This window comes from Nocardia sp. NPDC058519 (assembly GCF_042719755.1).
GTDB lineage: Bacteria > Actinomycetota > Actinomycetes > Mycobacteriales > Mycobacteriaceae > Nocardia.
Window position 1 is genome coordinate 1 of record NZ_JBHXNK010000006.1, and the last position, 56,791, is coordinate 56,791.

Here is a 56,791-nt window from a genome sequence, read left to right on the forward strand (position 1 = left end):
CCGATCACCGACAGTCGCCGCCACGGCGAACATGATGCCCCACCCGAGGACCTATCGGACGAGAACCGGAAACTCGATTGGGAGACATGACCTAGCGCGTGCGGGTCTCGGAAGCCTATCTGAGGCAAGTGATCGGACCTGTCAGATCGCCCGGTTCTGCCCCCGTGACCTCAGTTCTGGCGGATCAGGCGAACATGAAGAAGTTCGATGACGCCAAGGCCCGACGAGCGCGAATTGGACAAGCTGGCGCAGGGCGAGAAGGCACTCACGATCTCTGTCCACGCCTCGATCGCTACAGGTGCCCGGGGTCACTTGGCTGAAGTTTCACATCAAGATCAAGGACGTCGGCGGCGGAATCATCTACAAGTTCGTCGAGAGGTGAAGGTGGCGGAAACGGCCGTTCGGGGTCTGCTCGGCGGTACGCGTTCGGTGGTTCAGCGAACGATCGGACCGTCGAGGAATTCGAGTAGTCGACTACGCGCGTGATCATCGCCCCCGGTTACGACAATCAGGGTCTCGACCAGTGGCGAGCCCGTTGTACCGGTGAAGCGAGGAGGCTTCCATGACCACCAGGCCAGTGCACAGCACATTCCGCGTTTCGTCGGGCTTTCGCACGCCGCAGCGGCCGGATCATAACGGTATCGATATCGCCGCACCGGCCGGCACGCCGATCTTCGCACCGGTGGACGGTGTGGTCGTCGAGGGGGCGGAACGTCCGCCGGGGGCGGTGTCGGGGTTCGGGAACTGGGTGTGGCTGGACGCGCAGGACGGCCGCGGGGTGGATCTGATCTTCGGGCACATGCGTCACGCGAGCATCCTGGTGAAGGGGGGCGATCGGGTCCGGGAGGGCGAACAGATCGCGAGTGTGGGGTCGGAGGGCCAATCCACCGGTCCTCATTTGCATTTCGAGGTGTGGGGCCCGCCCGGGCGCATCGGCGGTGACCCGAGGAATCCGCAGGATTTCCTGCAGGGTGCGGTCGACCCCGGCACGCAACCCGACACCGGTACGAACGGGTCCGACCCGGAGGCCTTCCCGCTGCCGCGCGGGTTCTTCTACGGACCGCTGGAGGGCCCCGCTTCGTCGATCTCCGGGCGTCACGGCAGCGAACGGCCCGAGTGGATCGCGGGCTTGAAGCGCTGGCAGCAGGCCCGTGGCCTGCCACAGACCGGTGTTTACGACCAGGCAACCGCCGACGCGGCACGTACGGTTCAGTTCGCGAACGGTTTCACCCCCGATGGGCTGATCGGCCCGGCGACATGGCGCGCGGGATTCACCAGCGCCCCGACCGGGGAGCTGCCATCGAGGATGCAGCTGGTCGATCACGCCGCGGCGCGCCCCGGCGCGCAGGCAGTGAAGGCCGACGGATACCACGGGGCTGTTCGCTACCTGGTGGACTCCCCCGAACGCGGCCTGATCAACAAGAAACTGACTCCTGAGGAAGCTGCGGGGTATCTCGACCTGAAGATGCCCCTTGTCAGCAATTGGCAGAAGGGAAAGAACGCCACCGCCGATTGGCGCCGCGGGTTCGACGGCGGTGTCGCCGACGCCAACGCCGCCGATGCGTGGCACCGGCACTGCGGCGGCCCGGCCGGGGCGCCGATCTTCTTCTCCATCGACGACGATCTGTCGCTGTCTGAGTGGAACACCATGGCCACCCACTATCTGCGCGGCGCCGCGTCGGTGCTGGGCAAGGAGCGCGTCGGCGCGTATTGCAAGTATCTGGCATGTGATTGGGCAGTCCAGGACGACGTCGTCGGCACGTGCCGCGACGGCAGCGGAAAGCGGTTCCTGTGGCAACCCAACACCTGGCTGGGTGGTAGGCCGCTCGGCACGATCTCCGAGCACGCCTGCCTGTTCCAGCGGCTCATTCACCCGCGCGACAACGTCAAGGTCGCTGGGATCAACGTCGACGTCAACGACACCCTCACCGACGACTTCGGGCAATGGCAGTACGCCGCCCAGCCGGTTATCCCGGAACCGATCGTGGTTCCCGACCCGATTTCGGTGCGCGAGCCCGAGGGCTACGACATCGCCTGGCACGCCGGGCCGGGGTCCCGCTCTGGGCATGGCGCGTACAAGCGGATCTACCTGCACACCACGGAGAATCAGGACTGGATCAGCCGCGCCGAAAACGTCGCCGACGGTCAAGCGGCCAGACGGGACGGGTCCTATCACTACATAGTCGACGACAACCGCATCATCCAGACAGTCTCCACGAAGAACGCCTCCTGGAGCGTTCCGGTACGCGGCGTCAACGACGAGAACCAGGTTTCGGTGCATATCGCCCTCGTCGGGACTTCCGGCGCGATTCCACGGTGGACGACCAGTCCGAATCCCAATAGCGAATCGAACCCGAAGAAGCGCTCCGGGTGGCTCGAGCACGACAAGATGCTCGACATGGTGGCCTTCACGATCGCCAAAATTTCCAAGGAACACCACATTCCGATCGAGCGGGTCGACATCGCCGGTGTCGGAAACGACAGGCACGGCGTCTCCAGCCACAACAACTACACCTACGGTTCGGTGAAACTGCGGGGCTTCAAGGACGGCACTCACTGGGACGTCCCCGACACCTTTCCCTACGATGTCGTCCTCGCCGCGGCGAAGCAGTACGCGGCCATCCCCGAGGACCCCGATCGTTTCCCACTTCCGAACGGGCACTACTGGGGTCCTTTGTCGGGGCCGCAGGAGTCGTGGTCGAACAGGTTCGGCAACGAGCCGCAAGCGTCGAAGGACGGTTTGCGACGCTGGCAGGCTGCCCTCGGAGTCGCACAGACCAGTGTGTACGACGACGCCACCCGCGACGCTGCCACCGCCATGCAGAAGGCCAAGGGCTGGCCGGTCACCGGCCATGTCTACGCCGGCGAGTGGTATGGCGTCATCAAGGACGGCTGGCGGTTGCCCGCCCCCGCTGCCGTCCCCACCGGCGCACGCAAGATCACCAATGCGACCGGGCCGGGCCACACCGACCAGTTCGGTATGGCCGCAACCGATCTCGGGGTGATGACCCGTACGCCCTCGGGCCGGATCCTCGCCGTCTTCGGCGACACCTTCCGCAACCCGATGGTCGGCGGCGACGACTGGCGTTCTCCGGTCGCGTTGTACTCGGACACAACGAATTTGGACAGCGGGATCGTGTGGCACGAAGCCGCGGGATCGGATCCGAACTATGCCCGGCAACTGTGGCCCTACGACCATGTGGGAGGGACGACGGCGCTGCCCTCCGATGTCATCACCATCGGCCAGGACATCTACCTGCACGTGATGATCAACGAGGGCCTCGGCAACGTGGTGCGCACCGAGATCTGGACGTCGAGCGACAACGGAAAGTCCTGGCGGCCCACCGGTGCCCAGTTCGACGCGGGCCTGCACAACGGGTTCGCGCAACTGTGGACCTGGGAACGCGACGACGACGGGTGGGTGTATGTCTTCTCCACCGGATTCCAGCGCGACAAGGGGATCATCCTGCGCCGCGTCCGCGAGGACCGGATCACCGACCCTGGGGCCTACATCGGCTGGGGTTGGCGCGACGGCAGCTGGAACTGGGGAAACCCACCGACACCGGTACTCGAAACCCAGCCCTCCGCGGAGAAGTTCGGCGAGATGTGCCTGCGCAAGATCCAGAACAAATGGGTTCTGGTCAACTTCGACGCCTCCACCACCGGTGGCTACGACATCGACCTGCGCCTGCTCGACACTCCCACCGACAACCTCTACCTGGTGCCGAAGACGACACCCATTCGCGGGTCGGCATGGGGAGACGAGGGCAATGACCGGGTCGCGCAACTCTACGGCCCGTGCATCATCCCGGGATCCACGCTCGACGCCGGACTACATCTGCTGGTGTCGCAATGGAAGACCACCGACGGATGGCCTTACCGCGCAATGCATTTCAAGGTTCCCGTCCGATAGCTAGCGGGGTCGGCAGGTCCGGCCCCGGCTAATCGGGCGATGTGATGTCGCGAAGGACTTGCTTGGCGCGCTCGACTCCGGTGTGGCCGTCGAAGTCCGGCCAATCGTGATAGTGGACATGCGGATTGCGGATCAGGAACTCGGAGACGACCTGCATGGTTCGGACGGCCTTGACGAAGTCGACGCCACCGAGTCCCGTCAGCGCTGTCGGCACGGTCATTCGGCCGACATTGCCGAGCGGGCCACCGAGACCGCCACCGAGGATGTTCGATTGCAGGAACTGCAACACCGCAACCGCGAACGGCACCGACAGCTCCGCGTGGACGAGCAGGTCGTAGAACTGCTCCAGCAGTGTGTCGTCGGTCGTCGTCGAGTACATGTCACCGTCGAGCACGAAATCGAAGGTGCGGTCGCGGAATTCCTGGGGCGTGTAGTCGCCCGAGATTCCGGCACCCGGTGGGTTGTTGCCCAGCAGAGTGCGTCCCGGCGGACGGCACGGCGACCCGAAGGTGATCACGCACCGCAGATCGTCCGCGCGGTGCGCGAGCGGCCCGCCGTCGGTCATGAGCATCATCAGCCGCACAACGACTTCCGCACCCTGGCTGTATCCCGCGAGGATGAATGGGCCGGGATTGAGCAGGATCAGCCTGATCCCCTCCCCGACGCCGAGCGCCACCGACTCCCGGTAACTGGTGTGTGGGTCAGGGTTGAGAAATCCGCTGGCGGGGTAGGCGACCGGTTGATTGCGGACCCGACGCTCACCTTCGAGCGCCGAGCCGACGTCGAACGGTGGTCCCTGACTCCAGTGGCCCCAAGTGCCTGCGAAGCTGTAGTACAACGGCCGGGTCCCGGCTGGTGGAATCGGGTCGAAGTTCAGTCCGAGCCTGCGCAACGTCGCTGTGTCGGCCGTGCCGGGTTCGGCGACATCGAGCCCGGCACGGCGCTGAAACTCCGCGACGACCGCGGTCGTGGCTGGGCCGTACTCCCCGTCCACGACCAATCTGGAGTAGAGCGGGTAGTCACGGTTCAGCGTCGCCTGGAGTACCCCGACAAGGTCTCCACGATCTCCGGGCCTGAGGATCACAGTCATCGGAATCCCCAGACCCTCGGAGGCAACGCCCCTTCGTCGTCGGCTTTCGGATACTTCTCGAGGAATGCCACGATCCTGTCCCCCAGTGGTCCAGTCACGAAATTTTGCCATCGCTCGATCGCCCGTGAGCTGGGCGGAGATCGCGAGCCGGCCTCTTGGCCATCATCCACCCAGGCTCGACCGAAAGATAGAGGTCGAGACCGATTTTTGATCGTTCCTGCGGTGGCCCAGCCGCACCGGCGTTGGTCGGTCAGGGTGCAGGGAGGTCCTTGTAGGTCTCGAGGATGCTCCGGATCGAGGGAGTGACGAACAGTTCCCGGTCCAACGATGCCCACAGGTACCCGGCGTGGGCAGAAAGGCGGATGGGGCCGGTGGCTTTCACGTCGACGGCAAAATGTAGACGCCGCACCGGCTTTCCCGCCGGGGACAGGTAGTCGAAGTCACCGACATGGTGCCGGATCCCGGTGACGGTCAGGCCGGTTTCCTCGCGGACTCCCCGCGTCAGTGCCGCGGCAACGGACTCGCCGGGTCCCACGGTGGCGCCGGGAAGTTTGTGGGTAGGCCGGACGGGGCCGGTGCTGTTCGCTTCCAGGAGCAACACTTCTCCGCCACGATCGACGATCGCACCGACGCGCAACCCGAATCCGTCGCGTTCGCCGCGCGGTAGGACCTCGTCGTACAACGGCATCGACATCGGTGCATTCACCAACCTTCGGTAGGGCAGAGTAGCCGCGTGTTGTCGTAGTCACTCCGTGGTGACTTCCCTGTCAATTGTGCCTGGCGCCAGGCACATCCGGCGATATTCGCTGTCAAAATTCTTCGCGCGAATACGCTGTTTCAGTCGAGGGTGCAACCGGAGATCGGCTTGTCGGCGAGGCGGTCGAGCAGGTAGGTGATCGCGTTGTCCGGACCGAATCCGTCGATCAGTTCGGGTCCGAAGTGGTTGGGGATCGTCGCGCCGGAGAGGATCGGCGGCAGGTTGTTGGTGCGGAAGGTGACGGTGGCACCTCTGGCGCACCAGTCTTCGGCAAGTTGGCGGGCCTGGTTGTAGGGAACGGTGTCATCGTTGAGGCCACTGGTGATCAGCACCGGCGTCGGCGGAGCGATGCTGCCTGCGCGAAGTTCGGCGAGGACGGGCGCCGCTTCTGGCATGTCGCGCAGATGTTCGAGCAGTGGACGGCCGTCGATGGTGAGCGAACTGGTCTCGAGGAAAGGCTGTTTGGTGATGATGTCGCCCACGCACTCACCGCTGAGGGTTTCGAGCATGGCTCGTCCGGCGGGGCTGGTCACCCGGTCGACAGCCGCGTGCAACTCCGGGTAGCGGGCGAGCAGTCCGTTGATGGCGAATCCGATGGCGCCGCCGATGAGGGCGCCGTCAATGCGGGCGAGGATCTTGGCCAGATCGGCGGTGGGCCCGCCTGCCCAGGTGCCTTTGAGGTTGAGTTCGGGCGCGTAGCTGTGGTGCAGCTCCGCGGCACCCGCGGTGGCACCGCCGCCCTGCGAGTAGCCCCAGAAGACGACGGGGGTTTCCGGTCCGACTCCGCCGAGATTGTTGGCGGCGCGGGCGCCGTCGAGGATCGCGTGCCCGCCTTCGATGCGATTGGCGAAGGTATGGACACCAGGAGTGCCGAGACCGATGTAATCGGTGACCAGGACGCGAGCTCCCAGCGCACTCCAGACAGCCGAGGACGGCAGTTCCTGGTTGGCCGACAACGACAGTGAGGGGTCGGCGGTCAGGGTGAGGCCGGTGGAGAAGGCGACCGACATGGCGCACTGGTCGCCTTGGCCCGCGGTCCCGGGCCCGATGACCACGGTGGGGCGCTCCCCCGCGCCCTGCCATGGCCCCTGGGGCTCGATATAGGTGCCGGTGACCGCGGCGGGCGAGCCGTCTTGGTACTGCGTGGTGTACATGACACGCGTGGCATTCACGGGCCAGCCCGCAGCGGTCGGCAGCGTCGCGAGAATGCGCATCGGCTCGGTCTTGACGATCACGCCGGGCACGCTCGAAATCTGAGCGGGCGGGGTATAGAACCCGCTCACCGGAGCGGCAGTCGCCTCCGGAGTGCCGACACCCGCCACCACGCCGACGACGCATACCGCAGCCACCGCCGCGGCCAGCACGCCGATCGAACCGGGCAGCGCGTTCCCCTTCGAGCGCAACCCAAGCTTGCTATGCATTCAGATACTCCCCGTGAATTGATACGGCGCCGCCGCCGCAGTGAGCCGAGTCGCACTCGATGGCGTTGATGATGCCCATCACAGCAGCGCAACTCCCGAACAGTAACACGGTTACTGATCGGTACGAAACTGCCCGGTAGCGTGCGCGTTCACTCGCCGATCTCGCCACCTAGCCATTCCAGGCTGAGTTAGGTTAGGTTTACCTCCATGGTGGAATATGCCGTGGAGGCCGAGGGTCTCGTCAAACGGTTCGGCGGGGTGACCGCGCTGGATGGGCTCGGTTTCGCAGTGGAACGGGGCACGATCGCGGGGGTGCTCGGACCGAACGGGGCGGGAAAGACGACAACGATCGATGTACTGACCACATTGCTGGTTCCCGACGCGGGTCACGCGCGAGTCGCCGGTCACGATGTGGTGGCCGACGCGGGAGCGGTCCGGTCGGTGATCGGACTGACCGGGCAATTCGTCGCCCTGGACGAGAACCTGACCGCGCGCGAGAACCTGGCCCTGTTCGGGCGGCTGCTGAAGCTGGGACGTCGGCGGGCGGCGGAGCGCGCCGAGGAACTCCTGAGCCGCTTCGATCTCACCGATGCCGCCGATCGGCGCAGCGGCACCTTCTCCGGCGGCATGCGGCGACGGCTCGACCTCGCGGCATCCTTGATCGGGCAACCGGAAGTGCTCTTCCTCGACGAACCGACCACCGGTCTCGACCCGCGCAGCCGCGCCGTGCTGTGGGACGTGGTCCGGGACCTGCGCGACGACGGCATGACCATCCTGCTCACCACCCAATACCTGGACGAGGCAGACGAACTGGCCGACCGGATCGTGGTGGTCGACCACGGCCGTGTCATCGCCGACGGCACCGCCGACGAGCTCAAGGATCAGGCCGGGGGTTCGGTCTGCCACATCACCGCGGCCGAAGGCGACCGCCCCCGGATCGCCGCCGCGCTGGCGGATATGACCGGGCTCGCCGAGCTGACCGACGGCGTCGCCGTCGCCGCGTCGGGTGCCGCGACGCTGGTCGATGTCGTGCGCAAGCTCGATGCCGCCGAGATCGCCGTCGACGACATCGCCCTGCGCCGCCCGACCCTCGACGACGTGTTCTTCCGCCTCACCGGGCACCCGAGCGTCCCCGGCGAGACAGAGGACACCCCATGACGACGACCATCTCCGCATCGGAAGCCGTTGCCGCGGCGCCCCGCCCACATCCGTCGATCTGGGCCGACACCGCGATCCTGGCCGGTCGCCACCTGCGGTTGATGAGCAGACGCCCCGCCTCCATCATCGGCGCCGTCGTGCTGCCGCTGATCTTCGCGACGATGTTCTACGTCGTGTTCGGCACCGTGGTCGAGCGCCGGATCGGCAGCGGCTACGGGCAGTACCTGCTGCCCGCGGTGATTCTGCAGGCGATGCTGTTCACGGCCATGTCGGCGGCCATCCTGTCGGTCGAGGACGTGACCGGTGGCATGATCCGCAGGCTCCGCTCCATGGCGGTCTCGCCGGTCGCCCCGGTGCTGGGACTGGTCGGTGCGGAGCTGACCCGTGCGCTGCTGACGATCGCGGTCCTGCTGCCCGCCGGCGCCGTCATGGGCTTCCGCCTCGGTGGCGGTGTGCTCGCATCGATCGGATTCGGACTCATCGCACTGTTTTTCGCCGCGATGGTGTGCACCGGGTTCATCGCGATCGGTTTCGCGGTGGGCAAGGTGGACTCGGTGCAGGTGATCACCAATGTCATCTTCTTCCCGTTCCTGCTCGTGTCGAACGCCTTCACACCGACCGAGGCGTTCCCGGACTGGTTGCAGCCGTTCGTCGCCAACCAGCCGCTCAGCCGCACCACCGACGCGCTGCGTGCGCTGGCCGACGCCGAGGCGGCTCTGGCCAGGCCGGTCACGATCGCCCTGCTGTGGTTGAGCGGCGGGTTCGTCGTGTGTGTCGCGGTCGCGGCCCGTGCCTACCGGAGGTCACTGTGAACGAAACCCGCACCGCGACGGGACCCCGCCCGCACCTGCTCATCGACGGATGGGCACTCACGATCCGCGCCATCCGGGTGACGCTGCGCAATCCCGTCCTGCTGATGATGGCGACGTTCTTCCCCCTCATCCTGCTGGTGCTGATGACGGTGTCGTTCGGCTCGCTGGTCGCCCCCGGCGGCAGCCGGGCCGACTACGTGAACTTCAGCCTGCCGCTGTTCGCCGTGATGGGCATCGCGTTCGCCGGGCTCGGCACTGCCATGACGACCTTCGACGATCTGCAATCGGGATTCGACCGTCGGCTACGGGCGATGCCGATCGCGCGAGCGGCCCCGCTGATCGGGCGCATCGCCGGGGATACGGTGCGCAACCTGATCACCCTGCTGGCGGTGATCGGGGTCGGCTATCTGCTCGGATTCCGCTTCACGGGCGGCGTGCTCGGCGTCATCGGCTTCGTCGTGTTGCCGCTGATCTTCGGCACCGGGGTCGCCTGGATGATGGTGGCGATCGCGGTCTACGCCAAGTCCGGGGAGGCGGTGGGTTCGGCTCTCAACGCGATCCTGCTGGTGGCCTCGTTCCTGTCGACCGGATTCGTGCCACGCCAGGATCTCCCCGCGTGGATCCAGCCCGTCGCCGCCGCCAACCCGGTGTCGTCGGTGGTGGAGGCGATGCGCGGGCTGGCGTCGTCCGGACCGATCGCATCGCCCACCTGGCGCGCGCTGGCGTGGACGGTGGCGCTGACGGCGGTTTTCGCGACGCTCGCCGTTCGCGGATACCGCAGGCGTTGAAGCCCGCACCGCCTTTTGTGGCTCCTAGGCCGCGTGCGTCAGTCGCGCGGCGGCAGCGCCCACGGTCGGTCCGGCGCTGACCAGCACGCGCATGAACCGATCCTGTTCCCGCGCACCACGAGTCGCCGCCCGGTCGAGCCCGCCGGGAAGCAGGCGGGTGGCCGAGCGCACGAGATTGGTCGGGATGCGCAGGGCCGGGTACCACGGCACGATCACCGTCGGCAGCCCGAGCGCGCGCATCGCGCGGCGGCCGAGGAACGTCCCCGTCACCGACAGGTGCTGGGCGTAGGCGAGCCTGCGGCGGACCGCGGGCAGCCGGTCGTAGTTCCACGACAGCGGGTCTCGTGACATCGGCACCGCGAGTAGACGAGTCGACTCGTCGGGGTCGGCCAGCGCGGACAGCGTGTGCACGAGCACGCGCACACCGTCACGGAAGGAATGCGGCAGCCACTGCTCCTCGACCCCGAGCAGCCAGCCGACGTAGCGGACCAGGTGCGCGACAGCGTCGGTTTCGGCGGGGGTGAGCAGCAGACCCATCCCCATACTCCCGATCGAGGGCGCGATGAAGGCGCCGACCAGCGTGGCCGCCATGTCGGTCTGGTTGATGGGCAGGCCCCAGTCATCGGCCTGCCAGTCCGGCAGCGCGGCCACGTGACGGCGGACGAACGCGTGGATGAGCCGCACCCGGATCGTGGACTGGTATCCCAGACCCTGCGGGGACAATCCGTCCTCGGACAGGACATCCATCGCCCACTGCATCGTCTCGGCCCACCGCTGGTTGGAGCCCTTTTCCAGTGCTCCCGTGCGCAGCAAGGTCTTGTTGAAGCCGGAGAACTGGTAGCCGCCGAGCATGGCGACGTCGCGGGCGATGTACATGCCGTCGGATCCGCCGGTGAGCATGACCTTGGCCCCGCGCACGAGCTGTTCGTGGTCGACCCAGACCGGAACGGTCTCCACCGCGGCGAAGAACTCGCGCAGCGGTTCGGGCGCCTCCGGGACCGAGGAGATGCCGTGGGTGACCGCTCGATCGAACAGCGGACGAATCTGCTTCGCGCCCGTGGTGACCATCCAGTCGACCAGCCGATCCATCGCCTCGTCGCCGACGAGCAGACCCTCGCCGAGTTGCTGCCATTGAACCGGGTCGGGGCTGGTGACCCCGAGCATCGCCGCGAAGCCGCCGACGATCGCCGGGGGGCGGTGTGGACGGTCGGGATGACGGGTGGGAACGGTGGCCATCGGCACTCCTCGTTGAGCGACGCAAAATGGATAACGACTGATATCCAAATTAGGTCGGCTGCTACAGTGCTGTCAATGGCGCGTGCAGAGGTGGTCCGGTCGTACCGGGGAATCAGCGCGGCGAATCGACGCGACGAACGCCGCGACAAGCTCCTCGCCGCGAGTCGGCAGATCTGGGGCGAAGCCGGACTGACCGAAGTCACCGTGCGCCGCGTGTGCGCCGCGTCGGGGTTGACGCCGCGCTACTTCTACGAGCACTTCGCCACCAGGGACGCCCTGATCCTCGCGGTCGCCGAGCAGGTGCGCGAGGAGCTGTTCACCATCATGGTCGAGGTGAGCCAGGCCGAGCCGGGTGGGCTCAACCGCAAGCTGCTGCAGGCATTGACGACCTACCTCGACACGATCGCAGCCGACCCGAGCATTCACCGCATCCTCACCAGCGATGCACACAGCGTCGCCGGACTCGAAGAACTACGCACCCGCGCCGTCGGCATCGTCACCGATCTCGTGGTGCAGTACAGCGCGGAATTCCTCGACGCCCCCGCGAACCCGGAGATCCGGCGTCAGGAAGCGCTCTTCGTCGTCGGCGGGGTCAATCAGCTCGTCGAAGCCTGGCTGCGCGACCCCCGCCAATCGACCACCGAAGTGGCCGCGCTCTGCACCGCACTCGCGCTCGCCGTGGTGAACAGATCCGACTGACGCCACTCGCCTCAGGGGACGAGCTTGCCGAGGATGTCCCGCAGTAAGGCGCGCTCGTGGTCGGCGAGTCGTCCGAAGAAGTCGTCGGCGTCCTTCGTCCGAGCCGCGGTCAGGGCGGCCAGCGTCCGTTTGCCCTGCGCGGTCACCGCCACGAGGATCGCGCGGCGGTCTGTCGGGTCCGGCTCCCGCGTGACCAGGTCGGCCTCCTCGAGTGCGTCCACCACTTCGGTGGCCGACCGGGGGCTGATCCGCAACGCGTCGGCGATGGCCGACAGCCGGAGACCGTCGTGCTCGCCGGTCACGCGCAGCGCGCGGGCCTGGTGCGGGGTCAGCCCTATCGGCGCGTACGCCGCCGCCCAGCGCCGACGCAGCGTCCTGGCCACCTGCATCAGCAGGTCGCTCTCGTTGTCGGGCATAAACCCGCCTCTCGCTGTGTTTCCCTTACCAGATAGTGAGGTAACCTCAGCATAATCACAACCCAAGGGGGTTGCATATGGAAGTGAAAGTCTCCGCCGGCGGCGGCCGCACCCGCCGACCCGACCCGGCCGACCGCGCGCAACTGCGCGAGTCCCCTGTGTCCCTGCGCCGGATCGCCGCGCTCTTCGCGCCGTACCGGCTTCAGCTCACCCTGCTGACCGCCCTGATCGTGGCGGGTTCGACGATCAGCCTCGCCTCGCCGTTCCTGCTGCGACTGGTGATCGATGACGCGCTGCCGCACCAGAACGTCTCGCTTCTGCTCTGGGCCGTAGGCGGCATGCTCGCCGTCACCGTGCTCACCGCGGTGCTCGGCGTCGGCCAGACGCTCATCTCCACCACCGTCGGGCAGCAGGTCATGCACGTCCTGCGTGCCGACGTGTTCCGCCATCTGCAACGGCAGTCGCTGGCGTTCTTCACCCGCACCCGCGGCGGTGAGGTCCAGTCCCGCCTGATCAACGATGTCGGCGGCATGCAGTCCGTGGTCACCAGCACCGCGACGTCCATCGCGAGCAACGTCACCACCGTGGTCGGCACGGCCGTCGCGATGGCTGTGCTGTCGTCGCGGTTGTCGCTGTTGTCGCTGGTGCTGCTGCCGCCGGCGATCTGGCTGACCCGGCGCGTAGCTCTGCTGCGCCGCGACATCACCGCCCAGCGCCAACGTCACCTCGCCGACCTGCACGGCCAGGTCGAGGAGGGACTTTCGGTGAGCGGGGTGCAGCTGGGCAAGACCCTCGGCACCGGCCCTCTCGCGTCCGCCCACTTCGAGAAGACCTCGCACGACCTGGTCGGCCTCGAAGTGCGCTCACAGCTCGCGGGCCGCTGGCGGATGGCCACCATGAGCATCCTGTTCGCGGCCATCCCCGCCCTGCTCTACCTCGCCGCCGGTCTTCCGGCGACCAGCAGCGGCATGACGATCGGCACGCTGGTCGCCTTCACCACGCTGCAGGCCGGGCTGTTCAGGCCGCTGATGGCCCTGCTCAACGTGGGTGTCGAAGTGACCAGCTCGATGGCGTTGTTCAGCCGGATCTTCGGCTATCTCGACCTTCCGGTCGAGATCGATGAGCCCATTCAGCCGGTCGACCTCGACCCGCGCGATGTCGTGGGCGAAGTCCGGTTCGAGGATGTCGGCTTCCGCTACGACGCGGCGGGCCCCGACGTGCTCGATGGCGTCTCGCTCGTCGTGCCGCCCGGGTCGACGCTCGCCCTGGTCGGCGAGACCGGTTCCGGCAAGACCACTCTCGCCTCGCTCGTCGCGCGACTGCACGACGCGACCGCCGGGCGGGTGAGCATCGACGGCGTCGACGTCCGAGACCTGGAGCTCGGCACCCTCGCTCGCATCGTCGGTGTGGTGTCACAAGAGTCGTACCTGCTACACACGACCATTCGCGAGAACCTGCGCTACGCCAAGCCCGACGCCACCGACGCGGAGATCGAGCGCGCGGCCCGCGCCGCCCAGATCCACGAGCTGATCGCCTCGCTGCCCCAGGGCTACGACACCGTGGTGGGGTCGCGCGGTCACCGGTTCTCCGGCGGCGAGAAGCAGCGTATTGCCCTGGCCCGCACCCTGTTACGCGACCCGCGCGTGCTGGTGCTCGACGAGGCGACAAGTGCCCTCGACAACGAGACCGAGCGCGCGGTGCAGGCCGCCATCGACGTGGTGGCACAGGGCCGCACGGTCATCACGATCGCGCACCGGCTCAGCACCATCCGCGAAGCCGACCAGATCGCCGTACTCCATCATGGCCGGGTCGTCGAACTCGGCGACCACACAGAGCTGATCGACGACGGCGGACGCTACGCCCGGCTCAACGGCGCCGCCGAGGTCGCGGCAGCCTGACTCGACCGGCCACGTGATCACGTCTCGGCCGGGCATACAGAACGTACCCACGACTATGTAAGGTAAGCCTACACATAGACGAAGGTAGGTAGATCCATGCGCATCGTGTCGTTCGGTTTCCAAACTTGGGGTCGCAAGACCCTGCAGGCTCTGATCGACTCGGAGCATGAGGTGGTCCTCTCGGTCACCCATCCGGCCGCGGAATCCTCCTACAAGGCGATCTGGAACGATTCGGTCGAGGAACTGGCCAGGGAGCACGGGATTCCGGTGCACCTCACCGAACGTGCCGACACCGAGACCATCGACCTCGTCAAGCGTGCCGAACCCGATGTGATCGTGGTCAACAGCTGGTACACCTGGATGCCCGCGGAGCTGTACGACATGCCGCCCCACGGCACCCTGAATCTGCACGATTCGCTGCTGCCGAAGTTCACCGGTTTCTCGCCGGTGCTGTGGGCGCTGATCAGCGGTGCCGAGGAATTCGGCCTCACGGTGCACCGCATGGACGAGCAGCTCGACACCGGCGACATCCTGGTCCAGCAGCGCCTGCCGATCCCGCCCGGCGCCACCGGCACCGAACTCGTCCTCGCCGGCATGGAGTTGATCCCCGGTGCGGTGCACGAGGCTCTCGCGGCCCTAGAGAACGGCACCGCGGTGTGGACGCCGCAGAACAAGGCCGAGCGCACCTACTTCCACAAGCGGTCCGATCGCGACAGCCGGGTCGACTGGTCCCTGGACGCGGCCGATTCGGAGCGGTTCGTGCGGGCACTGTCGGCGCCGTATCCGCGCGCCTACTCCTACTACCGCGGTGAGCGCATCGAGATTCTCGACGCGGTGATCTCGGAGGCGCGCTACGGCGGCACCGCCGGCCGGGTCATCGTTCAGGAAGGTGGCGGCGCGGTCGTGTGTGGCTCCCAGCCGCACCGGGGTGGCAACCACGCGTTGGTGATCACCCGTGTCCGTAGCGCGGCGGGCACCGAACACGACGGTGCCGAGTTCTTCGCTCGCGGTGGATATCTCACCGACGATCCCGCCTGAGTTCCCGGTTCCGCAGCGCCCAGCCGACGGCACGGGCGCTGTTTTCCATCTCTTCTCTCCCAGCTTCTGAGGCACCATGATTTCCCACGGTTCGATCCCTGCTGTCCGCCCGCTCACCGCGGCACAACGCGAGGTGTGGTTCGCTCAGCAATTGCTCGGACCGGTGCCGCTCACCATCGCCCAGTACGTCGACCTGCGCGGACCGCTCGACCTCGCGGCGTATCGCCGCGCGGCTCACCTGGCCGCGCGTGATCTGGGTGCCTACGTGCGCTTCGCCATCGTCGACGGGCAGCCGGGACAGGTGCACGACGACGGCATCGACGACCACATCGCCGTCGTCGACTACAGCGGGGAATCAGACCCGGAAGCCGCCGCCCGAGCCTGGATGCAGGCCGATCAGTGCGCACCGTTCGACCTGGTCACCGATCCACCCATCGTGACCACGGTCGTGCGGCTGAGCGCGGACCATCACCTGCTCTACACCCGTGCCCATCACCTGGCGCTCGACGGCCTCGGTGGCGTCCGCATGCAGCACCTGCTGAGCGACCACTACACGGCTCTGCTGACAGGGGGCGAAACACCTTCGGCCGCAGTCGATTCGACGGCTGTGCTCACCGCCGCGGAGGAGAGCTACCTGGGCTCGCGGCGGTATGGAACCGACCGCGAGTACTGGCGCGAGCAGCTTGCCGTGCTGCCTGCCCCGGCGACCCTCGCGACGCGGCCCGGTGCTCCCGATCCGCTCCCGATCCACGCCCGCGCCGAGCTGCCGGAATCGCTGGTCGAGCGCCTGCGCACGCGTGCCGATTTCCCCGGCAACGCGCCCGTGCTGATCGCGGCGTTCGCCGCGTACCTCAGCAGGCTGACCGACACCGACGCGGTCAGCCTGAGTCTGCCGGTCACCGCGCGCACCGTCGCCGCGCTGCGCGAATGCGGCGGCATGACATCGAATATCGTGCCGCTGCACTGCTCGGGCGCCACCGTCGGCGCCGCCATCGCCCGCGCGCGTGCCGAGCTGAGCGGGGCACTGCGCCACCAGCGCTATCGCGGTGCCGAGATGGTCCGCGACAGTGGGCGCCGAGCCGAGTCGCTGGGATTCGGGCCCGCAGTCAACATCATGAACTTTCACACCGAACTGATACTCGGCCCGGCACGCGGCACCATCGAACTGCTGTCCACCGGGCCGGTCGAGGATCTTGCGCTCAACGTGTATCCGGTGACCGATTCCGGGTTGCGGGTCGAGTTCGAGGCCAACCGCCATCGCTACTCCGAGGCCGAGGTCACCGCGCATCTGGATCGGTTCGTCGGCTTCCTGACGGCGCTCGCCGACGCTGACGACGATGTGCCGATCGACCGGTTGCCGATCCTCACCGCCGCCGAGGCGAACCTGCTCGTCCCCTGGCGCGGACCGACGGCGGGGACACCGGCCACGCTGAGTGAGCTGATCGCCGCTGCCGTCGCGGCCGACCCGGACGGCATCGCCGTCGTTTACGGCGAGAAGCGCTGGACCTACCGCGAATTCGATGCGTGGACCGACCGCCTCGCCGGTGCGCTGCAGGCTGCGGGCGCCGGCCCCGAGACCTTGGTCGCGATGGTCATGGAACGTTCCGCCGCCTCGGTCGGGGCGATCTGGGCGATCACCAAGACCGGGGCGGGTTTCGTGCCGATCGACGTGGGCTACCCGGCCGAGCGCATCGCGCACATCCTCGGCGACTGCGGTGCCACCCTCGGCGTCACCGGCGTCGAGCACCCGGCGGATCTGCCCGGCTCGGTCCACTGGACGATCGTCGACCCCGATGCGACACCGGAGGCCGAGCCGCGACAGCCCGTCCCCGCCCGGCCCGAGCACCCGGCCTATCTCATCTACACCTCCGGTTCCACCGGCGTCCCCAAGGGCGTGCTGGTGACCCACGGTGGACTCGCGAACCTGGCGGCCGAGCGCCGCGACCGGTACGCGTTGCGCCCCGGCGCCCGCACCCTGCACCACGCCTCCCCCGGTTTCGACATGGCGGTCGGCGAGATCCTGTGCGGACTGGCCGGAGCGGCGACGCTGGTGGTGGCCCCGCGCTATGTGATGGCCGGGCCCGATCTGGCCGAGCTCATGCGGCGCGAGCGGGTGACCAACGCCATCATCACCCCGGCGGTGCTGGCCACCCTCGACCCCGAGACACTCCCCGAACTACGAGTGCTCGGCGTCGGCGGGGAGGCGATCCGCCCCGATCTGGTATCGGCCTGGTCGCGAACCCGGTTGATGCGCAACGGATACGGCCCCACCGAAGCCACCGATATCGCGACCATCGCGGAGCTGACCCCGGACCGGTCGGTGACGATCGGCGCGCCCCTGCGTGGATTCCACGCACTGGTACTGGACGCCCGATTACGCCCGGTCCCGCCCGGCGTCATCGGCGAGCTCTACCTCGGCGGCCCGGCCCTGGCCCGCGGCTACCACGGACGACACGCGTTGACCGCGGAAAGATTCGTCGCCGACCCGTTCGGCCCGCCCGGCGGGCGGGTGTACCGCACCGGTGACCTGGTGACCCTCACCGCCGACGCCGAGCCCGAACTGATCTACCACGGCCGCAGCGACTTCCAGATCAAGGTGCGCGGTCACCGCATCGAGCCGGGCGAGATCGAGACCACGCTCACCGGCCTCCCCGGCGTCGTCCGGGCCGCCGTCACCGCCCATCAGGACGCCAGGGGCACCCATCTGGTGGCCTACCTGGTCCCGGACGGTCCACTCGATGTGGAGCTGGTGCGACTCCAGGTCGCCGAACAGCTGCCCCCGTATCTGCGGCCCAGCGCCTACCTCGTACTCGACACCTTGCCGCTGACCCCCAACGGCAAGCTCGACACCCGTCGCCTGCCCGCGCCGGTGTTCGGTCACCACGGTTCCCGGCCCGTCTCCACGGACTCGGAGCGAAAGGTGGCGGCGGCCTTCACCGAGGTTCTGGCGATCGAGGTGCCCGGTGCCGAGAGCGACTTCTTCGAACTCGGCGGGACCTCACTCACCGCGACCGCGCTCGCGGCGCGCCTCGGTATCGGTGTCCGCACCGTCTTCGACGCACCGACCGTCGCGGCACTGGCACTGCGACTCGATGATCCCGAGAACCCGGCCGCGGACGCACCGGTGCCGGAAGCCCGGCCCGAACACCTGGCGCCTGCCCCGGCACAGCTGCGGATGTGGCTGCTCAATCAGCTGTACCGGGATTCGTCGGCATACCACCTGCCGATCGCGTTGCGCCTGACCGGATCTCTCGATGTGGCGGCACTCGATGCCGCGGTGCGCGACGTGGTGGAACGGCACGAGGTGCTGCGCACGGTGTATCCCGCCAGCAGCACCGGGCCACAGGTCCGCATCCTGACCGTCGACGCGGCCCTTGGCGGTGCACCGCTAACCGCGCGCGCACTCGACCGGGCCGAGCTGGACGCCGAACTCGCGGTGGCAGTCGCTGCACCTTTCGACGTCACCACCGACGCGCCGATCCGGCTGGCGCTGTGGAATCTCGGTCCCGACGACCATGTGCTCGCGCTGGTCGCCCATCACATCGCCGCCGACGGCTGGTCGCACGGTCCGCTCGTGGCCGACCTGTCCGCGGCGTACACCGCGCGGGCGGACCGTCGGCAACCGACGTGGGAGCCGCTGCCGCTGCAGTATGCCGATTACACGCTGTGGCAGCACCGACGGCTCGGTGATCGCCACGATCCGAGCTCCCGCGCCGCTCATCAGCTCGCCCACTGGGTGCATGCGCTGAACGGCGCGCCCGACCAGCTGCCGCTACCGACCGATCGAGTCCGCACTCCTGGCTCCGGCAGGCCGGGCGGCACCGGCGCGGTGGTCGAGTTCGAGATCGGCGCCGACGTCGGGGCGGCGCTGGCCGAGCTGGCCCGCCGACACAACGCGACTCCCTTCATGGCCGGTTACGCGGCGTTCACCGTGCTGCTCGGCGACCTGGCCGGGATCGCGGACGTGACGGTCGGGACCCCCGTCGCGGGCCGCGGACACCCCGCCCTCGACCGCTTGGTCGGCATGTTCGTGAACACCCTGCCCCTGCGCCTGACCCTCGATCCGCAGGAACACTTCACCACCCTGCTGACGCGCGCCAGGGAGGTGTCGCTCGCCGCGCTCGACAACGCCGACGTCCCCTTCGATCACATCGTCGAAGCGGTGAATCCGCCCCGCGACACCACCAGGCACCCGCTGTTCGAGGCCGTGTTCTCCTACGAGAACCTGCCCGCGTCACCCTCGCTCGACCTCGGCGGCCTGACTGCTACCCCTGTCGATATCCCCTGGGAAACAACGCATTTCGACCTCGCCCTGACGCTGCGCGAGCAGTCGGGCACCGGTGGATCGACAGGCAGCCTGCGCTACGCCACCGACCTCTACGACGCGGCAACGGTGGCCGGGTTCGCGGCGCGGTTCCTCGACATCCTGACGACGATCGCCGCGCATCCCGAGGCGACTGTCGCACAGCTGTCCGACACGGCCGGACCCGGTCTGCCCGAGCGTCCGGCGCGGGAAAGCGCCACCGGCGCGCCTGCCTGTGACGGCGAGCCGGCGACTGTGCGCGAGCTCGCGGTGGCCCAGGTGTTCGCCGATGTGCTGGAACGGGATTCGGTCGCGGTCGACGAGAGTTTCTTCGATCTCGGCGGCACCTCGCTGCTGGTCTTCACACTCCGGTCGGAGCTGCGGACCCGGCTCGGTATCGATGCCGACCCACGCATGCTGTTCGAAGCGCCGACGCCGCGCGCGGTGACCGCGGCGGTGACGGCCGAGGCGGGCGCGGCGGCGGCCGGCCACTGGACCGACATGCTGATCGCCGACGCGAGCCTGGATCCCACGATCACCGTGCCGCAGGCGTTCCCGGCACCCCCGACCTCGGCGGACGAGGTACTCCTCACCGGCGCCACCGGATTCGTCGGCATCCACTTGCTGCGCGAGCTGCTCGACCGCACCGCATCGCGCGTCTGGTGCCTGGTCCGCGCCGAGGACGCCGACGATGTGCGCCGCCGCCTCGAAACGACGCTCCAGCGATACGGACTCGGCACCGAGGGGCTCGCCGAACGGGTCGTGCCGGTACCGGGAGACCTCGCCGCGCCGCGCTTCGGGCTCTCCCCCGATACCTGGGCCGAACTGGCCACGCGGATCGAGGTGATCTACCACAACGGCGCCCGCGTGAATCATCTGGAATCCTATGCCTCCCTGCGTCCGGCCAATATCGCCGGAACCGTCGAGATCCTGCGGCTGGCGGTCGACACCAAGGTGAAGGCGCTGCATTTCGTGTCCACTGTGTCGGCGGCGGTCGGTGTCGGGCACACCGGAATCGTCACCGAGCGCACGGCGATCACCGCCGATCAGGTGCCGCGCAACGGGTATCTGGCCACCAAATGGGTGGCCGAGCAGCTGGTTCTCGCGGCAGCCGAACGCGGGTTGCCGGTCGCCGTGCACCGTCCCGGCCTGGTCGCCGGATCGATCAGCAGCGGCGCGAACAGCGCCGACGACGCGTTCTGGACGCTCATCCGTTCGGCCGCCCATCTCGGAGTCGCGCCCGACATCGAATCCGCCGACGTCACCTTGGCCCCGGTGGACTACGTGGCCCGCGCACTGGTCGAACTCGCCACCGGGCGGCAACCGAACACCGAGATCTACCATCTGGTCAACAGCGCGCCCACCAATGTCGGCGACATCCTGAACACCCTGCGCCGCAGCGGTTTTCCCGTCGAAACGGTATCGGTGGCCGACGCCGCCGAGCGACTCGCCGGGCAGATCGCCCAGCACGCCGACCTCATGCGCGCAGCACTCGTCGCCGACAATTACCTCAACGGCGGCGGCGACGCCCTGATCGTCGACGACACCGGCACCCGAGCGGTACTGGATCAATCCGGTGTGCGTTGTCCGGCGATCGATGCCGCTGTCCTACAACGCTATATCGACGGTTTCATCACCGCGGGTCTGCTACCGACACCGGTAGCCGACCGGTCCGAGGTCCGCTAGTTGAGGCGGCCCTTTCGCTCGCGCCCGCGGTGCGCCCTCAGCCCCGGCTCCACTTGCGTCGCCGTAGGCATCCCGAGGGCACTGGTTCCAGATCACCTGATAGCGCGGCCGCGATCGGGTCGAGTGCGGTCTCGCTCGAGTCCTGTGCCTCCCTGGTCCGGCGGCCTTTGGGTCGATCGCCGGGGTCAGTAGCCGGAACCCAGCTTCAGCCGAACCGCTTCGACTGCCCCCGACCCAGTTCGATCCGTGCGATGACATCCCATACATACGAGTTGTCCCGGAGTTCGAGCGAAACCAGCGAAGCCTCGCTGGTACCGACGTCGAAGCCGTGGACAGCACTGCCAGCCGTCGCTGCAGTCGCGGCAGCCATCTCTTCCAGACCTTCGAAGACCGGATACGCGATCGTCACATGGGGATCCGACGTAGATTCCTTCAGCGACGCCTGCGGCAAAACGGAGATCGTTGCCGCACGCAGCGTGTCACGAAGTTCCATCACCGGCGCCGCGGGTGAGATCACAAAGCCGATCGCGCCACGAATGTTGGTCAGCCGATCAACGGACAAGCTGAACGGCCGCAGGTCTCGGCAGGCAGGCTGCGCAGCTTCCGCAATAGAAGCACGTTGTTCGAACGTGCACGTGTACGGGCGTGAAATTCGATCCAGCGTCAGGTGTAGGCCGTCAGTAGGCGTGGTATCGAAGTACGCCGGATCGATAGCCTGCTGGCATTCTTTGGTCCGCGAATGAAGTTCCGAGGCGTGATCGAAGGTCAAGAACCAGTAGTAGCCGAGCGGGCCGTTTTCGATCGGACGGGGACGCAAGCCGTCCCGGTTTCCAGTCACTTCTCGCCATCCTTACTGGCCAGCGCATCCCGTACGCCTTTCAACTGCGAGGTATCCCCCCACCTTTCGGCCACGTCACGGAGAAACTCCGAAGCCCGGCGCTGAACCTGGGCCATAGGCTTGCCTCGCGAAGTGTCGAGGGCATCATGCATTATCGCTACTGCAGCATCCAGGTCGGCATCTTCGGCCAAGACATGCGAGCGGGCCACATCGATCATCACCAGCGACCTACCCCATGGCGAGTTCGTGTTGTTCATATCCGCCAACGCGAGCTCCGCATACTGTTCGACCTTGTCCGGCATCGCCAACGACAGATACGACGTCGCAGCATTTCCTGCCACCTGTGCCGCACTATAGCTTCCCAGCGAGATGCTGGATGGCACTCCATCCGGGGCGTTATCACACGTGACCAGCTCGTATGCCCGGTCCACCGTGCGCCGCACACCGTCAGCATCGCCGAGCTTTCCCATTGCTCGCGCGACTCCATTGATCGCTAGCCTTACGCTTTGCGGCCCATCCTCTGCTCGAGCGAGGCCGTCTCGAGCATAGTCCAACGCTCGCTCATACCTCTCTGCGTAATACTCACAGAAGCTTTGCAGCCCACGCGCCCATGCTGTGAGGTTAGCGTTCTGTGCATTGTCCCCAAGATGGAAAGACTCCAGGCAGTAGGCCCGCGCCATCGAGTAATGACCAGTCCCGACGGCGATATAGCCGAGCAGTCCCGAAGTTTCGCTGGCTATGTCGAACAGTTCGCTCCGTTGTTTCGGGTGGCTACATTCATCGATGAGCTCATCGAGCCATGCCCGCTGCTGCTTCAACGCAGGAACGAGTCCGGCGGGATCAACCGTTTCATAGTTCGCGATTGCGTGGTGCGTACTGATTCGCAGCTGGTCAATGACCTCGGGATTGACAGATCGGCTCAGCTTGTGGACGCGGCCCAAGACCGCGAGTAGATCCGTAGTGATCCGCTGGTCACCACTCTCCGCCGAACCGCCACCATCAACGCGGTCGGTGTGTGCAACCGCGGTCTGGGTGTGACGCAGCAAGGTTGAATGCCGGTCCCGCCAAACGGCCTCCCCGTCCGCCACAATCTGCCCGAACCGCTCTCTCTCCGCTGGAGATGCGCGCTGCAAGTAGGCCGTATCCAGGATCGCTTGCGCCGTGGATCTGGGTTTCACGGCGCTCAGGCCCGAGCGCCAGTTGTTGACCGTGGTCGTCTCGACACCGAGAAGAGCGGCGAACTCTCGAATCGACTTTCGCATCGCCTCTTGAAGCGCAGCCGCCTCAAAGCCCGTCCAAGCCCGCCCTCGCATCATCGCCGCTTCCTACTTTTCAGCACGTGATCTCGGAAGTGCACACGATACGCCTACGGTCCGCGATCGCTACGCGGTTACTTCCGATACCGCTGGTGGGCGACCCTTTTCATCAGTACCTGTTCCCGGGAATCCATGGCGAGGCCGCCAGATCGATACCCTTCGCTGCCGGATGCGTCGCCAGGAGGCCGCACATGTCGAGCCACTCGCTCACCGATTATCCCACCGCGCACGAACTGCCAACCGGCTACCAGCTGATCTCCGCCTTCCGTGGCGCATTTGGACACCTTCCTGGTGACCACCTGATCGCACGCTGGGCTCGAGCCTTCGCCCACCTGCACCGCTGCCGCCACATCAACCCCACAAACACCGCCCGAATCGACACGCGCAGAAATGAACTCGCCGAACTGGTCGATGCCTGGTTGGCGAACCACTCCCGGCTGCCCGACCGGGACTACGGCGCCGCGCTAGATGAACTCGCCGCCGCGTACATCGGATTCGAAGCGAAGTTCCACGCGAAAGCGCCCGTCGACTTCGATGCGCTGCACCAAGCGTGGACCACCGTCGCCGACCACGTCATCGACTGGGGCGACCTCTGTACCGGCCAGGCAGCCGTGCCGTGGCCACTGCAGCACTCCTGCCCCATATCCACCGATTGAAAGGTCCACCATGCTCGATCTCGACTACTCGACTGATCCACAGTTCATCGAAACCTGCGCACGCGAAGGAATCGAAGTCACCGAAGCCGCGAACGCCATCACGGGAGGCACCCTGGTGTTCTTGCGCTCCAACGATTCTCGCCATCACAAGGACTTCGTCCCGATCCTCGTCGGCGCGGGGACTCGGCGAAAAGTCACGGCGCTGATCGGGTTGGGCCCCAAGGACACCAACCGCGATGCGATCGTCGACAGCATGTCGGTGATCCTGGCCGCCGAACCCGACGCGGTGATCGACCTGACCACCAACCCCGAGGGCATCGCGCTGCGCCGGGAGCTGAAGGAAGTGGTGGGGATTCCGTTGGGCTGCTGCCTCACCTACGACCTGTTCGCCCAACCTCGCAAAAAGCTCGGTCGGGCCGAGTTCTTGGAACGTTTCGAACTCGGCCTGAACTCCGGCGTCGACTTCGCACTGATCCACGCCGGGATCAACCCGGAACTGGCGCGAATCAGCGAGCAATCGACACGGATCATGCCCACCACCTCCCGCGGTGGCGGACTGATCGCCCGCTACATGCGCATGCACAACACCGAATCGCCGCTGCACGAACACTTCGACGGCATCCTCGACATCTGCCGACGCCGCGGCGTGGTACTCGACCTCGGAGATATCTTTCGCCCCGGCGCGACAGCCGACGCCGGCGACGACCTGAAATGGCGCGAGATCGAGTTGCTGGCAACGCTGCGACGCCGAGCCCTCGATGCCGGCGTTCAAGTCCTGTGTGAAACCGGCGGCCACATCCCGCTGCACCGTATCCACGAGATAATCCCCGCCTACAAGAAAGCCCTCGGTGGCGCGCCATTGTGGCTGGCAGGACCGATGGTCATCGACAACGCTGTCACCCTCGACTCGATCGTCAACACCATCGGCGTGGCTACCGCCGGCCAGCACGGCGGGGACATGTTCGCCTCCATCACCCAGGTCGAGCACTACCTGATGCCCACCGGTCCCGATACCGCCGAAGCCGTCCGCAATGTCAAAGTCGCCATCACCGCGCTCGAACTGGGCCGCGGCAACACCGACGAAGCAGCCCGCCAGCGTGCCATCTCCGTCGCTCGGCGCGCGAACAACTGGGACGTACAAGCCACGCACGCGCTCTACCCACGGCTGGCAGGCAACGCCTTCATCAACGCCGGCTTGAAAACCGGTGCACCTTGCACGATTTGCGGATCGCTGTGTCCACACCTGACCGCCAAGAAGGACAACGAGGAAACCCCTGTCCCCACCAGTACGGCTCCGTTGTCGATCACTCCCGTGGAGAGCTGACCAATGACCACGACCGCTCCTCAGCCCACCGGCACCACTGCATCCCTGGCCGCCACGATCACCCGGCGTCTCCCCGACACAGCAGAGCTGACGACGGTCGCAGCCCACCTGGCCGACGACCTGCTCGCCCTCGGCGATCAGGTGCCCGACACCGACTGGCTCATCCTGGGTGGATCTATGGCGCGCGGCGAACCGAGCTGGATTCGCTATCACCGCGACCAGCGCCAGCTCATCAGCGATCTCGACTTGCTCTATGTCTCCTCTGGTGAGACACCGACAACGCTCATATCCCAAATGCGTACCGTCGCTGAAAAGCGCTTTCCCAGCGTGGATTTGATGACGCTGCCGCTGCGCGACTACCGCACCATCACAACGTCACTGGGTTACGACTTCAAGAACCTCGGCGTCCCACTGACTCCGCACGGCTTGCCAGAGCACAACTCCGTGCGACTCGACGACCGCGACGCCTACGAGATCCTGCTGTACTACATCCAGGCTTACTACTGGCATCGACTCAACTACAGGTGGCAGAGCGGCCTGGACTCCGCCCAGTTCCACCTGCAGGTGAACCGACTGTGCATGAAAGTGCTTCGCGCGACGGCGATGCTGGAACGCGGCGCCTACGCCCACCACGACTTCGCCCGTATGGCCCCGCACCTCGCCGAACAGATGCGCACCGAGCTGGCTTGGCGCACCGATCCGCGGCAGCCTCCGTTGGACCCGTCCCGATTCTGGGTCTATGTGCACGACGCTTTCCGACGCTTCGACTTCGCCTTCGGTGGCCCACGTCCGGATGCCGTGCGACTGAGCAAATTCGCCACGACCAGCAGCGGGCAGATCATGGCCAGCCATCAGAAGCGAGCCAGCGAGCTGGCCCGTGAGGTCGCCGCCACGTGGGTCTCGAACCCGCGCCTGGACAGGATCGGTACCGTGGAGCGCGCAACGTGGTCACGAGTCACCGGCTGGGCGGGTACACAGCAACAGCCCGGCCCCGCCTCCTACTTCGCCAAGTACCGACGCGAAATCCACGACCACCTCCTCGCAATGAAAGTGCAGGTCGCCGCATGAAGATCCTCGTCACCGGCGGCGCAGGCTACGTCGGCGCCACCGTGACCCGGCTCCTCCTCGACGCCGGGCATCAAGTCGACGTCGTCGACGACCTCTCCCGCAATGACAACCGCCAGATCCCCGCCGAGGCACGTTTCCACCAACTACGCGTCCACGACATCGCCACCGTCCTCACCCCCGACTCAGGGTTCGACGCGGTGCTGCACTTCGCCGGACTCATCGCCGCAGGCGAATCGATGAACCACCCAGAATGGCACTGGGACAACAACACCCGCGCCTCGCTCGCACTCCTCGACGCCATCCGCGACGCCGGGGTACCGCGCCTGGTGTTCTCCTCCACCGCAGCGGTCTACGGCGAACCAGACCAAGTCCCGATCATCGAGAACGCGCCGACGAACCCGGTGAACACCTACGGCGACACCAAACTCGCAGTCGACCGAGCGATAGCGTCGATCACCCGCGCGAGCGAACTCGGTGCCGTCAGCTTGCGCTACTTCAACGTCGCGGGCGCACACACCTGCGCTGACGGGTCGATGATCGGCGAACGCCACACCCCCGAAACGCATCTCATTCCCTTGGCGCTCGACGCCGCCGCTGGTCTCCGGGACAAGTTCAGCCTCTTCGGCGCCGACTACCCGACCCCCGACGGCACCTGCATCCGCGACTACATCCACGTCACCGACCTCGCACAGGCACATCTACTAGCGCTTGCCGACATCCGGCCAGGTGAGCACCGAATATATAACCTGGGCAACGGAATCGGCTTCTCCAACAAACAAGTCCTCGACGCCGTCCGACACGTCACAGCCACAGAATTCGATGTCGCGACAGCACCACGCCGACCCGGAGATCCTGCCGTTCTCTACGCCTCCTCCGAACTGGCACAGCACGAACTCGGATGGGCACCAACGAAACCCGACATCATCGACATCGTCCGGGACGCTTGGAAATTCCATCTGACCACCGCTCGATAACGGCGACATCCTCGCAGGTCCTATTCGATCTGCTGTCTTCATCTTCACGGCGAAGCGGTTGCCAGGCACAGGTAGATGAAGGGGGAACTGCCGGTGTTGGTGGACGTTTTGCGGACGCTTTCCCGTGGGATCACCGGCCGGGCGTGCGGCAGCTCCGCGAAGCTGTGGAAGTGTCCGGCTAGTTTGTCAGCCAGTCCGCGACGATCCGGATCACTTCAGCCTGGTACTCCTGACTTTTCGGGTTGAGGTATCGCGGATCGTCGTGGACGGCGAATCCATGTTGAGATCCGTCGATTTCGACCAGCTCAACGGGCGCGGTGAACTGGGCGACGGCGGCGCGGGACCCTTCGATCGGGACCAATGTGTCGGCATTGCCGTGCACGATGAGTGTGGCCGCTTTGATGTCACCGAGCACTTCGTTCGGCTTCAGCCAGAAGACTTCGTTGAGCAGTGGCCGACCGTGCTTCAGCGTTGGGGTGAACTGGATAGCTCCGGTCGCGTTGAGCTCCTCGGCCTTTTCGTCGTTGATGATGTCGTTGTCCCAATAGTCACGGGTGTCGATGGTGCGCTTCTTGTAGTCGAGCTGTGGATTCAGCAGCACCAGTCGACTGAGGTCCGCTGGACGTTTCGCGGCGTAGTACCCGCAGATGCCGCCGCCGAAGCTGGCACCGAGTAGTGCGAGGTCATCGGCACCGGCAGCGGCTTTGACGGCGGCAAGGCCGACGCGGATGTCATTGAGGATGGTGGACAGGGTCAGTTCTTCCTGTCGGCCTTCACTGTCGCCGTGACCGCGAAGATCGAACCGTAGCGAGGCTATGCCCGCGCTGGCGAGGCCCTCTGCAAGCCGGGTGAAGAACCCTCCTTCCTCGCGGGTGACGCCACCACCGTGCACCATCACGACCGCTTTTCCAGTCGGCCGGTCGGCAGTGACGAGTGTGGCGGCAAGGTGCAGTCCGTCGAAGGTACGAACGCGGGTAACGGTGCTCGTCGAAACCACGGCCCTACTCAACCAGACCGAGCGGATGGGGTGCTAGGTTCCGCCCCACAGCGTGCACAGCGAGTGGCGGATGTGCTGGTGGGCGGCCTCGCCGAGTCGGTGACCAGTCGATTCTGTGACCGGGTCGCGCTCGCGGTGGGTGTCGCGGCCGTACACGCCGGTTCTGTCATCAGTGACGTAATCGGGTGGCGCTAGCTGACAGGACCGCCTCCAACGCGCACAAAGAGTTATCGAAAGGATGGCTCCATGACATGACCAACGACCCGTCCTCGCGATGAGGGAACGGTCGACAGCATCAACGGCTACTGATCGAGCCCATGGCCGCGCGGATCGCCTGCAAGACCGGGTCCGGCTCCAGCCGGTCGACGATCGCATCGGGTGAATGCTCTGACAGCTCTTCGGACGTCAGTCTGTGCGCTACGGCGACAACACCGAATCCCGCGTGGCGAGCGGTCGCGATGTCGTTCGGTGCGTCGCCGATGATGACTGTTCGTGTCGGGTCGAGCGGGTACCCGAACCTTGCTCGGAATCGGTCGGCAACGAAGGCGGGCAAGTCGAACCTGTCGCGCGCATCCGAGCCGAAAGCGCCGATGTCCAGGTCGAGGTGTGAGTCAAGGCCCGCAACCGCAAGTTTGAATTCGGCTGAGACACGCAGGTTTCCGGTGAGCGCGGTCTGGATGTACCCGTGTTCCGCCAAGGCTGTGATGGTGCGAGCAGCACCGGAATACGCGGGCTGGTCGCGGGCAAGTTCGGCCTTACCGCGCGACATGACATCCATCAGGACGGCGGGGTAGCGGCTGAATCCTTCTTCTGCCGCCTCTTCCGTGACCCCGGAGGCGATCGCGGTGTCGACGACGATCGATTCATCGGTGTAGCCGTGCACGCGCGAAGCGGGGAAGACGACGTCGGACTCCTCGAGGTGGTATGTGCCGGCCACGGCCCGCCGGAGCCAGCGCAACTCCGCGGGGATCAGTGTTCCGTCGACATCCCAGACAACGAGTCCCGCCGGTGTCTCACCCATGCTCACGGATTCTTGCAGACCGTGTTATCTCCCGCAGTGCGCACTCAATCGCTGCGGGTGCTCGTCACTGTGCCCAGGCGGGTGCCGACGGGCAGACCGCCTAGGGCGGCGATGGCGATGTCCGTTCGGTCAACGCTGCCACAGAATTGACCAAACCTCGGCGGCTTCCGAGCCCACGCGGCCCCATCGGGGCCGATCGGCTCGGCGAGATCGTTCAGACGGTCACTACTCGAGCTCCGCGGCAAACGTGGCACGGTCCATTGGCCGCCCGCCCTCCACCACGTTGCCGTTGCGCACGCCCACGAACAGCACGGTGGGCCGGTTCGCGGTGGCGATGGCCTCGTGGGTGAGCCGGCGTTCGGAGGCCATCCGTCCTCTCCGCGATGAAATCCGCACGCGCACCGAAAAGCTCACCGCCGACCTGGTCCGGCGTACCACACGACATCGTGGTCCCGAGGCACCATTCCGTCGGCTCGGGGCCACGATGCCCGCCTGGTCCTCCCCGGGCGTGGGTCAGGCGATCTCGGTGAAAGTGACAGGGATGGCGGCCGGTCCGCGGAGGGTGATGTGGTCTCGGTAGACCGGCGGGTCGACGACGAGGCGTGGGTTGCGGACGCGGCGGGCGAATCGGGTGATGGCGACGGAGGTTTCCAGGCGGGCCAAGAGGGCGCCGAGGCAGAAGTGCTGGCCGAGGCCGAAGGCGAGGTGGCGATCGGCGCGGGCCGGGTCGAACCGGGTGGGGTCGGGGAAGACCGCGGGGTCGTGGTTGGCCGCGGCGATGAGCATGATCGCGAGATCTCCTGCTGCCAGCTCGATTCCGGGGAGTTCGATGGGTTCGCGGGCGATGCGCGGCACCAGCTGGACCGGCGGGTCGTAGCGCAGGCTCTCTTCGATCACCGCGGTGGCGAAGGGCGCGGCGACGCCGAGGATCGCGAGGTAGTGGCGATGGCGGAGCAGGGCCAGGATGGTGTTGGCGATCAGGTTGACTGTCGTTTCGTGCCCGGCGATGAGCAGCAGTACGCAGGTGGAGATGAGTTCGTCGCGGGTGAGCGCGTCACCGGAATCCTCCGCGGCGATCAGTGCGGACATCAGGTCCTCGCCTGACCGGCTTCGGCGGCGGATCAATTGTTCGAAGTAGTCGTGGAGTTCGTTGCTCGCGTCGACGAGTTGTGCCGGATCGGGGCGGCCCGCGGTGACAGTCGTCGAGATCGGGTCGAGGCTGCGCGACAACAGCATCGACCACTCCCGCAACCGGAGTTCGTCGTCGAGCGGAACGCCGAGCAGTTCGCAGATCACCGTGATCGGCAGTGGGTAGGCGAGGTCGGCCACGACATCGAGGCGTCCACGTTCGGCCGCGCGATCGAGGGCGGCATCAGCGATCTCGATGATGCGCGGCTCCAGGGTGCGCACCACGGCGGGGGTGAACGCCTTGGCGACCAGACGCCGCAGCCGGGTGTGATCGGGTGGGTCCCGGAACAACATCGAGGCTGTTCCGGAGACAGCGTCCGCGTGCTCACCGGCGAGATCGTGGACAGGCGTCGGCCCGAGCGGAATCGACGCGTGATGACGTTCCACGCTCGATGCCCGGTGCCGGAGCACGGTCGCGCAGTCGCGGTAGGACGACAGCACCACGACCGGTGTTTCGCCCAGCCGGGTCGGCCCGTGGGCACGCATGGCGGCGTAGAGCGGATAGGGGTCGTGGCGCTGCGCCGGGTCGAGGAGCCGGGCGAAGAAGCCGGGGTCTGCTGGGGTGGGCATGGGATCTACCGGTCAATCGTGTCGGATCGCGCGATGGCTGAACGTCGGTGCGGTGCCGGGGTTGAGCAGCGCACCGGTCAGTTCACTGGACGGGAAGAATTGCAGGAACCGTGAATCCTGCTGGGAGACATCCACGATGGTCTTCTCGACGACCATCGAGTTGTACTGCTCGTAGGTGGTCTCGTTCGCGTTGAGGACGACCTCGTGTCCGCATGACTTCGCCGTGCGCGCCAAACCGGGGATGCGGGAGTGCTCCGGGGTGAGACATTCGGTGGCGATGGCGTTTTCGCTGATCGCCCAGATCCCGGTGTCGATGCGGGTGAACGGCGCGGTGGTGGCCGGCCGTGGGATGGCGAGAGGCTCGGTGGCGAGCCGGTCGGCGATGCTCATGTGTGGCTCCTGGCGGGGACGGTCGGTGGCGTGGCGATCACAGGGTCCGGGGCCGCAGTCGGCTGGCGGCGAAGAGCGGGGTGAGTGGCCGGAGCGGGATCGGCGGCGCCCACACACCAAGCAGGTCGACCCGATGGAGCCTGGCTTCGAGCACGCGGCCGATGCCCAGCTGGTCGAGGGGATCACGCTCGGAACCCAGCACTGTCAGCTGGAAGTCGTCGATCCGGCGGACCTCGACAACACGCTCACGCGGGGTGAAACCCACCAGCCAGGACGGGAAGACACCGGCGAGGCCGACCACATTGCGGTGCGGGCGGGCCAGGATCGGCGGTGGATCGGTCAGGATCGCGCCCAGCGAGCCACTCATGCTGAGCAGCTTGTGCCCACGGCGGGTGGCCTCCGCGCGGATCTCGGTGTCGGTGACGGTCCAGTCGATCTGACCCAGCTTCTTCGGGTACCCGAGCAGTTCCCGGCCGATGATCAAGGCCACATCGTCGTCGAGAATCATCCAGGGGCAATGGATTCCGGTGCCCTGCAGGGTTTTGACGTGCACGAACAGCCCGGCCTCGTGGTAGCCCGGCGAGCCGAAGTTGTTGTCGGGAAAGCATGCGGTGAACAGGTCCGCGCGCGCGGGTTCGGTCAACCGGACCCCGGCGGGCAGCCACTGTCGCATCCGATCCGGGTCGATCTCGACGGTCGCGCTGAAGTAGTGGGCGTCCCGGTAGAGGCTCCGGCGCGGGTCGCCCATGGTGAGCGCGCGACGCAGATCCGTGCTCAGGGAGCGTCCGACGGTGCGGATGGCGGGTTCCCAGCCCATGACTACTTCACCTTTCGGTAGACGGCGCGCAGCAGCGGTCCGACGAGCGCGCGCGGGGTGTACTGGCCGCCGATGGTCTGCGCTTTGGCGAACAGACCGGGCACGACCCGGCGCCGACCGGCCGACATGCCCGCGATCGCCTGCGCCGCAGCCTGTTCCGCGCTCACCCACAGCGGGCCGGGAACCAAGCGGTCGAGCTCGGGAACTTCGGCGACCTCGGCGTATTCGGTGCGCACCGGTCCGGGCGCGAGCAAGGTGCACTGCACCCCGGAACCGGCCAGCTCGCCGTGCAGGGACTCGGCCAACGTGTTGGCGAACGCCTTGGACGCGGCATAGGTGGCGTTGCCCGGGCCTGGCTGATTGCCCGCTGTCGAGCCGGTGATCAGGATCGCGCCCGCGCCACGCGCCACCATGCCTGGCAGCACGGCGATCGTGAGGTCGTGCACCGCAACGGTGTTCACTTCGACCTGCCTGCGTTCGCGAGCCGGATCGGCGGCGGCGAGGTCACCGTAGGTGGCGAAGCCCGCGTTGTTGCAGAGCACGGCGATGTCGCGCCCGGCGAGCTCGTCGCACAGCTTCGCGCGTTCGCCGCGGTCGGCCAGGTCGACGGCGCGGACCTCGGATTCGACGCCGTGGCGCGCGGCGAGCCGGGCGGCCAGCTCGCGCAGCCGGTCCTCGCGCCGCGCCACCAGGATCAGTGAATATCCGCGCTGGGCGAGACCTTCGGCGAGCGCGGCACCGATACCGGACGACGCTCCGGTGATGACGGCCCTGCTGGTCGGAATGGGGGTCGGTAGCGACATGGGTTCTCCTCGGAAGTCAGAACTGGGTGAGTGCGCGCGCGGTCACGGTGGTACCGGCGGCGGCCAGGGTGCGCACCGCCCCGGGGCCGGTGACCTCCTTGTCCCCCGCCGCGATGCGCCGGAAATTCGCCGCGTGCCAGGCAAGCTGGAGGTAGGAATTGACCGGGGTGGCGAATGCGAGGGGAATGCGCGGTGCGGTGGGCAGGAACTGTGGTTCCCCGGCCCCTGCCAGCAGGTCCCCCGCGATGTCGGGCCGCACTGCGAACGGGCGGCCCAGCCCGATCACGTCGACCGCGCCGTCGGCGAGCACCTCGTCGATGAAGGCGCGGGTACGGACACCACCGGTGAGCATGAGCGGCATCGCCGAGCGGGCGCGCAGTTCTCGCGCGTAGCGCAGGAAGTACGCTTCGCGCTCCCTGGCACTGTCCTGCACGACGCCGGTCATGGCGGGAGCTTCGTAGTTTCCGCCGGAGATCTCCAGCAGGTCGATGCCCGCCTGTTCGAGCGTGAGGGCGACATCGAGGGATTCGTCTTCGGCCAGTCCCCCGTGCTGGAAGTCCGCCGAGTTGAGCTTCACCGAGACGATGGCCCGGGGCCCGATCGCCTGCCGCACGTCGGCCACGACTTCGAGCAGCAGCCGTCGACGGTTCTCGGGACTACCGCCGTATCGGTCGGATCGCTGGTTGGCGACCGGTGAGAGGAACTGCGACAGCAGATAGCCGTGGGCGGCGTGCACCTGCACTCCGGAAAAGCCCGCTGCCGCCGCGAGTTCGGCGGTGCGGGTGTAGCGGCGGCGCAGATCGGCGATGTCGTCGAGGCTCAGCGCCCGTGGCTTGCGCAGGTTGAAGCCGAGCGCCTGTGGCCGCAGTGCCGAGGGGCCGACCGGGCGGCGGTGCAGTGGTCCGACCGCGACGCGTCCGGGGTGGTTGATCTGCATCACCATGACCGAACCTTCGCGGGATCCCGCTCGCGCCCAGTTGCCGACGGCCTCGAGGTGGCGATCGTCTTCGAGCGTCACGTTGCGCGGCTCGACGTAGGCGCGGCGGTCGATCATGACATTGCCGGTGATCAGCAGACCCGCGCCACCGCGTCCCCAGGCGCTGTAGAGGCGCGTCAGCGTCGCGCTGGGCGCGCCGGTGATCTCACCGAGCTGTTCGCTCATGGCGGCCTTGGCGATCCGGTTGGGCAGGGTCGCCCCGCAGGGCAGCGTCAACGAGCTGCCGACAGCGACGATGCGGGGCGAACGACTCTTGGGTGGCATGGGAACTCCTGTTGTGGCGGAAGGGTTTCGGGTCAGGCGATGAGACGGGCGGCGGTGCGGATCGGTCGCAGCAGGCGACGGCCTGGCGCGCTCGCGCCGAACGGCGACTCCCGGTCGCGCCAGGCGGAACCCGGGAGCAGCGCTCGCGCCGTCAGCAGCTGGGCGAGCGCGCGCACCAGCCATCGGCCACGCACTACCTCCCAACGCAATTCCGGTCCGCCCGCGAGGATTTCGGCGGACGGCTCGGAAATGCGCGCGTAGAGATCGCCGACCGGGGTGCGCAGCCGCTGTTGGAGAAGTGCGGCTTCGGCGAGTAGCCGGGAGCTGTTCATCAGCAGCATGCCCGCGCCGGAGCGCGGCGCGACCAGTCCGGCGAAGTACAGGTTGGCTACGCCGGGCGCGAAGGTGTGCGACACCAGTCGTGGCTGCCCGTTCTGCCATTCGAGCAGGCCGTCGCGCAGGAACGGGAAAGTGGTCTTGAACCCGGTCGCCCAGACGATGGTGTCGTAGGTACCGCTCGTGCCGTCGGTGAAATGCACTGTGCGACCGTCGAAACGCGCGATTTCCGGCCGGACGGTGATCCGGCCGTGCTTGAGAAAATACGGGAGCTGCTGGTTGACCACGAGATCCTGATCGAAGATCCGGTGCTCGGGCTTGGTCAGCCCGAAGCTTTCGTACCTGCCCATCCCGATGGTGACGAGCGAGCGGAAGATGGCTTCCTGGACCAGCCGAGGCACCGGCACCGAACCGACGTCGAAGTTTCCGCTCGGGATTCCCAGCACGTATTTCGGGATGAACCAGTAGCTGCGGCGCAGCGAGATGTCGGCGTTGCCGAAGGTCACCGCGGCCTCGACAGCCAGATCACAGCCGGAGTTGCCCGCGCCGACCACGAGCACCCGCGAGCCGTCGAGGTCGGCAGGACGCTTGTAGTCCTTGGAGTGGATCTGCTTGCCGGTGAATTCGCCCGGATAGGCCGGGATGTTGACATCCCAGTAGTGGCCGTTGGCGACGACGACTCCGTCGTACTCACGCACCGCGCCATCGGCGAATTCGACCCGCCAGCCGGCCAGGCCCGCGTCGTCGAGTGGCGCGACATCGGTCACCAGGGTGTCGAACTCGATGCGGTGGTCCAATCCGAACTCCGCCGCGAAGCCGCGCAAGTAGTCGCGCATCTGCGCCGCGCTGGGGAAGTCCGGGTAGTCGTCCGGCATCGGGTGGTCCGGGTATTCGGTGACCCCTTTGGAGCTGATCAGGTACGTGGAGTCGTACACCCCGTGCGACCAGTTGCCCCCGATCGCCGCCGTGGCCTCGATGTGGTCGTAGTCCAAACCCAGATCCGTATAGGCCTTCGCCACCGCCAACCCGGTGTATCCGGCCCCGATGATGCAGTACCGACGCGCCATTGCTACCTCCTGAAAAAGCTACAGTCAGTGTAGCTACAGTGTGTGTAGTATTTGCGCAGACACTGCTGGATGTCAAGCAGTCCCTCGATACTGAGAGGTGGTCGGCGATCATGGCCGAACGACGAAACCGCGCGTACGCACCGCGAATGGCACCCGAGCAGCGGCGCGAACAGCTGCTCGACGCCGTCTTGCGCGTCATCGTCGAGCAGGGCGTCCACAAGGTGTCCATCGACACCGTGGCGCGGGCAGCCGACGTCAGCCGCCCCGTCATCTACGGCCTGTTCACCGATTCCGACCAGCTGCTGCGCGCCTCACTCGACCGGGAGGAAACCGCCGCGCTGACGCAGATGGCCGATACGGTGCCGGTAGCCGCCATGGGCGATCCGCCCGCGGCGATAGCGGAAAGCCTCGAAAACTTCCTCACCGCTGTGCTGGCCGCGCCCGACCGCTGGCGGGCCATCTTCCTCATTGCCGATGCCAGCACCCCGGCCTTCCGCAATCGAATCGACCGAGGACGGCAGTCCTTCATCGCCGCACTCACCACGTTCGTCCGGGAATCCTGCCCACCCGAACGCCTGCCCACCCTCGATGTCGAACTTACCGCCCGCACCCTGTACACACTGTTCTGGGAAGCGGGCCGCCTCGTCCTCGCCGACCCCGAAGCCTTCCCTCCACAGCGCATCCGCGACTACGCCGACACCCTCATCCCAGCCCTTCCTGCCTTCCGCGCAACCCGCTGACCGACCCGATCGCGCATCGTAGGCCGAGAGTCACGGCACTGATATCGGTGGGCGGTCGAGCCGGTAGATGTAGTGCGCCCGGTCGTGGGCGGGGTTGTCCGGCTCCATCTCACCTTCGGCGATGCGATGCATGCCCGCCTTCTCCAACACTCGCCACGAGGCGAGGTTGGCCGCCGAGACGGCCACGATGATCGCCGGTGTGTCCGGGTAGTCGGTCCAGGTCGCTTCGATCGTGTGTCGAATCATCCGCGAGCCGATTCCCACGCCGACGTCGTGCGGATCGCCGATGAGATAGTCGATGGTGACGGCTGCTCCGGGGAGCCCGGTATGCGCTGCCAGCTCGGCAGCGTATTCGGGGTAGTCGTCGAGGCATGAGCGCTGCATCAGGCCGACGGCGCGTCCGTCGAGATACATGAGCAGGGCCTCGCCGGGTTCCTCGCCGGCGGCACTCGGACCGAAATCGCGGGCGACGCCCTCGGGGGAACTGTCGTGATGCCACCACTCGGCCACGTGCGGTTCGGCCAACCACTTCGACAAGAGCGGAAAATCGGCCTCTGTGATGCGACGCCAGCTGATCATCGAGTGGCCTCCGTGGGGTGATGGCGGCGGTAGTACCGAGCCTGGCGGTCCCGATGCCCGCACGAGGGATGGCACCAGCGCCGCCGCGAGTGGTTCTTGACGAAGAGCATCGTGCAATCCGGGGCGGGGCACGGTCGCACGGTGACGGTGTCCGATCCGGCGATCAACTCGACACACTCCGTCGCGATCCGGGCGAGGATCCCATCGACTCCTGTCGTCGCGAACAGCCGGTGCGTCGTCGGGGGTTCCCCGGCAGACCATGTCAGAACGGGGAAACTGGGTGCTCTACCGGAGAATTCGTTGACGATCTCGACCGCACCGGGCTGTGGCATCCGCCCGCCGGCCACCGCGTAGAGAATCTCCCGCACAGCATCGCGCAGCGCTCGGACCTGTTGGTCGACAGGCGGCGGCAGCGGCGCCCCGGCATCCGATCCGACCATCTCCGCGAACCACAGGGCGATCAGCTCTGGCGTCTGGAGGTAGTCGGTCTGTGCAGCACCGGAGCCGTACATCGTGTTCGCGAACTCCACCGACAGCGGCTCTGTACCCAGGATCGGAAACTCGGGAATCTCCACAATGCTGACGTTAGCATCTCCCTCCAACCATCAGCATGGCGATTTGGAGTCGTACCCTTCTTGCGGGGCGGACAATGCGGGAATGCCCGAGTTGATGTCGACAGTGGTCGATCCCGACACGTTCACCACCGACCAGCCCACACTCACCGCCACCGACGGCCTGACGCTGCGCCCTTGGACCGCAGCCGACGCACCCACCGTCTATGAAGCATTCCAAGACCCCGCGATCCGCCATTGGCACGTTCGGACCGCCGAATCCGTCGAGCAGGTTCACGAATGGATCCTCCGGTGGCGCGCGGCCTGGTCCACCGGCAACGGCCAGTGGGCGGTCGACAGCAACGGAGAAGTCGCCGGACGCATCGGACTGAGGCGGTCGGACCTCACCGAGGGTGTCACCGAGCTCGCCTACTGGACCCTGCCTGCCCGGCGGGGCCGCTCTATCGCGCCTCGCGCCGCAAATATGTTGACCCGCTGGGCTTTCCACGACATCGGATTCGACCGGATCGAGCTCACCCACTCGGTCCACAATCCGTCATCGTGCCGGGTCGCGGCCAAATGCGGATTCCCGTTCGAGGGCACACTGCGCGGAGCCGGCCGCCACAGCGACGGCCGCCACGACATGCACCTGCACGCCCGACTCCGCACCGACTGATAGCGGATCAGCCAGTCGAGCCCATGGACACCATCAGGCCGGATCCACGGCTATGCGTGGGTATCCCGGCTGCACAACTCACCGGTGTTCACGTTGGCCGAGACAGCGGCAATCACCGAATCCAGGCGTAGTTGAGTGCGGGCCAATTCGGCTATGTTCTGCCGCAGGTGATCGCGCTCCACACCCAGACGGTCGAGGAGCGCTGGGGTGGCTCGGCCGTCCACGAGGTGTGGTGTGAGCTCGCCGATGGTTCGGCTGGACAGCCCCGCCGCATACAGTCGCTGGATCAGAAGTACCTGGTCAACAGCGGTTTCGGGGAAGTGACGCTGGCCGCTGGGGCTCCGTTCGGCCTGGAGCAGGTTCTGCTGTTCGTAATACCGCAGGGCGCGGGCAGACACTCCGGTCCGGCGAGCGAGTTCTCCGATACGCATTCGAACCTTCGAGTGATCCGTGCCGCAACTACTTGCCCTTGACACCTACGTCAGGTTTTAGCGTAGTCGATGCGCCCCTCATCCAGGCAAGTCCTCACAGTAGGCCCACCGCGCACCCAGCCCCTCGAGCCTCAACCCGTCACGAGGCGCACAGAATCACGCCCGAAAGGTGCACTCCCGCATGATCACTCACCCCAGGATGGGTCCCATCGACCCCACCCCGACACCGGTCGTCACAGTCAAACCACTGACGTTGCCCTCACCCGGCCGCGGCGAGGACCTGCGGGTACGAGTCTCCGCACCAGTCACCGGCGCGGATCTGCCCATCGTCCTGTTCGCTCACGGATTCGGCTCGAGCCTCGACGGCTACGCGCCGCTGGTCGATCACTGGAGCTCCCATGGCTTCGTCGTGGTCCAAGCCACGCACCTGGACTCGACGCGGATCACTCTCGCCAGCGACGACCCACGCAAGCGACAACTGTGGCGCTACCGCGTGCAGGACATGAAACGAATTCTCGACGACCTCGGTGCGCTGGAAGCAGCAGTGCCCGGGTTGCGAGGCCGGGTCGACCACGACCGGATCGTCGCCGCGGGGCATTCCTTCGGCGGGCAGACCGCGGGAATCCTGGTGGGGTTGCGCGTCACCGATCCACAGACCGGCAGTGCCGAGGACCTGTCCGACCCTCGAATCATGGCAAGTATCCAGCTGGCCACCGCAGGACACGGCGGTGCCGAACTCACACCCTTCGCGCACGAGCACCTGCCCTGGCTCCGCGCACAGGACTTCTCCCGCATCACCGCCCCCGGTCTAGTGGTCGCCGGCGATGACGACGACCTCCCCCTGTCGACCCGCGGACCCGCGTGGACAACCGACCCCTACACACTGAGCCGAGGGAACAAGAGCCTGCTCACCGTCTTCGGCGGCCAGCACTTCCTCGGCGGCATCTCCGGCGAGCATGTCACCGAAACCACCGACGAGAGCCCCGACCGAGTCGCGCTCGTCCAACAGGTCACCCTCGCCTACCTGCGCCACGTCACCGGCATCGACCACAACGACTGGACCACAGCTCAGACCCTGCTCGCCGCACCCCACCCGCTGGGACGGCTGGAATCCAAATAGCGCAGTGCACACTGCCACCGGTTGGAGACAGCGGCCCGGCGACCAGCCGCCGGCCTCCAGCGGTGATCACTTCCGACGACTCGATCAACGGCCTTGTTCCCGATGATCCGCGGTGGCCGAGTGCGTCGGTCAGTCCGAAGACCTCGTGACACAACACGACCGCCGACCGGGACCCGCTGTCCCTGTGCACGACGACCTTCGACCGGTATCCGGACCGATCCGGGGATGGTGGTCCATCTCGGATGCTCCGGTCGTCGCGGGGCTATGTTGCTACGGCTTGTCGAATCCGGCCTCGGCGAAGACCGCGCGTGCCTTGTCCGAGCCGATGAACTCGACGAACGCCGCGGCGGCCGCGGCGTTCGGGGCCTTGGCCAGCGGTGCCAGCGGGTAGTCGTTGACAGCCTTGGCCGACTCCGGGAAGTCGATGCCTTCGACTTTCGCACCGGCGGCATGCACATCGGTCCGGTAGACCAAGGCAGCATCTACCTCGCCCAAGGTCACCTTCGTCAACACGGCCTTCACATCGGATTCACGCGTGTCGGGCTGCGGGGTCACCCCGGCGACCTCGAACACGGTTTTCGCGGCAGCACCACAAGGCACCTGCTCGGCACACAGTGCGATCTTCGGCTCGGTCTTGCCGAAGTCCGCCAGACCGGTGATGTGACCGGGGTTCCCGGCGGGCACCGCGATCTCGAGACGGTTGCGCACGAACGTCACCGGTTTCGCCGTGATCTCACCGGCGTCGACGACCTGTTGCATGTTCTTCGGTGCCGCCGAAGCGAACACATCCGCGGGCGCGCCCTGCTTGATCTGCTCGGCCAGCGCCGAGCTGGCGCCGAAGTTGTAGACCACTTTGACCCCGGGGTGCGCTGCTTCGAACTGCTTACCCAGTTCGGTGAACGTCTCGGTCAGCGAGGCAGCGGCGAAAACGGTCACGGTCCCGGTGACCTTGTCCGCCGATGCGGGTTCGGTCGTCGTGTCGTTTCCGCAGCCGACCGTGGCCAGCGCCACGGTGGCGGCCATCGCAACGCCACAGACCATGCGAGTCATCTTCAACTTCATCAACTTTCAGCGGTTCCGGTTACAACAGGGTGAGGTCTGGCCCGTCTCGGTCGGGGCTGCACCCGATCCGGCCGGGCGACGGTCGCAGATTCAGCACGGTAGGCAGTCGCTGTTTCTGGGCGGTCACATCGGATCCGCCCGCCGGTTACAGTCCCCTCTCCGCAGATGCGGTGATCCTTGTGAGATCACATCTGGGATGCGGCACAACAACGCTGATCGTACTTCAACTGCGAACATTGTCACCTCGGTTCCAGCCGCTGCCTGGACGGGCTATCGGGGTAGCAGGATCAACTCGGCCAGCGCGTGAGGCTCGCTCGCGGGGGACACGAGAGCCAGGGCAGTCGGCGCATCGGCCGTCGCCGTCAGTGTGGCCCACGCGTCTTCGGCACTGTTCACCTGGCCGATGCTGTGACAACGAATGCCGCAGGCGCACAGATAGTCCGCGATGCACGGTTCCAAGATGTGAGGGCCGGCGAAGTTGTGTCGCGCCGCGCGGGTTGCCAGCAGCACATCAGCGGTGACGGGACCACGCACGAGCAGCCGTTCCTTCTGGGCGCTCTCGGCGACCGAGGCAAGGATCGAACTCACGGGTGTGGCGTCGCGGTCGTGCGGTCGAATGGCGAATCCGACCGTCGGCACAAACGCCTCCGGTACGAGGCTGCCGACGGTAGGTGGCGGCGAGTGCTGTTGTGGCCCTGACTATTCGACGCCGAGGGTGACTTCGGTCGATTTGATGAGGACTTTCACTGCCGATCCCTCGGCCAGGGCGAGGTCGTCGACGGCGTCGCGGGTGATCGATGAGGTGACCTCGTCGCCGCCGTTGAGCCGGATACGGACCACGGCCATGGCCTCTCCGCGGGTGACCGAGATGACCGTGCCGTCGAGTTGGTTTCGTGTGCTCAGTCGCATGGCGAACAGCGTAGATCTCGTGCGCCGCGGATCGGCTCAGTACACGTCGCGGACATACCGTTTATCGGTGGCGAGTTTCTTGACGTAGGCGTCGGCGTCTTCTTCGGTCATCGCGCCGTGGTGGGAAACGATCTCACGCAGTGCGGCGTCGACGTCCTTGGCCATTCGCGCCGCGTCACCGCAGACGTAGAAGTGGGCGCCGTCGCGCAGCCAGTTCCACAGGTGCGCGCCGTGTTCGCGCATGCGGTCCTGGACGTAGATCTTGGCTCGCTGGTCTCGGGAGAACGCTACGTCCAGCCGGCTCAGCACACCGTGTTGCTGTAGTTCGAGCAGTTCCTCGCGGTAGTAGAAGTCGGTCGCTTCGTGTTGTTCGCCGAAGAACAGCCAGTTCGGGGCCTGGTCGCCGCGGGCGCGGCGGTGTTCGAGGAACCCGACGAACGGGGCGACCCCGGTGCCGGGACCGACCATGATCGCGGGAGTCGCGGGATCATCGGGCGGCCGGAAGTGCGGAGCGGGCTGGATGTGCAGGACCAAGGGCTGTTCGAGCTCGGCGTCGGCGAGATAGGCCGAGCACAGACCACCACGCGGGCGGCCGGTCGGACCCTCGTAGCGGATCACCGACACCGTGGTCGAGACGAGGGTGGGGTCGACCAGCGGACTCGACGAAATCGAATAAAGGCGCGGCTGCAGACGTTTGAACAGCGCGACCCACTGCTGCGGATCTGCCGACAAGACGAATTCTGACGCGATGTCCACCGGTTGGCGTCCCCACAACCACTTGGCCAGCTCTCCTTTGTTATCCGGGCGCAGCAACCATTTGATGGTGCGGTCCCCGGCTTGTTCGGCGACGAAGCGCAGCAGTTCGGTGGTTGTGCGGGTGAGGTCGAGGTAGGCCTCGAGTGCGATCGACAGCGGCATCGGACCAGCTTTGGGTACCTCGACGACAGCGGCCGGGTCCAATCCGGTGACGGCGAGAAATTCCCATACCAGGCCGAGGTCGTTGGCCGGGCGTACCCCGAGCGCGTCGCCCACGTCGTAGATCAGGTCAGAACCCGTGAGGTCGTAGGTGAACTGGCGTACCTCTTTCTGTGCTCCGGGCAGGCTGAGCAGGCGGTTGCCGACAAGACGTCCGGTCGGGGTATCGACACGGACCTCGGTCCTGGTCGAGCCGGGGATCGGCGCGGGGGGCGTTGCGGGTGCCGTGGTGGCTGTCGGAGCCGCAGCGTCGGGTTGTGGGTTCTGCAGCGCGGGCAGCAGTTGGGCGAGCCAGGCGTGTGCGGTCTCCTCGAAATCCGGTTCGCAGTCGACCCGGTCCAGCATCCGCTCGGCGCCCAACTCGGCGAGACGTTCATCGAGACGTTTGCCGTGCCCGCAGAACGCGTCGTAGTTCGAGTCACCGAAGGCCAGCACCGCGAATCGCGAACCGGACAGGGCGCCTGTTCCCGACTCGGCCAGCGAAGCCCAGAACGCCGCGCCGTTGTCGGGAGCATCCCCGTCGCCGAAGGTGCTCGACACAACCAGCACATCACTGTTGGGCGGAAGCCGGTCCACTGTCATCTCGTCCATGCCGTACACAGTCGGCGCACGACCGGTACTCGCGAGCGCGGGCACGGCAGTCGAGGCGACGAAGTCCTCGGCATTGCCGGTCTGCGACGCCCACAACACCACCAAGGGACGCACCTCGATCGCCGCGTGCGCGGGGTCGACGACCTCGACCGGGCCGGGTTGTTCGGTGTTGGTCTCGATCTGGTTCGGCACGCTCGGATGCGGTCCGAAGACCCCCGCCAGCATCCCGTTGACCCAGGACGTGGCCTGCGGCGGCAACGGTGCGCTCGGTGGCAACACCGGCAGCACCGCTGCATCGAGACGTTCTATCCCGGAAAGGAACCCAGCTAGATAGGCCCGGTCGGACTCCGACAGCGGAGGAACACTCAGGTCACCGAGGCCGAGTGCAGCGGCAGTTGTCGCCACCGCACCGGCAGGTGCCCGGACACCGGTCGCGGTCGCCGGCGTCGCAGCGGCAGCCGGCGCGGCGTCGACGACCGGCTCGTCGCCGGTGGGCTCGACCGCGATCGGTGCGGGGACCTTCATCAGCCGCACCGCGCAGATCTTGAACTCCGGCTGCTGGGAAATGGGGTCGATGGCGTCGTTGGTGACGGCGTTGACCGCCCGGTATTCGCCGAACAGGTCGTTCCAGTGGAACGGCGCGAATACATCGCCCACCCGGACGCGGTCGGTGACGACAGCGGGCAGCACCGCGCGGCCTCGCCGCGAGGCGACCTCGACCCAGTCTCCGGCCGACACGTCGAGGCGGGCGGCGTCGTCGGGGTGGACTTCGACGAACGGGCCGGGGTTGAGCTTGTTGAGTTTGGCGATCTTGCCGGTCTTGGTCAGGGTGTGCCACTGATGCTGCACGCGACCGGTATTGAGCACGAACGGGTAGTCGTCGTCGGGTAGTTCGGCCGGATTCAGATTCGGCCGGGCGAAGAACACCGCACGCCCGGACGCGGTCGGAAACCACAGCTGTGGTGTGGTTCCGTCCTCACGGGTGCGCAGTTGCTGGCTGATGCCGTCGTTGCGGTAGCGAATAGGGTTGCGGCGCGGGCCGTCCGGCGCGACCGGCCACTGCAACGACCCCTCCCGCAGCCGGTCGTAGGTGGCGCCTCGCAGGTCGTAGCCGGTGCGCGGATTCCAGGCCTGTTTGATCTCCTCGAAGACCTCCTCGGCACTGCTGTAGGAGAAGGCATCGGAATAGCCCATCGCGCAGGCGATTCGGGCGATGATCTGCCAATCCGGGATGGCCTCGCCCGGTGCCGGGATGGTCTTCGGGACCAGGGTGAGGTTGCGTTCGGAGTTGATCATCACCCCTTCGCCTTCGATCCACAGCGTCGCGGGCAGGATCACGTCCGCGTAGGCGTTGGTCTCGGTTTCGGTGAAGACGTCCTGGGTGATCACCAGCTCGGCGGCTTCCAGACCGGCCAGGACCGTTTTTCGGTTCGCCACTGTCGCAACAGGATTGGTGCAGATGATCCAGCACGCCTTGATCTCACCCGCCGCCATGCGAGCGAACATGTCGATGGTGCCGCTGCCGACCTCGGTGCGCAGCGTGCCAGCGGGTACCTGCCACAGTTTCTCGATGAACTCACGGTCGCCGTCGACCAGGACCGAACGCTGTCCCGGCAGGCCTGGTCCCATGTAGCCCATTTCGCGCCCGCCCATCGCGTTGGGCTGACCGGTCAGGGAGAACGGGCCGGAGCCTGGGCGGCAGATCGCGCCGGTGGCCAGGTGCAGGTTGATCAGGGCGTTGGAGTTCCAGGTGCCGTGGGTGGACTGGTTCAATCCCATTGTCCAGCAGCTCATCCACTCCCCCGCGGTGCCGATCAGCTCGGCGGCGCGGCGCAGGTCCTCGACCGCGATGCCGGTCAGCGCGGCGACGGTCGCCGGGGTGTAGTCGGCGAGGAACTCGGGCATTCCCGCCCAGCCCTCGGTGAACTCGGTGATGAACTCTTCGTCGACATGTCCACCTTCGACGAGCAGGTGAAGCAGGCCGTTGAGCAGTGCCAGGTCACTACCCGGTGTGACTTGCAGGAAAAGGTCGGCTTTGTCGGCGGTCGCGGTTCGGCGTGGGTCGACCACGATCAGCTCGGCACCGGCTTTGACACGATCCATCATGCGCAGGAACAGGATCGGGTGGCAGTCGGCCATGTTGGCGCCGATCACGAAGAACACGTCGGCGTGATCGAAGTCCTCGTAGGAACCGGGCGGGCCGTCCGAGCCCAGCGACAGCTTGTATCCGCTGCCCGCACTAGCCATACACAGCCGCGAGTTCGACTCGATCTGATTGGTCCCGATGAAACCCTTCGCCAGCTTGTTCGCCAGATATTGGGCTTCGAGCGTCATCTGGCCCGAGACGTAGAGCGCCACCGCGTCGGGACCGTGGGTGTCGATCAGCTGCCGGAGCTGCCGTGCGGTGTCGGCGATGACGGCGTCCACGGGTTGCGCGACCGGCTCGGCGCCACGCTCGGCGCGCACCAGTGCGGTGTCGAGGCGACCGTCGACCCCGAGCAGGTCGAGGTGGCTGCCGCCCTTGGTGCACAGGCGTCCGCCGTTGGCCGGATGTTGTTTGTCGCCAGGGGCTTTGCGTACTCGCGTGGCTCCGTCGGGGCCGGTCTCGACCTCGAGTGCGATGCCACAGCCGACGCCGCAGTAGGAGCACACCGTGCGGATCGGGCCGGTCATCGCGGTAGCGGGATCAGTTCGGCGAGCGCGCCACGGGTACCGCCCGGCGGGAGCAGCGCGAGGGCTTGTGCCTCGACCAGATGCGCCAGGTGCGGGACACCGACAGGGCCGGTGGCCCGCCATACCCCGCCTCCGACCTGCCCGACCGGAACGATTTCGGTCAGGTCCTCGGTCGCGGCGGAGCGGTCGACCAGGCGCCCGAGCATCGGCGCTACCGGATCACGCGCGGTCAGCGCCTCCAGCACGCACCGCCCGGTCACCATGAGCGCGGCGATCGCTTCGAACGGATCGGCAGGCACCGCCAGGAGAGTGCGCCCATCGGGTAGTCGGGCCAGGAGCTGTTCGCCACCGGGACGCATCCGGACCCCGTCGACGATGATGTCGGCGGCGATCTCGGCCAGCAGGAAACGGACTTCCTCGAGCGCGCCGACGACAACGACGACCTCGGCGTCGGTCGGCAGTGTGAACCACGAGCGCAGCAGTTCGCCGTCGCTCATCTGCCACACCTTCCCGGACCGAATGTCGCACGCCCGCAGGAAGTCCGAGATCACGGGGGCGACCGCATCGGGCGCCCATCGCGTGACGCGGTTGTTGCCCCGACCCAATCGGCCACCGGCAACGAGCACATCGGCCGACAGCGGACCGCGCACCGAGGCTTGACCGACCTGCGCGCTCGACCCGACCGAGACCACCGCAGGGCCGAGCCGGACGCCCGCCGAGGCCAGCACCATCCCCGCGTGCCACTGCGCACCGCGGACCCGGGTGTCGTCGGATTTGGGAGCCCCCGCTGTGCGCATCAGCACCGCCCGGCCCAGGACGCGCGCGAACTCCACGTGGGCGTCACGGATCACCGCGGAGGTGCACAGCGGAGTCGGCGTCCCGGCCGTGATCCGGGCGGCCTCCCCCGCCGCCAGAGCCGGTGTCGTCGAGCTCACTTTCCCTGCCCGGACCACCCAATACGGGCCGGGACCGCTGACGGCGTAACCATCGCGGGCTGCCGCGTCGACGGCGGGTTCGGCGGTCTGTGCCTGCAGCGGCCGCGCCAATGTCGCACCGACGGCGTCGTTGAGCAGTCGAGTCGTGGGTGCGATCGGCTGCAGTCCGCGACGGACCGCCGACGGGAGGTCGGCAACCGAGATCTGCAGGACGCATTCCGGTACCGGGTCCGCGGTGATCGTCTTCCCTACGGCACCGGCCGCGACCTGCTGCAACCCATCGACTCCGACCATGTCGTAATCCTCATTATCGGATATTTCCGACCAATATCACCGTAGTTGCCCATGCATCACCGACTTCTCACCCGCACTTGCCTATCCTTGTGCGTTCGCTCGGGTCATGAACCTCAATCGCAGGTCACGGCCGGTAATCGCGAAGAGCCACGGAGCGTGGTGAGCGAATACCGCAGAGGAGGAGACTCAGATCACGTTCTTCCGCATATGCGGATCTGATTGAGTCGACGGCATGCCCGACATCCTGTTGTTCTCCTACGGAACCTTGCGTCAGCCCGAGGTCCAGCGCACCGTGTTCGGCCGTGAGCTCGACGGCCGGTCCGACGCCATCGCCGGATACCGGCTGGGCACAGTGACCATCACCGATCCGGCCGTCATCGCGACCAGCGGCAGCGCCATTCACCCGGTGTTGCTGCCCGCTACCGGGGAATCCGGTGTTCCCGGAACCGTATTCACCGTCACCGCAGCCGATCTCGATGCCGCCGACTTCTACGAAGTCGCCGACTACACGCGGGTTCTGCTGCCGCTGCGCTCAGGGGCGCCGGCGTGGGTGTACGTCCTGGCCGCCGAGGCTCCCGCCGGTGTCGATCACGCTGGGTAGGTGTGGATTTCGGTCGCTTTCACCGAGGCCCACAGCTGTGCTCCGCTGTGCAGTCGTAGGTCCGCGACGGTGGCGGGGGTGACCTCGGCCAAGACCGGTGGTGCGCCGTCGAGCCGGACACGGGTCGTGTGCGCGTGCTGTTCGAGGCCGGTGACGGTGACCTGCCAGGTGTTTCGCGGACTGCCGCTGGGACGGTCCGGATAGAGGCTCACCGCGGTGGGAGCGAACGACACATGGACCGGACCTTGGGCGGGTTCGGCGACGGTGAAGGCCGCGCCGTCGCCGAGATCGACCGTGGTGCCCGCGGCCGTGCCCTGATAGAGGTTGAGTCCGACCAGGTTCGCGACGTAATCGGTGCGTGGGCGCCGGGCGACCTCGCTCGGTGCGCCCTCTTGGACGATGGCGCCGTTCTCGATGATGATCAGCCGATCGGCCAGGATCATCGCGTCGAAGGGATCGTGGGTGACCAGCACAGTGTGCCCGGGGTAGTCACCGAGATGATGCGCCAGTTCGGAGCGGACCTGCAGCCGGGTACCCGCGTCGAGTGCGGCCAGTGGCTCGTCGAGCAACAGCAGGGCCGGATCGGTCACCAGCGCACGCGCCAGCGCGACTCGCTGCGCTTGACCGCCCGACAGCGCACGGGGTTTCGCGTGCACGTGCCTGTCGAGCCCGACTCGTTCGAGCCACGCGGTGGCCTTGGTCCTGGCCGTGCTGCGGTGCTGTCCGCGAGCACGTAGTCCGAAGGCGACGTTATCCTGGGCGCTCATGTGCGCGAACAGGAGATAGTCCTGGAACACGACTCCGACTTCACGTCGTTCCGCCGGGACGAACCGGTCCGGCGGTGCGTCCCAGACGTGGTCGTCGAGAACGATCCGCCCTGCGTTCAACGGTGTGAGTCCTGCCAGCGCCCGCAGGGCGGTGGTCTTGCCCGCGCCGTTGGGTCCCAGGAGGGCGACGACCTCACCCGGTGCGACCTCGAAAGCGATGTCGAGCGCGAAAGACTCACGGATGACGCGGATTTCGGCTTTCAGGGTCACAGTGTGCCCCGCGTCCACCGGTCGCGCAGTGCGACGAGCACAGCCACCGATACCGCCAGCAGCACGACACTGAGCACGATCGCATCCTCGGGGTCGGTTTCCAGGGCGAGATACACCGCCAGCGGCATCGTCGTGGTCGTGCCGGGGAAGCTACCGGCGAAGGTGATCGTCGCGCCGAACTCGCCGAGCGCGCGGGCCCAGCACAGTACGGCGCCCGCGACGACGCCGGGCATCACCGAGGGCAGAGTAACTCTGCGAAAGGTCAGCCATCGCGACGCGCCGAGCGTGGCCGCGGCTTCCTCGTAGCGTGGATCAGCGCCGCGCAGCGCGCCTTCGACCGAGATCACCAGGAACGGCATCGCGACGAATGCCTCGGCCACGATCACCCCGGCGGTGGTGAACGGCAACGAGAAACCGGTCCATTCATAGAGGTACTGGCCGACCAAGCCGCGTCGGCCCAGTACCAGCAGCAGCGCCACGCCGCCGACCACCGGCGGCAGCACGAGCGGCACCGTGACGAGAGCACGGACGAACCTGAGCCCGGGCACATCACCCCGAGCGAGCAGCCACGCCAGTGGGATGCCGAGGACCAGGCACACCAGCGTCGCCGACGTGGCACAGATCAGCGACAGCCGCAGTGCCTGCCCGACCTCGGCACTGACCAACCGTTCCGGCAAGGTCCGCCACGGCGTGCGCAGCAGCATGCCGATCAGCGGCAGAGTCAGAAAGACCAGACCGCACACGGCGGGCACCATGAGGATCAGCGGCCGCCGACCTCGGGCCGACCGCCGCCGTGCGACCTGGGTCACCGGTTGCCGAATCCGGCCTCGGCGAAGACCGCGCGCGCTGTACGAGTCACGTTCGACCTCGTCAGCTTTCCGGGACTTCGACGACAACATGGGTCGACTTGACCGAGGCCACCGCGATACTGCCGACCTCGAGACCGAGCTCGTCGACAGAATCGCGACTCATCAGCGACACCAGCAGAAACGGCCCGGCCTGCATCTCGACCTGGGCCATCACGGTGTCCTTCACGATCCGCGTGACGATCCCGCGCATGCGGTTGCGCGCGGAGGACGCGACGGTGGTTCCCGCCTCTGGGGCCTCCGCGTTGTTCAGCAGGAACTCGGCCAGCTCGCGGCCTTCTATTCCCTTGCGACCGCTGTCGAGCTGGATCGCCGTGAGTCGACCCTGATCGATATACCGGCGCACCGTGTCATCACTGACACCCATCAAGGCGGCTACTTCACTGATCCGCAGATTCGACACGAAGCACAGCATATTCGGAGCACATGCGGGATGCGAGCGCGGACAGCCCCGTCACCGACGGGCCGCTTGCGGCCAGAATCGCAGCACCGCGTAGGTGATGGCGAGATAGCTGACGAGGATGCCTGCCAGCCAAGGGAAGTAGGCCGTCGGCAAGGCGGTCAGGCCGATCCAATGGATGGCCGGAAGGAACGGCAGTATCAGCGCCGCGCACGAGGCGAGTCCGACCGCGGCCAGCAGGAGCCGGGTCGGTGCCGGGGTGGTTCGACCGGGTCGGGAGCGCAGTACGAGGACGACGAGGACCTGCGACAGCGTCGCCTCGACGAACCATCCTGTCTGGAACAGCGCACTCTCGGCGGGGGTATCGGCCCCGAGGATCCACCACAGCATCGCGAAGGTCGCCAGGTCGAACGCCGAGCTGATCAGTCCGAAGGTGATGGCGAATGCGGTCAGACTACGGGGCCGCCACCGCCCCGGCCGCGCGAGCGACGCACGGTCGACAGTGTCGAACGGCAGTGTGAGCTGGGTTGTTTCGTAGAGCAGGTTCTGCACCATCAATTGCACGGGCAGCATCGGCAGGAACGGCAGCAGCACCGACGCGGCGACGACGCTGATCGCGTTGCCCAGGTTCGACGCGGTGGTGATGGTGACGAACTTGGCGCTGTTGGCCAGTGTGCGCCTGCCTTGGACGACCGCGTCGGCGACAGCGGTGAGATCGTTGTCGAGCAAGATCAGATCCGCCGCGCCGCGAGCGGTCGCGGCGGCGGTGCCCATGCAGATACCGACGTCGGCGACGCGCAGCGCGGCGGTGTCGTTGACGCCGTCACCGACCAGCCCGACAGTGTGCCCGTCGCCGCGCAGCGCGGTCACGATGCGGGTCTTGGTGTGCGGATCGACCCGGGCGAAGAGGGTGGACGCGCGGGCGAGGTCGGCGAGTTGCCGGTCGGTGAGTTCGTCTACCTCAGCGCCGAGGACGACTCGGTCGACCGGCATTCCGGCGCGTCGGCAGACGTGGCGGGCCACGGCGGGCGAGTCGCCGGTGACGACGGTGATGGCGAGTCCGGCCTCACGCCAACGGTGTATCGCAGGTTCCGCGGAGGGGCGAACCGGATCGACGAACCCGACGAACCCGACAAGCGTGAAGCCGCTGTCGTGATCGAGCGATGGCGCTGGGAATCGTTGGTCAGGAACGGTTTTCGCGGCTACCGCGAGGATCCGCACGCCGTCGTCGTGGTAGTTCGCGACGAGCAGTTCCGCAGCGCGGCGCGCAGTGCCGGTCATCGGCCGCACGCAACCGCCGGTCTGGGTGTGGTCGCACAACTCGATCACCGCCTGCGGGTCGCCCTTGGTGATCAGCAGATACTCGTCGCCGCGTTCGCGCACCATGACGGTGGAGCGGCGCTGCTCGGGATCGAACGGGGTGTCGTCGATCGCGGTGAACCGTGCCAGGGTCAGCATCTCGTCGGTGTCGTCGAGGCGCTCGGTCAGGGCGGTGTCGAGCTGGTTGTGTGGTGAGCTCTGGTAGGCGGCGGCCAGGTAGGCGTAGGTGTCGACGAGGTCGTCGGGTCGCCCGTCGAGGTCGACGGCGAAAGCGTAGGCGACGCGGTCCTCGGTGAGCGTGCCGGTCTTGTCGATACACAGCACGTCGACCGCGCCGAGATCGCCGAGGGATTCCGGTCGTTTGACCACGACATTGCGGTGGCTCAGCGCGACAGCACCACGCAGGAAGGTCGCGGCGACCACGACCGGGAGCAGTTCGGGTGTCAGGCCGACCGCGACCGAGATCGCGAACAGCATCGCCCGGGTCCAGTCGCCGCTGATGCCGCCGCTGATCACCAGGACGATCGGCACGAGCGCGGCCATGAACCGCACCAGAGTCCAACTGACCGAGCGCACTCCGGCATCGATGCTGCTGACCGGGCGGGTCATGGTGATCGAGCTCCCTGCCTCGGCGAAGGCCGTCGACGAACCGGTGGCGACGACGACACCGACCGCGGATCCGCTGACCACGCCGGTTCCCGCGAAACACAGGTCAGGGCGGTCCAATGCGGAGGCAACCGTGCCGCCTGCGGTGTCGGCGTTCTTACCGACCGGCAGCGACTCACCCGAGAGCACCGACTGGTCGACGCGCAGCCTCTTGGTCCTCAGCAGCCGCACGTCGGCCCCGACCACGTCACCGGCGTCGAGTTCGACGACATCGCCGGGCACGAGATCTTCGACCGGCACCTCCCGTCGCCGGGGCACCGCATCCGCGCTCACACGTCGCCGCACCGTCGCGGTGTGCAGGTCGAGTTCGTGCAGTGCCGCCATGGCCCGGTCGGCGCGGATGAGCTGCCACCAGCGCACACCCGCGCACACCGCGACCATGGTCAGGCAGGTGATCGCACCGCGCAGATCACCGACCGCTACCAGGATCACCGACAAGACGGCGAGCAGCACGACGAAGGGACTTCCCGCGGCCGATCGCGCTCGCTGCCACCAACTCACGGCGGGCACCGCCTCGACGCGGTTCTCGCCGTGGGTGTGCAGTCGGTTCGCGGCCTCGTCTTCGGTCAGACCGCGCGTGGAGGTGCCGAGCGCGACGAGTTCCTCGAACACCGATCGGGTCGGACCGATCGTGAGCACCTTCATGATCTGATTCTGCAGTCGTCACGTGTCATGTCTTATATGGCCTGTCGCTCGAGGTTCGGCGGCTGCCGCTTGTTGTCGAGCTTCTTCGCCACCGAAATCATGCGGGGCACCGGGACGCCGAGGGCGACCGATGCAATAGAAGCCGCGATCCACCGGAAAGTCAATCACTTGCGCAAGTGTTGAAGGGCATGCGATCCTGCCTGCGATGTGGAGAACGACGTGATCCCCCAGCGAGATACCGGCGACGCCGCGCTCTCCGAGCAGCAACTCCATGACCTCGCGGCGACCTTCGGCATGCTCGCGGCGACCTCGCGCCTGCAGATCGTCTGGTTGCTCACCCACGGCGAACGCGACGTCGGCACGCTGGCCACCGAGATCGGCCAATCCGTCGCCGTGGTCAGCCAGCACCTGGCCAAACTCAAACTCGCCGGGCTGGTGAACGCACGCAAGGAGGGCCGCCGCCAGGTGTATCTGCTCGCCGACCCCGGTGTCGCCGCCATCGTCGGGTTCGCGGCTGCGACGATGCTCGACGTCCCCGAACAGACGCAGCGCAGGACCGATGATCGCACCGCATAGTCAGATAGCCGTGCGCGGCGCCGCGTTCGCGCTCGCAGCCATCGCCGCGGTATCGGTCCTGGCCGGCTGCGCGCAAACCGTGTCGGCGCCGGCATCGCCCACCGCGTCCTCGACCAGCTCGGCAGATTCGCAGGCACAGTTCGTCGGACTGTGCGGCCAACGCACCGACTCCGAGATCACCGCCGCCACAGGGGCACCCGACCTGACGCGCACTATGTCCGACCCCCTGACCTGCCGCTGGGAGAACACCGAGACAACGGTCACTTTCCGATGGCTTCGTGGCAGCGGCCTGGCCGACTACCGCCACGAAGTCGCCGGGACTCGCGCCGATACCGAGGTCGCCGACAGGCCGGGCTTCCGCTGGTTCGACCCCACCGGGTGCGAGATCGCCGTCGGCACCGGCGCTTCGGACTTCATCGCCTGGAAGGTCGAGCACTCCCCTACTGACCCGTGCACGGCTGCCGTACAGCTGGCCGCCGCCACGCTAGGAGGGTGATGTCGATGCGAACTCCCGTCTCCCGCACCACGGCCGCCCTGCTGCTCGCCCTCGCCGTCGCCGGTTGCTCGGCGGCGGAACCGAGTGGGCCGCCGCAACGGGCCGAGGACAGCACCTTGGCCGGATGCGGTCCACTGACCCTCGAAAGGATCGAGGAGGCGACCGGTCTCACCGGTCTGCGCCCGGTCGGCGCACCGACGATCTGCACCTGGACGACCACCACCGACGACAGCGGCACCGCCGATGTCACCTACGGCTGGCTGGCGAAGAACTCACTGATGTTCGACCGCGAAACCGCTGTCGCTCTCGGCTACCGAACCGACGCACTGGTCACCGAGAGTTTCGGCGGCTTCTACTGGCGTCACCCGCAGTCACCGGGCTCGTGCGGGGTGTCGGCCGCAGATTCCGGCACCGTCACCTGGTGGGTACACCACCGCGGACCCGGACCCCATCCCGACCCCTGCCCCACTGCGTGGCAGCTGATCTTCGAAACGGTCAAACTTGATGGCTGACAAGACAACTCCCACTCCGACCGCGCCGACCGACGCTGTCCAGCGTCGCAGTCTCGGGGCGGTGGTCTCGAATTCGCCGTTCCTGTACCGCAGCAAACGCAGTGCCGTCGCGGTGCCGAAACCGGTCGTACCGACGGCCCGCGCGATCGTCGACTGCGCCGCCTACGTCGACGGAAAACGGTTATCCGGCCGTTTCACACCCACCTCGGCGCTGGCCGAGATCCGTTCGCGTGGTGTGGGTTTCGTGTGGGTCGGGCTGTTCGAACCCGACGAGCACCAGATCGGCGAGATCGCCGCGACCTTCGGCCTGCACCAGCTCGCGGCCGAGGACGCGGTCAACGGCCGACAGCGCCCGAAGTTCGAACGCTACGACGACACCCTCGTCACCGTGATGCGCACGGTCGCCTACGTCGAGCACGACATGCACATCGTCAGCGAGATCGTGCAAACCGGCGAGATCATGATCTTCACCGGCCCCGACTTCGTCGTCGCGGTCCGCCACGGCAGACACACCGGCCTCGCCCACGTGCGGCACCGACTCGAAGCCGACCCCGACCGGCTCGCCCTCGGCCCCGGCGCGGTCCTGCACGCGATCACCGACCACGTCGTCGACTCCTACATCGAAGTCACCGAGGCCGTCGAAAACGATGTCGAGTCCATGGAAGAAGAACTGTTCACCCCGCGCACCACCATCCCGATCGAAGCGATCTACCAGCTCAAACGCGAAGTCGTGGAACTCCGACGCGCGGTGTGCCCGTTGGCAGGCCCGCTGCAAACCCTCACCGCCCCACAGACACCGCTGCCCAAGGAAGTCCGCCGATACCTGCGTGACGTCGCCGATCACCACATCGGCGTCGCCGAACGCATCAACGACTTCGACGAAACACTGACCACCCTGGTCAGTGCTGCGGTAGCCAAGATCGCTGTTCAGCAGAACACCGACATGCGCAAGATCTCGGCGATCGTCGCGATCCTCGCCGTGCCGACCATGATCGCCGGGATCTACGGCATGAACTTCGACCACATGCCCGAGCTGAAACAGGTCTGGGGCTACCCTGCGGTCCTGGCTACCATGGTCGTCATCTGCACCACACTGGTCGTGGTGTTCCGTCGCATCCGCTGGTTGTAACGGCATCGCGTGGGGAACCGCGACCTTCCGAACTACGCTCCCGGGCGTTTGCCGTGGTTGGCCTTGTTCTTTCGGCGTGCACGTTTCTTCGAGGCGCGTTTGGACATCAGGCCGACACCAGAAGCTCGTTGGACCAGGAAGCCAGCCGCGCACGTGCTCGCGAATTCCGTACCAGCCCTGCGGGATCGGTGAGGTCGGTGCCGATGTAGTAGCCACCGTCGACGACCGCGGTCTGGGGTGCGCACAGCGTGGCGATCACTGCGGCCGGTTCGTCGAGTGGCTCGTCGGCGCATGAGCGCAGCTGCGGCATGTCGATCTCGAACTCGCCCGGGTGCACGCTGACCGCGGTGAGGCCACCGGGGCCGGTTTCGGCGAGCGAGCGGGTGAACATGGTCAGCGCGAGCTTGGACTGCGCGTAGACCGCGGTCGGCGTGTAGTGGCCCCGCTTGCGGTCCAGATCCGAGTAGTCGATATTGCCGCCGGCGTGCATCTTCGAGGTCACGTTGACCACACGGCCGCGGGCAGCGGCGAGCGCGTCGGCCAACGCCATCGTGAGACGCTGTGGCGCAAGGTAGTTGACTTGGAAGGTCAGCTCGAATCCGTCTTCGGTGCGCGTCCTGCCCGGCGCGCCCGCCATGGCGGCGGCGTTGACCAGAGCATCGAGTGCGCAGAGTTCGGTGCGGAGTCGGGCGGCGAGTGCGTCGACCTCATCCAGCCGATGGAAATCGGCGGTGACCAGTCGCACCGTGCGCGGGTCGATACCGTCGGCGACCAAGCGGTCGAGCGTGCGCTCTGCCCGCTGCTGATCCTGGGCGTGCGCGATCAGGGACGCGCCTTCGGCGGCGAACCGCAGCGCGGTGGCGTAGCCGAGACGTTCGTCGACGCCGGTGACCAATACGAGACGGTCACCGGACACGATTTCGGACATTGTTCTCCCATCGGGAAATAGACGTGCGCGACCGCCGGCAGCGGAATACGCACACGCACAGTGGATTCGGTCACCGCCATGAGAACGGCGGGGAGACGTTGCTTACCGAGTGGAGGGGAATCGGCGGAATTCGACGAAGTGCCGCGCTGAGCGCGCGGCGGCCCTCACGCCTTCGGACTCGGCGGTTCGTCCTCGCTGCCGAAGCCGACAAGCTCCAGCGCGGAAGGCAGATGGTGAC

General features: G+C 66.9%; 51 protein-coding genes (1 of these 51 cut by a window edge). 20 read left to right on the top strand and 31 right to left on the bottom strand.

The features are described from left to right. Positions 1-562: 562 nt before the first annotated feature. A complete protein-coding gene (locus ACFWPK_RS09025; protein ID WP_378914059.1) occupies positions 563-3,913 on the top strand; it encodes a DUF4185 domain-containing protein in 3,351 nt (1,116 codons plus the stop codon). A 28-nt stretch (positions 3,914-3,941) separates the two neighbouring features. On the opposite strand, the gene ACFWPK_RS09030 is transcribed toward ACFWPK_RS09025, so the two are convergent. The 3 genes from ACFWPK_RS09030 to ACFWPK_RS09040 form a co-directional block, all read right to left on the bottom strand. Beyond that, on the bottom strand, positions 3,942-5,003 hold the full coding sequence (locus ACFWPK_RS09030) for a peptidoglycan-binding protein (RefSeq protein ID WP_378914060.1): 1,062 nt from the start codon (positions 5,001-5,003) through the stop codon (positions 3,942-3,944). A 250-nt stretch (positions 5,004-5,253) separates the two neighbouring features. Then, the gene (locus ACFWPK_RS09035; protein ID WP_378914061.1) at positions 5,254-5,697 is read right to left on the bottom strand and encodes an NUDIX hydrolase; all 444 of its coding nucleotides are present in this window, start codon (positions 5,695-5,697) and stop codon (positions 5,254-5,256) included. Positions 5,698-5,840: 143 nt separating this feature from the next. After that, a complete protein-coding gene (locus ACFWPK_RS09040; protein WP_378914062.1) occupies positions 5,841-7,181 on the bottom strand; it encodes a lipase family protein in 1,341 nt (446 codons plus the stop codon). 207 nt (positions 7,182-7,388) lie between these two features. Between ACFWPK_RS09040 and ACFWPK_RS09045 the strand changes: the two genes are divergently transcribed. From ACFWPK_RS09045 to ACFWPK_RS09055, 3 genes are read left to right on the top strand one after another with little or no spacing between them, the layout of a single operon-like run. Then, the gene (locus tag ACFWPK_RS09045) at positions 7,389-8,339 is read left to right on the top strand and encodes an ATP-binding cassette domain-containing protein (protein WP_378914063.1); all 951 of its coding nucleotides are present in this window, start codon (positions 7,389-7,391) and stop codon (positions 8,337-8,339) included. Further along, positions 8,336-9,151 carry an ABC transporter permease gene (locus ACFWPK_RS09050; RefSeq protein WP_378914064.1) on the top strand — a complete coding sequence of 272 codons (816 nt, stop codon included), beginning with the start codon at positions 8,336-8,338 and terminating at the stop codon, positions 9,149-9,151. Before ACFWPK_RS09045 ends, ACFWPK_RS09050 begins: the two co-directional genes overlap by 4 nt. Then, positions 9,148-9,939 (top strand): ABC transporter permease, encoded by a 792-nt coding sequence (locus ACFWPK_RS09055; RefSeq protein ID WP_378914065.1) that lies wholly within the window; start codon positions 9,148-9,150, stop codon positions 9,937-9,939. Before ACFWPK_RS09050 ends, ACFWPK_RS09055 begins: the two co-directional genes overlap by 4 nt. Before the next feature lie 24 nt (positions 9,940-9,963). On the opposite strand, the gene ACFWPK_RS09060 is transcribed toward ACFWPK_RS09055, so the two are convergent. Continuing rightward, on the bottom strand, positions 9,964-11,175 hold the full coding sequence (locus tag ACFWPK_RS09060; protein WP_378914066.1) for an oxygenase MpaB family protein: 1,212 nt from the start codon (positions 11,173-11,175) through the stop codon (positions 9,964-9,966). Positions 11,176-11,250: 75 nt separating this feature from the next. Here ACFWPK_RS09060 and ACFWPK_RS09065 point away from each other — a divergent pair, with 75 nt between their 5' ends. After that, positions 11,251-11,874 (top strand): TetR/AcrR family transcriptional regulator, encoded by a 624-nt coding sequence (locus ACFWPK_RS09065; RefSeq protein ID WP_378914067.1) that lies wholly within the window; start codon positions 11,251-11,253, stop codon positions 11,872-11,874. A gap of 11 nt (positions 11,875-11,885) precedes the next feature. Here the strand turns inward: ACFWPK_RS09065 and ACFWPK_RS09070 are convergent, their stop codons facing one another. Further along, complete coding sequence (locus ACFWPK_RS09070) at positions 11,886-12,290, bottom strand: MarR family winged helix-turn-helix transcriptional regulator (protein WP_378914068.1); 405 nt, start codon at positions 12,288-12,290, stop codon at positions 11,886-11,888. A 77-nt stretch (positions 12,291-12,367) separates the two neighbouring features. Here ACFWPK_RS09070 and ACFWPK_RS09075 point away from each other — a divergent pair, with 77 nt between their 5' ends. The 3 genes from ACFWPK_RS09075 (at position 12,368) to ACFWPK_RS09085 (ending at position 21,215) form a co-directional block, all read left to right on the top strand. Next, the gene (locus ACFWPK_RS09075) at positions 12,368-14,188 is read left to right on the top strand and encodes an ABC transporter ATP-binding protein (RefSeq protein ID WP_378914069.1); all 1,821 of its coding nucleotides are present in this window, start codon (positions 12,368-12,370) and stop codon (positions 14,186-14,188) included. 96 nt (positions 14,189-14,284) lie between these two features. Beyond that, entirely contained in the window at positions 14,285-15,226 is a 942-nt protein-coding gene (locus ACFWPK_RS09080; protein ID WP_378914070.1) for a methionyl-tRNA formyltransferase, read from the top strand. 76 nt (positions 15,227-15,302) lie between these two features. Next, a complete protein-coding gene (locus ACFWPK_RS09085; protein ID WP_378914071.1) occupies positions 15,303-21,215 on the top strand; it encodes an amino acid adenylation domain-containing protein in 5,913 nt (1,970 codons plus the stop codon). 205 nt (positions 21,216-21,420) lie between these two features. Here ACFWPK_RS09085 and ACFWPK_RS09090 read toward each other — a convergent pair whose 3' ends face one another. Continuing rightward, a complete protein-coding gene (locus tag ACFWPK_RS09090; RefSeq protein WP_378914072.1) occupies positions 21,421-22,053 on the bottom strand; it encodes a 2'-5' RNA ligase family protein in 633 nt (210 codons plus the stop codon). Beyond that, positions 22,050-23,369 (bottom strand): helix-turn-helix domain-containing protein, encoded by a 1,320-nt coding sequence (locus ACFWPK_RS09095; protein WP_378914073.1) that lies wholly within the window; start codon positions 23,367-23,369, stop codon positions 22,050-22,052. The genes ACFWPK_RS09090 and ACFWPK_RS09095 overlap by 4 nt, the downstream gene beginning before the upstream one ends. A gap of 191 nt (positions 23,370-23,560) precedes the next feature. Here ACFWPK_RS09095 and ACFWPK_RS09100 point away from each other — a divergent pair, with 191 nt between their 5' ends. The 4 genes from ACFWPK_RS09100 to galE are packed head-to-tail and all read left to right on the top strand — an operon-like array spanning position 23,561 to position 27,391. Further along, on the top strand, positions 23,561-24,025 hold the full coding sequence (locus ACFWPK_RS09100; RefSeq protein ID WP_378914074.1) for a hypothetical protein: 465 nt from the start codon (positions 23,561-23,563) through the stop codon (positions 24,023-24,025). A gap of 10 nt (positions 24,026-24,035) precedes the next feature. Next, entirely contained in the window at positions 24,036-25,349 is a 1,314-nt protein-coding gene (locus tag ACFWPK_RS09105) for a phosphomethylpyrimidine synthase ThiC (protein WP_378914075.1), read from the top strand. Between the two features lie 3 nt (positions 25,350-25,352). Beyond that, positions 25,353-26,417 (top strand): hypothetical protein, encoded by a 1,065-nt coding sequence (locus ACFWPK_RS09110; protein ID WP_378914076.1) that lies wholly within the window; start codon positions 25,353-25,355, stop codon positions 26,415-26,417. Next, positions 26,414-27,391: a UDP-glucose 4-epimerase GalE gene (gene galE / locus ACFWPK_RS09115; RefSeq protein WP_378914077.1), complete on the top strand. Its 978-nt coding sequence runs from the start codon at positions 26,414-26,416 to the stop codon at positions 27,389-27,391. The genes ACFWPK_RS09110 and galE overlap by 4 nt, the downstream gene beginning before the upstream one ends. A gap of 178 nt (positions 27,392-27,569) precedes the next feature. On the opposite strand, the gene ACFWPK_RS09120 is transcribed toward galE, so the two are convergent. From ACFWPK_RS09120 to ACFWPK_RS09160, 9 genes are all read right to left on the bottom strand, one after another. Beyond that, the gene (locus ACFWPK_RS09120) at positions 27,570-28,388 is read right to left on the bottom strand and encodes an alpha/beta hydrolase (protein WP_378914078.1); all 819 of its coding nucleotides are present in this window, start codon (positions 28,386-28,388) and stop codon (positions 27,570-27,572) included. A 295-nt stretch (positions 28,389-28,683) separates the two neighbouring features. Further along, complete coding sequence (locus tag ACFWPK_RS09125; RefSeq protein WP_378914079.1) at positions 28,684-29,409, bottom strand: HAD family hydrolase; 726 nt, start codon at positions 29,407-29,409, stop codon at positions 28,684-28,686. A 225-nt stretch (positions 29,410-29,634) separates the two neighbouring features. Continuing rightward, positions 29,635-29,778, bottom strand: coding sequence for a hypothetical protein (locus tag ACFWPK_RS09130; protein ID WP_378914080.1), 144 nt, complete (start codon positions 29,776-29,778; stop codon positions 29,635-29,637). Between the two features lie 144 nt (positions 29,779-29,922). Beyond that, positions 29,923-31,167 carry a cytochrome P450 gene (locus ACFWPK_RS09135; protein WP_378914081.1) on the bottom strand — a complete coding sequence of 415 codons (1,245 nt, stop codon included), beginning with the start codon at positions 31,165-31,167 and terminating at the stop codon, positions 29,923-29,925. 12 nt (positions 31,168-31,179) lie between these two features. Then, the gene (locus ACFWPK_RS09140) at positions 31,180-31,557 is read right to left on the bottom strand and encodes a hypothetical protein (RefSeq protein WP_378914082.1); all 378 of its coding nucleotides are present in this window, start codon (positions 31,555-31,557) and stop codon (positions 31,180-31,182) included. Positions 31,558-31,594: 37 nt separating this feature from the next. Beyond that, positions 31,595-32,374 (bottom strand): acetoacetate decarboxylase family protein, encoded by a 780-nt coding sequence (locus ACFWPK_RS09145; protein WP_378914083.1) that lies wholly within the window; start codon positions 32,372-32,374, stop codon positions 31,595-31,597. Positions 32,375-32,376: 2 nt separating this feature from the next. After that, positions 32,377-33,177 (bottom strand): SDR family NAD(P)-dependent oxidoreductase, encoded by an 801-nt coding sequence (locus ACFWPK_RS09150; protein ID WP_378914084.1) that lies wholly within the window; start codon positions 33,175-33,177, stop codon positions 32,377-32,379. A 16-nt stretch (positions 33,178-33,193) separates the two neighbouring features. Beyond that, positions 33,194-34,438 (bottom strand): NADH:flavin oxidoreductase/NADH oxidase family protein, encoded by a 1,245-nt coding sequence (locus tag ACFWPK_RS09155; protein ID WP_378914085.1) that lies wholly within the window; start codon positions 34,436-34,438, stop codon positions 33,194-33,196. A 32-nt stretch (positions 34,439-34,470) separates the two neighbouring features. Then, the gene (locus ACFWPK_RS09160; RefSeq protein WP_378914086.1) at positions 34,471-35,841 is read right to left on the bottom strand and encodes a flavin-containing monooxygenase; all 1,371 of its coding nucleotides are present in this window, start codon (positions 35,839-35,841) and stop codon (positions 34,471-34,473) included. Between the two features lie 110 nt (positions 35,842-35,951). On the opposite strand from ACFWPK_RS09160, the gene ACFWPK_RS09165 reads away from it, so the two are divergent. Then, a complete protein-coding gene (locus ACFWPK_RS09165) occupies positions 35,952-36,581 on the top strand; it encodes a TetR/AcrR family transcriptional regulator (RefSeq protein WP_378914087.1) in 630 nt (209 codons plus the stop codon). Positions 36,582-36,611: 30 nt separating this feature from the next. Here the strand turns inward: ACFWPK_RS09165 and ACFWPK_RS09170 are convergent, their stop codons facing one another. Next, positions 36,612-37,160 carry a GNAT family N-acetyltransferase gene (locus ACFWPK_RS09170; RefSeq protein WP_378914088.1) on the bottom strand — a complete coding sequence of 183 codons (549 nt, stop codon included), beginning with the start codon at positions 37,158-37,160 and terminating at the stop codon, positions 36,612-36,614. Then, positions 37,157-37,735, bottom strand: a complete 579-nt coding sequence (locus ACFWPK_RS09175) for a CGNR zinc finger domain-containing protein (RefSeq protein WP_378914089.1) — start codon at positions 37,733-37,735, stop codon at positions 37,157-37,159. Before ACFWPK_RS09175 ends, ACFWPK_RS09170 begins: the two co-directional genes overlap by 4 nt. A gap of 82 nt (positions 37,736-37,817) precedes the next feature. Here ACFWPK_RS09175 and ACFWPK_RS09180 point away from each other — a divergent pair, with 82 nt between their 5' ends. Further along, entirely contained in the window at positions 37,818-38,387 is a 570-nt protein-coding gene (locus tag ACFWPK_RS09180; RefSeq protein ID WP_378914090.1) for a GNAT family N-acetyltransferase, read from the top strand. Between the two features lie 50 nt (positions 38,388-38,437). Here ACFWPK_RS09180 and ACFWPK_RS09185 read toward each other — a convergent pair whose 3' ends face one another. Then, a complete protein-coding gene (locus tag ACFWPK_RS09185) occupies positions 38,438-38,818 on the bottom strand; it encodes a MerR family transcriptional regulator (RefSeq protein ID WP_378914091.1) in 381 nt (126 codons plus the stop codon). A 181-nt stretch (positions 38,819-38,999) separates the two neighbouring features. On the opposite strand from ACFWPK_RS09185, the gene ACFWPK_RS09190 reads away from it, so the two are divergent. After that, positions 39,000-39,938 carry an alpha/beta hydrolase family protein gene (locus tag ACFWPK_RS09190; RefSeq protein WP_378914092.1) on the top strand — a complete coding sequence of 313 codons (939 nt, stop codon included), beginning with the start codon at positions 39,000-39,002 and terminating at the stop codon, positions 39,936-39,938. Positions 39,939-40,208: 270 nt separating this feature from the next. On the opposite strand, the gene modA is transcribed toward ACFWPK_RS09190, so the two are convergent. The 5 genes from modA to ACFWPK_RS09215 all read right to left on the bottom strand — a co-directional run bounded on the left by modA (position 40,209) and on the right by ACFWPK_RS09215 (position 47,377). Continuing rightward, positions 40,209-40,988, bottom strand: coding sequence for a molybdate ABC transporter substrate-binding protein (gene modA, locus ACFWPK_RS09195; RefSeq protein ID WP_378914093.1), 780 nt, complete (start codon positions 40,986-40,988; stop codon positions 40,209-40,211). A gap of 282 nt (positions 40,989-41,270) precedes the next feature. Continuing rightward, positions 41,271-41,588 carry a hypothetical protein gene (locus ACFWPK_RS09200; protein ID WP_378914094.1) on the bottom strand — a complete coding sequence of 106 codons (318 nt, stop codon included), beginning with the start codon at positions 41,586-41,588 and terminating at the stop codon, positions 41,271-41,273. Between the two features lie 111 nt (positions 41,589-41,699). After that, positions 41,700-41,909 carry a molybdopterin-binding protein gene (locus ACFWPK_RS09205; protein WP_378914095.1) on the bottom strand — a complete coding sequence of 70 codons (210 nt, stop codon included), beginning with the start codon at positions 41,907-41,909 and terminating at the stop codon, positions 41,700-41,702. 36 nt (positions 41,910-41,945) lie between these two features. After that, positions 41,946-46,148, bottom strand: a complete 4,203-nt coding sequence (locus tag ACFWPK_RS09210) for a molybdopterin-dependent oxidoreductase (RefSeq protein WP_378914096.1) — start codon at positions 46,146-46,148, stop codon at positions 41,946-41,948. Further along, positions 46,145-47,377 (bottom strand): molybdopterin biosynthesis protein, encoded by a 1,233-nt coding sequence (locus ACFWPK_RS09215; protein WP_378914097.1) that lies wholly within the window; start codon positions 47,375-47,377, stop codon positions 46,145-46,147. Before ACFWPK_RS09215 ends, ACFWPK_RS09210 begins: the two co-directional genes overlap by 4 nt. 232 nt (positions 47,378-47,609) lie before the next feature. Here ACFWPK_RS09215 and ACFWPK_RS09220 point away from each other — a divergent pair, with 232 nt between their 5' ends. Then, a complete protein-coding gene (locus tag ACFWPK_RS09220) occupies positions 47,610-47,978 on the top strand; it encodes a gamma-glutamylcyclotransferase family protein (protein WP_378914098.1) in 369 nt (122 codons plus the stop codon). Here ACFWPK_RS09220 and ACFWPK_RS09225 read toward each other — a convergent pair. The 4 genes from ACFWPK_RS09225 to mgtA form a co-directional block, all read right to left on the bottom strand. Then, a complete protein-coding gene (locus ACFWPK_RS09225; RefSeq protein WP_378914099.1) occupies positions 47,966-49,015 on the bottom strand; it encodes an ABC transporter ATP-binding protein in 1,050 nt (349 codons plus the stop codon). The genes ACFWPK_RS09220 and ACFWPK_RS09225 overlap by 13 nt on opposite strands. Next, positions 49,012-49,824 carry a molybdate ABC transporter permease subunit gene (gene modB, locus ACFWPK_RS09230; RefSeq protein WP_378914100.1) on the bottom strand — a complete coding sequence of 271 codons (813 nt, stop codon included), beginning with the start codon at positions 49,822-49,824 and terminating at the stop codon, positions 49,012-49,014. The genes ACFWPK_RS09225 and modB overlap by 4 nt, the downstream gene beginning before the upstream one ends. A 61-nt stretch (positions 49,825-49,885) precedes the next feature. After that, complete coding sequence (locus ACFWPK_RS09235) at positions 49,886-50,284, bottom strand: molybdopterin-binding protein (RefSeq protein ID WP_378914101.1); 399 nt, start codon at positions 50,282-50,284, stop codon at positions 49,886-49,888. Positions 50,285-50,335: 51 nt separating this feature from the next. Beyond that, positions 50,336-52,912, bottom strand: coding sequence for a magnesium-translocating P-type ATPase (mgtA, locus tag ACFWPK_RS09240; protein WP_378914102.1), 2,577 nt, complete (start codon positions 52,910-52,912; stop codon positions 50,336-50,338). A gap of 219 nt (positions 52,913-53,131) precedes the next feature. Between mgtA and ACFWPK_RS09245 the strand changes: the two genes are divergently transcribed. Genes ACFWPK_RS09245 through corA form a run of 4 tightly spaced genes read left to right on the top strand, consistent with a single transcriptional unit; the run spans position 53,132 to position 55,625 of the window. Beyond that, entirely contained in the window at positions 53,132-53,488 is a 357-nt protein-coding gene (locus ACFWPK_RS09245; protein ID WP_378914103.1) for an ArsR/SmtB family transcription factor, read from the top strand. Continuing rightward, the gene (locus ACFWPK_RS09250) at positions 53,472-53,984 is read left to right on the top strand and encodes a DUF3558 family protein (RefSeq protein WP_378914104.1); all 513 of its coding nucleotides are present in this window, start codon (positions 53,472-53,474) and stop codon (positions 53,982-53,984) included. The genes ACFWPK_RS09245 and ACFWPK_RS09250 overlap by 17 nt, the downstream gene beginning before the upstream one ends. Next, on the top strand, positions 53,984-54,496 hold the full coding sequence (locus ACFWPK_RS09255; RefSeq protein ID WP_378914105.1) for a DUF3558 family protein: 513 nt from the start codon (positions 53,984-53,986) through the stop codon (positions 54,494-54,496). The genes ACFWPK_RS09250 and ACFWPK_RS09255 overlap by 1 nt, the downstream gene beginning before the upstream one ends. Beyond that, complete coding sequence (corA, locus tag ACFWPK_RS09260; protein WP_378914106.1) at positions 54,489-55,625, top strand: magnesium/cobalt transporter CorA; 1,137 nt, start codon at positions 54,489-54,491, stop codon at positions 55,623-55,625. The genes ACFWPK_RS09255 and corA overlap by 8 nt, the downstream gene beginning before the upstream one ends. Before the next feature lie 32 nt (positions 55,626-55,657). Here corA and ACFWPK_RS09265 read toward each other — a convergent pair whose 3' ends face one another. From ACFWPK_RS09265 to ACFWPK_RS09275, 3 genes are all read right to left on the bottom strand, one after another. After that, positions 55,658-55,732: a 50S ribosomal protein bL37 gene (locus ACFWPK_RS09265; protein WP_378914320.1), complete on the bottom strand. Its 75-nt coding sequence runs from the start codon at positions 55,730-55,732 to the stop codon at positions 55,658-55,660. Next, positions 55,732-56,553: an SDR family NAD(P)-dependent oxidoreductase gene (locus ACFWPK_RS09270; RefSeq protein ID WP_378914107.1), complete on the bottom strand. Its 822-nt coding sequence runs from the start codon at positions 56,551-56,553 to the stop codon at positions 55,732-55,734. Before ACFWPK_RS09270 ends, ACFWPK_RS09265 begins: the two co-directional genes overlap by 1 nt. 164 nt (positions 56,554-56,717) lie before the next feature. Continuing rightward, positions 56,718-56,791, bottom strand: the 3' portion of a protein-coding gene (locus ACFWPK_RS09275; protein ID WP_378914108.1) for a hypothetical protein. 58 nt of this gene lie beyond the right edge of the window; 74 of the gene's 132 nt are visible here — the last part of the coding sequence; its start codon lies beyond the right edge, outside the window; the stop codon is at positions 56,718-56,720.

What these genes read in the sequence shown, in the direction of transcription:
- ACFWPK_RS09025 (WP_378914059.1), top strand. Translation starts at nt 563, where the DNA reads ATGACCACCAGGCCAGTGCACAGCACATTCCGCGTTTCGTCGGGCTTT.
- ACFWPK_RS09030 (WP_378914060.1), bottom strand. Translation starts at nt 5,003, where the DNA reads ATGACTGTGATCCTCAGGCCCGGAGATCGTGGAGACCTTGTCGGGGTA.
- ACFWPK_RS09035 (WP_378914061.1), bottom strand. Translation starts at nt 5,697, where the DNA reads ATGTCGATGCCGTTGTACGACGAGGTCCTACCGCGCGGCGAACGCGAC.
- ACFWPK_RS09040 (WP_378914062.1), bottom strand. Translation starts at nt 7,181, where the DNA reads ATGCATAGCAAGCTTGGGTTGCGCTCGAAGGGGAACGCGCTGCCCGGT.
- ACFWPK_RS09045 (WP_378914063.1), top strand. Translation starts at nt 7,389, where the DNA reads ATGGTGGAATATGCCGTGGAGGCCGAGGGTCTCGTCAAACGGTTCGGC.
- ACFWPK_RS09050 (WP_378914064.1), top strand. Translation starts at nt 8,336, where the DNA reads ATGACGACGACCATCTCCGCATCGGAAGCCGTTGCCGCGGCGCCCCGC.
- ACFWPK_RS09060 (WP_378914066.1), bottom strand. Translation starts at nt 11,175, where the DNA reads ATGGCCACCGTTCCCACCCGTCATCCCGACCGTCCACACCGCCCCCCG.
- ACFWPK_RS09065 (WP_378914067.1), top strand. Translation starts at nt 11,251, where the DNA reads ATGGCGCGTGCAGAGGTGGTCCGGTCGTACCGGGGAATCAGCGCGGCG.
- ACFWPK_RS09070 (WP_378914068.1), bottom strand. Translation starts at nt 12,290, where the DNA reads ATGCCCGACAACGAGAGCGACCTGCTGATGCAGGTGGCCAGGACGCTG.
- ACFWPK_RS09075 (WP_378914069.1), top strand. Translation starts at nt 12,368, where the DNA reads ATGGAAGTGAAAGTCTCCGCCGGCGGCGGCCGCACCCGCCGACCCGAC.
- ACFWPK_RS09080 (WP_378914070.1), top strand. Translation starts at nt 14,285, where the DNA reads ATGCGCATCGTGTCGTTCGGTTTCCAAACTTGGGGTCGCAAGACCCTG.
- ACFWPK_RS09085 (WP_378914071.1), top strand. Translation starts at nt 15,303, where the DNA reads ATGATTTCCCACGGTTCGATCCCTGCTGTCCGCCCGCTCACCGCGGCA.
- ACFWPK_RS09095 (WP_378914073.1), bottom strand. Translation starts at nt 23,369, where the DNA reads ATGATGCGAGGGCGGGCTTGGACGGGCTTTGAGGCGGCTGCGCTTCAA.
- ACFWPK_RS09100 (WP_378914074.1), top strand. Translation starts at nt 23,561, where the DNA reads ATGTCGAGCCACTCGCTCACCGATTATCCCACCGCGCACGAACTGCCA.
- ACFWPK_RS09105 (WP_378914075.1), top strand. Translation starts at nt 24,036, where the DNA reads ATGCTCGATCTCGACTACTCGACTGATCCACAGTTCATCGAAACCTGC.
- ACFWPK_RS09110 (WP_378914076.1), top strand. Translation starts at nt 25,353, where the DNA reads ATGACCACGACCGCTCCTCAGCCCACCGGCACCACTGCATCCCTGGCC.
- galE (WP_378914077.1), top strand. Translation starts at nt 26,414, where the DNA reads ATGAAGATCCTCGTCACCGGCGGCGCAGGCTACGTCGGCGCCACCGTG.
- ACFWPK_RS09125 (WP_378914079.1), bottom strand. Translation starts at nt 29,409, where the DNA reads ATGGGTGAGACACCGGCGGGACTCGTTGTCTGGGATGTCGACGGAACA.
- ACFWPK_RS09130 (WP_378914080.1), bottom strand. Translation starts at nt 29,778, where the DNA reads ATGGCCTCCGAACGCCGGCTCACCCACGAGGCCATCGCCACCGCGAAC.
- ACFWPK_RS09135 (WP_378914081.1), bottom strand. Translation starts at nt 31,167, where the DNA reads ATGCCCACCCCAGCAGACCCCGGCTTCTTCGCCCGGCTCCTCGACCCG.
- ACFWPK_RS09140 (WP_378914082.1), bottom strand. Translation starts at nt 31,557, where the DNA reads ATGAGCATCGCCGACCGGCTCGCCACCGAGCCTCTCGCCATCCCACGG.
- ACFWPK_RS09145 (WP_378914083.1), bottom strand. Translation starts at nt 32,374, where the DNA reads ATGGGCTGGGAACCCGCCATCCGCACCGTCGGACGCTCCCTGAGCACG.
- ACFWPK_RS09150 (WP_378914084.1), bottom strand. Translation starts at nt 33,177, where the DNA reads ATGTCGCTACCGACCCCCATTCCGACCAGCAGGGCCGTCATCACCGGA.
- ACFWPK_RS09155 (WP_378914085.1), bottom strand. Translation starts at nt 34,438, where the DNA reads ATGCCACCCAAGAGTCGTTCGCCCCGCATCGTCGCTGTCGGCAGCTCG.
- ACFWPK_RS09160 (WP_378914086.1), bottom strand. Translation starts at nt 35,841, where the DNA reads ATGGCGCGTCGGTACTGCATCATCGGGGCCGGATACACCGGGTTGGCG.
- ACFWPK_RS09165 (WP_378914087.1), top strand. Translation starts at nt 35,952, where the DNA reads ATGGCCGAACGACGAAACCGCGCGTACGCACCGCGAATGGCACCCGAG.
- ACFWPK_RS09170 (WP_378914088.1), bottom strand. Translation starts at nt 37,160, where the DNA reads ATGATCAGCTGGCGTCGCATCACAGAGGCCGATTTTCCGCTCTTGTCG.
- ACFWPK_RS09180 (WP_378914090.1), top strand. Translation starts at nt 37,818, where the DNA reads ATGCCCGAGTTGATGTCGACAGTGGTCGATCCCGACACGTTCACCACC.
- ACFWPK_RS09185 (WP_378914091.1), bottom strand. Translation starts at nt 38,818, where the DNA reads ATGCGTATCGGAGAACTCGCTCGCCGGACCGGAGTGTCTGCCCGCGCC.
- ACFWPK_RS09190 (WP_378914092.1), top strand. Translation starts at nt 39,000, where the DNA reads ATGATCACTCACCCCAGGATGGGTCCCATCGACCCCACCCCGACACCG.
- modA (WP_378914093.1), bottom strand. Translation starts at nt 40,988, where the DNA reads ATGACTCGCATGGTCTGTGGCGTTGCGATGGCCGCCACCGTGGCGCTG.
- ACFWPK_RS09205 (WP_378914095.1), bottom strand. Translation starts at nt 41,909, where the DNA reads ATGCGACTGAGCACACGAAACCAACTCGACGGCACGGTCATCTCGGTC.
- ACFWPK_RS09210 (WP_378914096.1), bottom strand. Translation starts at nt 46,148, where the DNA reads ATGACCGGCCCGATCCGCACGGTGTGCTCCTACTGCGGCGTCGGCTGT.
- ACFWPK_RS09215 (WP_378914097.1), bottom strand. Translation starts at nt 47,377, where the DNA reads ATGGTCGGAGTCGATGGGTTGCAGCAGGTCGCGGCCGGTGCCGTAGGG.
- ACFWPK_RS09220 (WP_378914098.1), top strand. Translation starts at nt 47,610, where the DNA reads ATGCCCGACATCCTGTTGTTCTCCTACGGAACCTTGCGTCAGCCCGAG.
- mgtA (WP_378914102.1), bottom strand. Translation starts at nt 52,912, where the DNA reads ATGAAGGTGCTCACGATCGGTCCGACCCGATCGGTGTTCGAGGAACTC.
- ACFWPK_RS09250 (WP_378914104.1), top strand. Translation starts at nt 53,472, where the DNA reads ATGATCGCACCGCATAGTCAGATAGCCGTGCGCGGCGCCGCGTTCGCG.
- ACFWPK_RS09255 (WP_378914105.1), top strand. Translation starts at nt 53,984, where the DNA reads ATGTCGATGCGAACTCCCGTCTCCCGCACCACGGCCGCCCTGCTGCTC.
- corA (WP_378914106.1), top strand. Translation starts at nt 54,489, where the DNA reads ATGGCTGACAAGACAACTCCCACTCCGACCGCGCCGACCGACGCTGTC.
- ACFWPK_RS09270 (WP_378914107.1), bottom strand. Translation starts at nt 56,553, where the DNA reads ATGTCCGAAATCGTGTCCGGTGACCGTCTCGTATTGGTCACCGGCGTC.